The 55,714-nt window shown below is 59.4% G+C and carries 50 protein-coding genes, 2 tRNA genes, 1 rRNA gene and 4 pseudogenes (1 of these 57 cut by a window edge); 26 read left to right on the forward strand and 31 right to left on the reverse strand.

The window, feature by feature from the left end; genetic code table 11:
- The 4 genes from rrf to AEQ67_RS23035 all read left to right on the forward strand — a co-directional run.
- A 5S ribosomal RNA gene (rrf, locus tag AEQ67_RS36850) occupies nucleotides 1-78 on the forward strand; the annotation flags it as partial.
- Nucleotides 79-226: 148 nt separating this feature from the next.
- Nucleotides 227-886: a paraquat-inducible protein A gene (locus tag AEQ67_RS23025; protein ID WP_059406119.1), complete on the forward strand. Its 660-nt coding sequence runs from the start codon at nucleotides 227-229 to the stop codon at nucleotides 884-886.
- Nucleotides 873-1,496, forward strand: coding sequence for a paraquat-inducible protein A (locus AEQ67_RS23030; protein WP_059406120.1), 624 nt, complete (start codon nucleotides 873-875; stop codon nucleotides 1,494-1,496). Before AEQ67_RS23025 ends, AEQ67_RS23030 begins: the two co-directional genes overlap by 14 nt.
- On the forward strand, nucleotides 1,489-3,792 hold the full coding sequence (locus AEQ67_RS23035; RefSeq protein ID WP_059406121.1) for a PqiB family protein: 2,304 nt from the start codon (nucleotides 1,489-1,491) through the stop codon (nucleotides 3,790-3,792). Before AEQ67_RS23030 ends, AEQ67_RS23035 begins: the two co-directional genes overlap by 8 nt.
- A 203-nt stretch (nucleotides 3,793-3,995) precedes the next feature.
- On the opposite strand, the gene mksF is transcribed toward AEQ67_RS23035, so the two are convergent.
- The 3 genes from mksF to mksB are packed head-to-tail and all read right to left on the reverse strand — an operon-like array spanning nucleotide 3,996 to nucleotide 8,801.
- Nucleotides 3,996-6,836 (reverse strand): Mks condensin complex protein MksF, encoded by a 2,841-nt coding sequence (gene mksF, locus AEQ67_RS23040; RefSeq protein ID WP_059406122.1) that lies wholly within the window; start codon nucleotides 6,834-6,836, stop codon nucleotides 3,996-3,998.
- On the reverse strand, nucleotides 6,833-7,534 hold the full coding sequence (gene mksE / locus AEQ67_RS23045) for an Mks condensin complex protein MksE (RefSeq protein ID WP_059406123.1): 702 nt from the start codon (nucleotides 7,532-7,534) through the stop codon (nucleotides 6,833-6,835). Before mksE ends, mksF begins: the two co-directional genes overlap by 4 nt.
- Nucleotides 7,524-8,801, reverse strand: a complete 1,278-nt coding sequence (gene mksB / locus AEQ67_RS23050; protein WP_059406124.1) for an Mks condensin complex protein MksB — start codon at nucleotides 8,799-8,801, stop codon at nucleotides 7,524-7,526. The genes mksE and mksB overlap by 11 nt, the downstream gene beginning before the upstream one ends.
- Nucleotides 8,802-9,007: 206 nt before the next feature.
- Between mksB and AEQ67_RS23055 the strand changes: the two genes are divergently transcribed.
- Both AEQ67_RS23055 and rimI read left to right on the forward strand, forming a co-directional pair.
- Nucleotides 9,008-9,748 carry an energy transducer TonB gene (locus AEQ67_RS23055; RefSeq protein WP_059406125.1) on the forward strand — a complete coding sequence of 247 codons (741 nt, stop codon included), beginning with the start codon at nucleotides 9,008-9,010 and terminating at the stop codon, nucleotides 9,746-9,748.
- Nucleotides 9,741-10,193, forward strand: a complete 453-nt coding sequence (gene rimI, locus AEQ67_RS23060) for a ribosomal protein S18-alanine N-acetyltransferase (protein WP_008145534.1) — start codon at nucleotides 9,741-9,743, stop codon at nucleotides 10,191-10,193. The genes AEQ67_RS23055 and rimI overlap by 8 nt, the downstream gene beginning before the upstream one ends.
- Nucleotides 10,194-10,319: 126 nt before the next feature.
- Here the strand turns inward: rimI and AEQ67_RS23065 are convergent, their stop codons facing one another.
- Complete coding sequence (locus AEQ67_RS23065) at nucleotides 10,320-10,724, reverse strand: hypothetical protein (RefSeq protein WP_059406126.1); 405 nt, start codon at nucleotides 10,722-10,724, stop codon at nucleotides 10,320-10,322.
- Between the two features lie 169 nt (nucleotides 10,725-10,893).
- Here AEQ67_RS23065 and can point away from each other — a divergent pair, with 169 nt between their 5' ends.
- The gene (gene can / locus AEQ67_RS23070) at nucleotides 10,894-11,538 is read left to right on the forward strand and encodes a carbonate dehydratase (protein ID WP_059406127.1); all 645 of its coding nucleotides are present in this window, start codon (nucleotides 10,894-10,896) and stop codon (nucleotides 11,536-11,538) included.
- A gap of 6 nt (nucleotides 11,539-11,544) precedes the next feature.
- Here the strand turns inward: can and AEQ67_RS23075 are convergent, their stop codons facing one another.
- The 4 genes from AEQ67_RS23075 to AEQ67_RS23090 all read right to left on the reverse strand — a co-directional run bounded on the left by AEQ67_RS23075 (nucleotide 11,545) and on the right by AEQ67_RS23090 (nucleotide 15,803).
- Nucleotides 11,545-12,069, reverse strand: coding sequence for an SET domain-containing protein-lysine N-methyltransferase (locus AEQ67_RS23075; RefSeq protein WP_059406128.1), 525 nt, complete (start codon nucleotides 12,067-12,069; stop codon nucleotides 11,545-11,547).
- Between the two features lie 181 nt (nucleotides 12,070-12,250).
- Nucleotides 12,251-13,423, reverse strand: coding sequence for a hypothetical protein (locus AEQ67_RS23080; protein ID WP_059406129.1), 1,173 nt, complete (start codon nucleotides 13,421-13,423; stop codon nucleotides 12,251-12,253).
- Between the two features lie 166 nt (nucleotides 13,424-13,589).
- A complete protein-coding gene (locus AEQ67_RS23085; RefSeq protein ID WP_059406130.1) occupies nucleotides 13,590-13,910 on the reverse strand; it encodes a hypothetical protein in 321 nt (106 codons plus the stop codon).
- Nucleotides 13,911-14,102: 192 nt separating this feature from the next.
- The gene (locus tag AEQ67_RS23090) at nucleotides 14,103-15,803 is read right to left on the reverse strand and encodes an acid phosphatase (RefSeq protein ID WP_059406131.1); all 1,701 of its coding nucleotides are present in this window, start codon (nucleotides 15,801-15,803) and stop codon (nucleotides 14,103-14,105) included.
- 196 nt (nucleotides 15,804-15,999) lie between these two features.
- Here AEQ67_RS23090 and AEQ67_RS23095 point away from each other — a divergent pair, with 196 nt between their 5' ends.
- Nucleotides 16,000-16,290: a nucleotidyltransferase family protein gene (locus tag AEQ67_RS23095; protein WP_059406132.1), complete on the forward strand. Its 291-nt coding sequence runs from the start codon at nucleotides 16,000-16,002 to the stop codon at nucleotides 16,288-16,290.
- A gap of 32 nt (nucleotides 16,291-16,322) precedes the next feature.
- Nucleotides 16,323-16,626 (forward strand): annotated as a pseudogene (locus AEQ67_RS23100) (HepT-like ribonuclease domain-containing protein).
- Nucleotides 16,627-16,662: 36 nt separating this feature from the next.
- On the opposite strand, the gene AEQ67_RS23105 reads toward AEQ67_RS23100, so the two are convergent.
- Nucleotides 16,663-18,081, reverse strand: coding sequence for a short-chain fatty acid transporter (locus AEQ67_RS23105; RefSeq protein WP_059406133.1), 1,419 nt, complete (start codon nucleotides 18,079-18,081; stop codon nucleotides 16,663-16,665).
- A 202-nt stretch (nucleotides 18,082-18,283) separates the two neighbouring features.
- Between AEQ67_RS23105 and AEQ67_RS23110 the strand changes: the two genes are divergently transcribed.
- From AEQ67_RS23110 to AEQ67_RS23120, 4 genes and pseudogenes are all read left to right on the forward strand, one after another.
- Nucleotides 18,284-19,597 (forward strand): MFS transporter, encoded by a 1,314-nt coding sequence (locus AEQ67_RS23110; RefSeq protein ID WP_059406134.1) that lies wholly within the window; start codon nucleotides 18,284-18,286, stop codon nucleotides 19,595-19,597.
- A 219-nt stretch (nucleotides 19,598-19,816) separates the two neighbouring features.
- A pseudogene (locus AEQ67_RS36855) lies at nucleotides 19,817-20,455 on the forward strand (PAS domain-containing protein); the annotation flags it as partial.
- A 150-nt stretch (nucleotides 20,456-20,605) separates the two neighbouring features.
- Nucleotides 20,606-21,043 (forward strand): annotated as a pseudogene (locus AEQ67_RS36860) (methyl-accepting chemotaxis protein); the annotation flags it as partial.
- 163 nt (nucleotides 21,044-21,206) lie between these two features.
- Nucleotides 21,207-21,806 (forward strand): flavin reductase family protein, encoded by a 600-nt coding sequence (locus AEQ67_RS23120; RefSeq protein WP_059406136.1) that lies wholly within the window; start codon nucleotides 21,207-21,209, stop codon nucleotides 21,804-21,806.
- A 12-nt stretch (nucleotides 21,807-21,818) separates the two neighbouring features.
- Here the strand turns inward: AEQ67_RS23120 and AEQ67_RS23125 are convergent, their stop codons facing one another.
- On the reverse strand, nucleotides 21,819-22,187 hold the full coding sequence (locus tag AEQ67_RS23125) for a cupin domain-containing protein (protein WP_059406137.1): 369 nt from the start codon (nucleotides 22,185-22,187) through the stop codon (nucleotides 21,819-21,821).
- Between the two features lie 76 nt (nucleotides 22,188-22,263).
- Nucleotides 22,264-23,073 (reverse strand): AraC family transcriptional regulator, encoded by an 810-nt coding sequence (locus AEQ67_RS23130; protein ID WP_059406138.1) that lies wholly within the window; start codon nucleotides 23,071-23,073, stop codon nucleotides 22,264-22,266.
- 151 nt (nucleotides 23,074-23,224) lie between these two features.
- Here AEQ67_RS23130 and AEQ67_RS23135 point away from each other — a divergent pair, with 151 nt between their 5' ends.
- Genes AEQ67_RS23135 through AEQ67_RS23145 form a run of 3 tightly spaced genes read left to right on the forward strand, consistent with a single transcriptional unit; the run spans nucleotide 23,225 to nucleotide 25,472 of the window.
- On the forward strand, nucleotides 23,225-23,866 hold the full coding sequence (locus tag AEQ67_RS23135; protein ID WP_059406139.1) for a LysE family translocator: 642 nt from the start codon (nucleotides 23,225-23,227) through the stop codon (nucleotides 23,864-23,866).
- 45 nt (nucleotides 23,867-23,911) lie between these two features.
- Nucleotides 23,912-25,006, forward strand: a complete 1,095-nt coding sequence (gene ddlA / locus AEQ67_RS23140; RefSeq protein ID WP_059406140.1) for a D-alanine--D-alanine ligase — start codon at nucleotides 23,912-23,914, stop codon at nucleotides 25,004-25,006.
- 37 nt (nucleotides 25,007-25,043) lie between these two features.
- A complete protein-coding gene (locus AEQ67_RS23145) occupies nucleotides 25,044-25,472 on the forward strand; it encodes a TOBE domain-containing protein (protein ID WP_059406141.1) in 429 nt (142 codons plus the stop codon).
- Between the two features lie 7 nt (nucleotides 25,473-25,479).
- On the opposite strand, the gene AEQ67_RS23150 is transcribed toward AEQ67_RS23145, so the two are convergent.
- Together AEQ67_RS23150 and ggt are read right to left on the reverse strand one after the other, a co-directional pair.
- Nucleotides 25,480-26,634 carry a Fic family protein gene (locus AEQ67_RS23150; RefSeq protein ID WP_059406142.1) on the reverse strand — a complete coding sequence of 385 codons (1,155 nt, stop codon included), beginning with the start codon at nucleotides 26,632-26,634 and terminating at the stop codon, nucleotides 25,480-25,482.
- A gap of 257 nt (nucleotides 26,635-26,891) precedes the next feature.
- On the reverse strand, nucleotides 26,892-28,724 hold the full coding sequence (gene ggt / locus AEQ67_RS23155; protein WP_059406143.1) for a gamma-glutamyltransferase: 1,833 nt from the start codon (nucleotides 28,722-28,724) through the stop codon (nucleotides 26,892-26,894).
- Between the two features lie 164 nt (nucleotides 28,725-28,888).
- Here ggt and AEQ67_RS23160 point away from each other — a divergent pair, with 164 nt between their 5' ends.
- Complete coding sequence (locus tag AEQ67_RS23160) at nucleotides 28,889-29,998, forward strand: DUF2817 domain-containing protein (protein ID WP_059406144.1); 1,110 nt, start codon at nucleotides 28,889-28,891, stop codon at nucleotides 29,996-29,998.
- Between the two features lie 111 nt (nucleotides 29,999-30,109).
- Here AEQ67_RS23160 and AEQ67_RS23165 read toward each other — a convergent pair.
- Nucleotides 30,110-30,186, reverse strand: a tRNA-Met gene (locus AEQ67_RS23165).
- Nucleotides 30,187-30,302: 116 nt separating this feature from the next.
- Nucleotides 30,303-32,360, reverse strand: coding sequence for a methyl-accepting chemotaxis protein (locus tag AEQ67_RS23170; protein WP_059406145.1), 2,058 nt, complete (start codon nucleotides 32,358-32,360; stop codon nucleotides 30,303-30,305).
- Between the two features lie 332 nt (nucleotides 32,361-32,692).
- Here AEQ67_RS23170 and AEQ67_RS23175 point away from each other — a divergent pair, with 332 nt between their 5' ends.
- Nucleotides 32,693-33,910: an MFS transporter gene (locus tag AEQ67_RS23175; protein WP_059406146.1), complete on the forward strand. Its 1,218-nt coding sequence runs from the start codon at nucleotides 32,693-32,695 to the stop codon at nucleotides 33,908-33,910.
- A gap of 180 nt (nucleotides 33,911-34,090) precedes the next feature.
- Here AEQ67_RS23175 and ychF read toward each other — a convergent pair whose 3' ends face one another.
- The 8 genes from ychF to AEQ67_RS23215 all read right to left on the reverse strand — a co-directional run bounded on the left by ychF (nucleotide 34,091) and on the right by AEQ67_RS23215 (nucleotide 41,011).
- Nucleotides 34,091-35,191 carry a redox-regulated ATPase YchF gene (ychF, locus tag AEQ67_RS23180; protein ID WP_008011955.1) on the reverse strand — a complete coding sequence of 367 codons (1,101 nt, stop codon included), beginning with the start codon at nucleotides 35,189-35,191 and terminating at the stop codon, nucleotides 34,091-34,093.
- A gap of 22 nt (nucleotides 35,192-35,213) precedes the next feature.
- Nucleotides 35,214-35,798, reverse strand: a complete 585-nt coding sequence (pth, locus tag AEQ67_RS23185) for an aminoacyl-tRNA hydrolase (protein ID WP_008153430.1) — start codon at nucleotides 35,796-35,798, stop codon at nucleotides 35,214-35,216.
- 170 nt (nucleotides 35,799-35,968) lie between these two features.
- Nucleotides 35,969-36,571, reverse strand: a complete 603-nt coding sequence (locus AEQ67_RS23190) for a 50S ribosomal protein L25/general stress protein Ctc (RefSeq protein WP_059406147.1) — start codon at nucleotides 36,569-36,571, stop codon at nucleotides 35,969-35,971.
- A 141-nt stretch (nucleotides 36,572-36,712) separates the two neighbouring features.
- The gene (locus AEQ67_RS23195) at nucleotides 36,713-37,654 is read right to left on the reverse strand and encodes a ribose-phosphate pyrophosphokinase (protein ID WP_003208392.1); all 942 of its coding nucleotides are present in this window, start codon (nucleotides 37,652-37,654) and stop codon (nucleotides 36,713-36,715) included.
- A gap of 45 nt (nucleotides 37,655-37,699) precedes the next feature.
- Nucleotides 37,700-37,774 (reverse strand) — tRNA-Gln (locus AEQ67_RS23200).
- A gap of 36 nt (nucleotides 37,775-37,810) precedes the next feature.
- On the reverse strand, nucleotides 37,811-38,662 hold the full coding sequence (gene ispE, locus AEQ67_RS23205) for a 4-(cytidine 5'-diphospho)-2-C-methyl-D-erythritol kinase (protein WP_059406148.1): 852 nt from the start codon (nucleotides 38,660-38,662) through the stop codon (nucleotides 37,811-37,813).
- A gap of 2 nt (nucleotides 38,663-38,664) precedes the next feature.
- Entirely contained in the window at nucleotides 38,665-39,282 is a 618-nt protein-coding gene (gene lolB, locus AEQ67_RS23210) for a lipoprotein insertase outer membrane protein LolB (RefSeq protein ID WP_059406149.1), read from the reverse strand.
- A 4-nt stretch (nucleotides 39,283-39,286) separates the two neighbouring features.
- Entirely contained in the window at nucleotides 39,287-41,011 is a 1,725-nt protein-coding gene (locus tag AEQ67_RS23215; RefSeq protein WP_059406150.1) for a tetratricopeptide repeat protein, read from the reverse strand.
- Nucleotides 41,012-41,304: 293 nt separating this feature from the next.
- On the opposite strand from AEQ67_RS23215, the gene hemA reads away from it, so the two are divergent.
- The 6 genes from hemA to AEQ67_RS23245 all read left to right on the forward strand — a co-directional run bounded on the left by hemA (nucleotide 41,305) and on the right by AEQ67_RS23245 (nucleotide 46,669).
- On the forward strand, nucleotides 41,305-42,594 hold the full coding sequence (hemA, locus tag AEQ67_RS23220) for a glutamyl-tRNA reductase (protein ID WP_059406151.1): 1,290 nt from the start codon (nucleotides 41,305-41,307) through the stop codon (nucleotides 42,592-42,594).
- Entirely contained in the window at nucleotides 42,591-43,673 is a 1,083-nt protein-coding gene (gene prfA / locus AEQ67_RS23225; RefSeq protein WP_059406152.1) for a peptide chain release factor 1, read from the forward strand. The genes hemA and prfA overlap by 4 nt, the downstream gene beginning before the upstream one ends.
- Nucleotides 43,674-44,504, forward strand: coding sequence for a peptide chain release factor N(5)-glutamine methyltransferase (gene prmC / locus AEQ67_RS23230; RefSeq protein WP_059406153.1), 831 nt, complete (start codon nucleotides 43,674-43,676; stop codon nucleotides 44,502-44,504).
- Nucleotides 44,498-45,253: a molybdopterin-synthase adenylyltransferase MoeB gene (locus AEQ67_RS23235; RefSeq protein WP_059406154.1), complete on the forward strand. Its 756-nt coding sequence runs from the start codon at nucleotides 44,498-44,500 to the stop codon at nucleotides 45,251-45,253. Before prmC ends, AEQ67_RS23235 begins: the two co-directional genes overlap by 7 nt.
- Nucleotides 45,246-46,037, forward strand: coding sequence for a glutamate racemase (gene murI / locus AEQ67_RS23240; RefSeq protein ID WP_059406155.1), 792 nt, complete (start codon nucleotides 45,246-45,248; stop codon nucleotides 46,035-46,037). Before AEQ67_RS23235 ends, murI begins: the two co-directional genes overlap by 8 nt.
- A gap of 113 nt (nucleotides 46,038-46,150) precedes the next feature.
- The gene (locus AEQ67_RS23245; protein ID WP_059406156.1) at nucleotides 46,151-46,669 is read left to right on the forward strand and encodes an acyloxyacyl hydrolase; all 519 of its coding nucleotides are present in this window, start codon (nucleotides 46,151-46,153) and stop codon (nucleotides 46,667-46,669) included.
- A gap of 103 nt (nucleotides 46,670-46,772) precedes the next feature.
- On the opposite strand, the gene AEQ67_RS23250 is transcribed toward AEQ67_RS23245, so the two are convergent.
- The 7 genes and pseudogenes from AEQ67_RS23250 to AEQ67_RS23275 form a co-directional block, all read right to left on the reverse strand.
- Entirely contained in the window at nucleotides 46,773-47,078 is a 306-nt protein-coding gene (locus AEQ67_RS23250; protein WP_059406157.1) for a YkgJ family cysteine cluster protein, read from the reverse strand.
- Nucleotides 47,079-47,174: 96 nt separating this feature from the next.
- On the reverse strand, nucleotides 47,175-47,957 hold the full coding sequence (locus AEQ67_RS23255) for an SDR family NAD(P)-dependent oxidoreductase (protein WP_059406158.1): 783 nt from the start codon (nucleotides 47,955-47,957) through the stop codon (nucleotides 47,175-47,177).
- Nucleotides 47,954-48,064 (reverse strand): annotated as a pseudogene (locus tag AEQ67_RS34195) (nuclear transport factor 2 family protein); the annotation flags it as partial. The gene AEQ67_RS23255 and the pseudogene AEQ67_RS34195, both read right to left, overlap by 4 nt.
- A complete protein-coding gene (gene phrB, locus AEQ67_RS23260; RefSeq protein WP_059406320.1) occupies nucleotides 48,036-49,478 on the reverse strand; it encodes a deoxyribodipyrimidine photo-lyase in 1,443 nt (480 codons plus the stop codon). The gene phrB and the pseudogene AEQ67_RS34195, both read right to left, overlap by 29 nt.
- 21 nt (nucleotides 49,479-49,499) lie before the next feature.
- Nucleotides 49,500-50,441, reverse strand: a complete 942-nt coding sequence (locus tag AEQ67_RS23265) for a MerR family transcriptional regulator (RefSeq protein ID WP_059406159.1) — start codon at nucleotides 50,439-50,441, stop codon at nucleotides 49,500-49,502.
- Entirely contained in the window at nucleotides 50,441-51,400 is a 960-nt protein-coding gene (locus tag AEQ67_RS23270; RefSeq protein ID WP_059406160.1) for a YbgA family protein, read from the reverse strand. The genes AEQ67_RS23265 and AEQ67_RS23270 overlap by 1 nt, the downstream gene beginning before the upstream one ends.
- A gap of 305 nt (nucleotides 51,401-51,705) precedes the next feature.
- On the reverse strand, nucleotides 51,706-52,692 hold the full coding sequence (locus tag AEQ67_RS23275; RefSeq protein ID WP_059406161.1) for an NAD(P)/FAD-dependent oxidoreductase: 987 nt from the start codon (nucleotides 52,690-52,692) through the stop codon (nucleotides 51,706-51,708).
- Nucleotides 52,693-52,888: 196 nt separating this feature from the next.
- Here AEQ67_RS23275 and AEQ67_RS23280 point away from each other — a divergent pair, with 196 nt between their 5' ends.
- Nucleotides 52,889-53,791 (forward strand): TIGR01777 family oxidoreductase, encoded by a 903-nt coding sequence (locus AEQ67_RS23280; protein WP_059406162.1) that lies wholly within the window; start codon nucleotides 52,889-52,891, stop codon nucleotides 53,789-53,791.
- Nucleotides 53,792-53,804: 13 nt separating this feature from the next.
- Nucleotides 53,805-54,830, forward strand: coding sequence for a ferrochelatase (gene hemH, locus AEQ67_RS23285; protein ID WP_059406163.1), 1,026 nt, complete (start codon nucleotides 53,805-53,807; stop codon nucleotides 54,828-54,830).
- A 93-nt stretch (nucleotides 54,831-54,923) separates the two neighbouring features.
- On the opposite strand, the gene AEQ67_RS23290 is transcribed toward hemH, so the two are convergent.
- Nucleotides 54,924-55,714 carry the 3' portion of a uracil-xanthine permease family protein gene (locus AEQ67_RS23290; protein ID WP_059406164.1) on the reverse strand. It continues 484 nt past the right edge of the window, so 791 of the gene's 1,275 nt are visible here — the last part of the coding sequence; the start codon falls outside the window, past its right edge; the stop codon is at nucleotides 54,924-54,926.

Below are 55,714 nucleotides of genomic sequence, written 5' to 3' on the forward strand. Positions count from 1 at the left end.
CCCGAACTCAGCAGTGAAACGATGCATCGCCGATGGTAGTGTGGGGTTTCCCCATGTGAGAGTAGGTCATCGTCAAGATTAAATTCCGAAACCCCTATCTGCGTATGCAGGTAGGGGTTTTGTTTTGTCCGCAGGAAAGTACGATCTGGATACAGCACAAATTTGCACAGTTATTTTCGATCCATGACACTAGAATAGGTCCAACTTTTTCGGAGCCAGAGCCTTTATGCCAGACTCGGTTGACGCCCCAGGGCTGTCAGAATTACCGCTGGATGACTTGGTGGCGTGTCATGAGTGCGACTTGCTGATGCGCAAGCCCGAGCTCGCCCATGGCGAGAAAGCACTGTGCCCGCGCTGCGGCTACGAGCTCTACGCTCATCGGCACAACGTCGTGCAGCGCAGCCTCGCTTTGGTCCTCGCTGCTCTGTTGTTGTACATCCCGGCGAACTTTTTACCCATCATGCAGCTCCATCTACTCGGGCAGTCTTCGCACGACACTGTCTGGAGCGGTGTTGTTGGTCTGTTCGATACCGGCATGCAAGGCGTAGCCGTCGTGGTGTTTCTCTGCAGCATGGGAATCCCACTGCTCAAGCTGCTTTGCCAATTGGTCGTGCTATTGAGCATTCGCTTCGACATCGGGCGCAGTTACGGCTTGTTGCTCTACCGCATTTACCACCATCTTCGGGATTGGGGGATGCTCGAGGTCTACCTCATGGGCGTACTGGTGGCGATTGTAAAACTGGCAGATATGGCAGCCATTACCGTCGGTCTTGGTTTGGCGTGCTTTATTGGTTTGTTGTTGGTCCAGGTCTGGTTGGAGGTCGTGATGTCGCCTCATCAGATCTGGCAGGCTTTATCAGGAGAGGATGCCCATGCGGGCGATTGATGCAGGCATTCTGATTTGCGCCGAATGCCATGAATTGAATAAGCAGGAAGCTGACACCGATGAGCAGGTCTGTACCCGTTGTGGTGCACTGGTTCACGCCCGTCGCCCTAACAGTGTGATGCGTACCTGGGCGCTGCTGATCACCGCAGCTGTCCTCTACATCCCGGCCAACGTGCTGCCAATCATGACGGTGAGCTCACTGGGTCAGGGCGATCCCAGCACCATCATGTCCGGTGTGATCCAATTGGTTCAGCACGGCATGATTCCGATTGCAGCGGTGGTTTTCATCGCCAGTATCCTGGTGCCTACGTTCAAACTGGTGGGCATTGGACTGCTGCTGTTTTCCGTGCAACGTCGCCAGCCACTCTCGGCTCGCCAACGTATCTGGATGTATCGATTCATTGAGTTCATCGGCCGTTGGTCGATGCTCGATATCTTTGTGATCGCCATCCTGGTGGCGGTAGTAAATTTTGGACGGCTTGCCAGCGTCGAAGCCAATCTTGGCGCCATCGCTTTCGCCAGTGTGGTGATTTTGACGATGCTTGCCGCAGTAACTTTCGATCCCCGACTGATTTGGGATAACACGGAGTCGGACGACGACCATGACTGATTTGCCTACAGCGAAAACCCGACCGGCCTCGAACTGGTCAGCCATCTGGGTGTTACCCCTGATAGCCTTGATCATCGGCGGATGGCTCGGCTGGCGTGCCTACAACGAGACCGGTATCGAGATTCAGGTTCGTTTCGAAAGCGGTGAAGGCATTCAGGCCAACAAAACTGAAGTCGTTTACAAAGGCATGTCGGTCGGTAAGGTGAAAACCCTCAAGCTCGACGACGAAGGCGCCTCCAAAGGTGTGATCGCTACCGTCGAGATGAACAAGGACGTGGAGCAATACCTGCGGACCAGTACGCGTTTCTGGCTGGTCAAACCGAGCGTGACCCTGGCGGGTATCACTGGCCTGGAGACGCTAGTCTCGGGCAACTACGTGGCGATCAGCCCTGGTGAAGGCGAGCCGACTCGCAAGTTCAAGGCCCTGGCCGAAGAACCTCCACTGTCCGACGCCCAGCCCGGTCTGCACTTGACCATCAAGGCTGACCGCCTCGGTTCGCTGAACCGCGGTAGCCCGGTGTTCTACAAGCAGATCAAGGTCGGCCAGATTAAAAGCTACTTGCTGTCCGAAGACCAAAGCACGGTTGAACTCAAAGTCTTCATCGAGCCCACTTACGCCAAACTGGTGCGCAAACACACGCGTTTCTGGAACGCTAGCGGCATCAGCATCGACGCCAATCTGTCGGGTGTAAAAGTGCGCAGTGAATCCCTTGCGAGTATCGTCGCGGGCGGTATCGCGTTCGCCACACCGGAAAACCGCAAGGACAGTCCGCCCACCGATCCGAGCCTGCCGTTTCGTCTCTACGAAGATTTCGATGCGGCCGCCGCCGGTATTCGGGTCAAGGTCAAGCTCAGCGACTTCGAAGGCTTGCAGGCTGGCCGCACACCGGTGATGTACAAAGGCATCCAGGTCGGCAATCTCAAAGCATTGAAGATCGATCCGGATTTATCCGCTGCCACTGCAGAGCTGACCCTCGATCCGCTGGCCGAGGATTATCTGGTCGAAGGGACGCAGTTCTGGGTCGTTAAACCATCGATCTCCCTCGCGGGGATCACCGGCCTGGAAGCCTTGGTTAAAGGTAACTACATCGCCGTTCGCCCTGGTGACAAAGGCGCGGCGCCGCAACGCGAATTCGTAGCGCGGCCCAAGGCGCCGCCGCTGGATCTGCGGTCGCCGGGCTTGCACCTGGTGTTGTTCACCGAGAACCTTGGCTCGCTGGAAGTCGGCAGCCCGATTCTCTACAAGCAGGTCAAGGTCGGTTCGGTCCAGAGCTATCAATTCTCCCGCACCAAGAAGCAGTTGGTGATCGGAGTTCACATCGAGAAAGAATACGAAAGTCTGGTCAACGCCTCCACGCGGTTCTGGAATGCCAGCGGCATCACGCTGACGGGTGGATTGACGGGCGGAATCCAGGTCAAAAGTGAATCGCTGCAAAGCCTGATGGCAGGCGGTATCGCCTTCGAAACCCCGGAAGCCAAGGCGCCGTTGCAGAAGCGCATCCCGCGTTTCCGTCTATTTGCCAGTCACGATGATGCGACGCAAAAGGGCGCGGTGGTGACGATCAAGGTTGATCGCGCTGATGGTCTGCGCACTGGCACGCCGATCCGATTCAAAGGCCTGGATGTCGGCAAGATTGAAGATGTCGATCTGAGCGACGATCTGCAATCGGTCCTACTGACGGCCCGGATCACCGAAGTGCCGGAGCGTATTGCGCGGGTGGGCAGTCAGTTCTGGATCGTCAAGCCTGAACTGGGCCTGATCAAAACCTCGAACCTCGAAACGCTGGTCACCGGGCAATACATCGAAGTGCAACCGGCCGCGAAAAACCTCGGGCCGCAGAAGAACTTCGTGGCCTTGGCCAATCCGCCAGAGACCGCGAAGTCTGAAGCCGGTTTGAGTCTGGTGCTGAGCGCCGCTCGTCGTGGTTCGTTGAAAACCGGTGTGCCGGTGACGTATCGCGAAGTCACCGTGGGCAAGGTGACGGGCTATGAACTTGGCCAGACTGCGGATCGTGTGTTGGTGCACATTCTGATCGAGCCGAAGTACGCCGCATTGGTGCGCAGCGGCACCCGGTTCTGGAACACCAGTGGTTTTGGCTTCGACTACGGCTTGTTCAAAGGCGCAACGATGCGTACCGAATCGCTGGAGACGCTGATTCAGGGCGGCATTGCTTTCGCCACGCCGGACGGTGATCGCATGGGTAGCCCGGCGCGTGCGGAGCAGACGTTCCCGCTGTTCGAGAAGTTCGAAGATGAATGGCTGACCTGGGCGCCGAAGATCGCCATCGGCAAATAGTTTTTTGGTGTCTGTGATGACGCCTTCGCGGGCAAGCCCGCTCCCACAGTGGTCAGTGTCGTCTACAGATTTTGTGTACGACACAGACCCATTGTGGGAGCGGGCTTGCTCGCGAAGAGGCCCTGAACAACGCTGAAAGACTTGCCCACAAAAAAGGCCGCGATCCATTGGATCGCGGCCTTTTTGGTAGCTAACGGTTCAACTCAAACCGCATCCAGCTCCGGCTCATCCGCCTGCGCCACAACGGTCGCCTTCACTTCATCGTGACGACGAATGTACTTCCAGTCCGCCTCATCGATGTAGATCCCGTTCGGCCCGCTGCCGCCTTCCAGGTCAATCGCGACACTGGCGCAAACCTGAGGCTTCACACTCGCCAGGATCGGCACGAAGCCCAGTTGCAAACTGGTTTCCAGCAACGCGGCCTGGTTCTTCTCGTCGATGTCCGCCGCCTCGTCGAGGTAGTACGGCAGGCGCACGCGACCGGCCTGGTCGCGGTCCATCAAGTGCAACAACAAGTACATGTTGGTCAGCGCCTTGATGGTCATGGTGGTGCCGTTGGACGCCGCGCCGTCGATGTCGGTGTGGATCACCGGCTGGCCGTTGACCTTGGTGATCTCGAACGCCAGTTCAAACAAATCCTTGAGACCGAGCTGGTTGTGGTTCGCCGCCACCAGCCGCGCCAGGTATTCCTTGGCTTCTTCGTTCTTGTTGTCCTGATCGGCGCTTTGGCTCAGGTCGAAGACGGAGAGGGTTTCGCCTTCTTCGTACTGGCCGGCGCTGTGGATGATCTGGTCAATGTGCTTGAGCGCTTCCTTGTTAGGCGCCAGGACGATGCGGAAGCTTTGCAGGTTGGAGACCTGACGCTTGTTGATCTCGCGGTTAAACAACGCCAGTTGGTGTTCCAGGCTGTCGTAGTCGCTGCGGATGTTGCGCAGGGTCCGGGCGATGTCGGTAACGGCCGCACGACGCGCCTTGCCGAGGGTCAGGGCTTCGTCAGTGCGGTGCGCGTAGGCGTTGATCAGCAGTTGCAGGCGACGCTCCATATCGTCTTCGCTGTCGAACTTGGCCACACCCTTGAGGCGCACCTGAGCGTACAGCGCTTCGATCTGACCGTCGCTGCGCTGCAAACCCTGCCAGCTGTCCTGATAGTCATTGAGCAGCGGTAACAGGTTGTCCATGGAATCGTCGATCGGGTCCATGAACGGCGTACCGAACGGCAGGTCTGCGGGCAGCAGCTGACGGCGGCGCAGGGCGTCGTCGAGGGTGCGTTGCTTGGCTTCCATGTCGCCGATCTGGCGGCCGACCAATTGCAGCTTGGCCGACAGTTGCTGGACGCGCTCGGTGAAGGCGTCGCTGGAACGCTTCAATTCGTCTTGCGCGGCTTCCATCTGCGCCAGTTGCTCAAGCTTGTCGCCTTCCTCGGCGCTCAGGGTTTGCGCGCGGCGGAAATCTTCCAGGGCTTTCTGCGCGTCCAGCACTTGCTGGTACAGCGCTTCGGTCTGAGTCTTGCTGGCGGCGCGGTCGGCGACCACGGCTGCTTGGGTTTTCAGTTGCTTGAGTTCTTTTTCCAGACGCTCTTTCTGATCGCGCAATGCGGCGCGATCAGCCAGGGCTTGCAGGGCCGGTGGCTCGATATGGGAGATGTCGATGGAAAGTCCCGGCACGTCAAAACGCTCGCCTTTGAAGCCATCGAGGATCAGCTCCAGGGATTTGACCCATTGGCCGTCGTCGTCCAGCGCAATGCCATGCTCGCCCAGCGGCAGGCTGAACAGTGCGCTGTTGAACAAACGCATCAGGCGTTCAACGTCTTGCTGCGAGAACTCTTCACGCAAGCGCGCGTAGCTGTTGTTGTCGGCGTGATCGAGTTGCTGCTTGACCGACTTCAGGCGTTTTTCCAGATCGCGCAGACGTTCTTCCAGGTCTTCGGCGCTGAACTGCCGCGACTGGGCCAGCGCACCGGCCAGTTCGTCGTGCGCATCCTTGGCGGCGAGCAGTTGCTGCTCAAGGACTTTGACGTCAGTGATCAGGGCGAAGCGATGCTTGAGCACCGAGAGTTCGCCGAGCCAGCGCTGGATGCCGGAGATTTCCCGTTCCAGGCGCATCAGCTCCTGAGTACCGCCACGCTGATCGTTTTGCAGCGCGTCCTGCTCGTTGCGGTAATGCTCGGCCTGAATCGTCAGCTCTTCCTTGCGCGCACTGGCGTAGTCCGACCAGGTGCCGAGCAAGGAATCGAGCAGCGGCGAGATCCGGTGCAATTTGCCGCGCAGGATATTGCGCTGGGTAACGCCCGCCGCGAGGGCTTCGACCAAGGGGCCGGCCGTGACCAGCGAGTTATAGTCCTGCTCCATGCGTCGTACATCGCGAAACGCTTCTTCGCACGCGGCGATGTAATCGACACTGCCGGAACGCAGGCTGTGTTCGAAGGCATCGAGGAACAGCTGCTTGAGCTTGGCGGCAGTGATTTCGCGCATGTGCAGCAGGTTGATGAACAGTGCGCGGAAGGTTTTCAGGCTCTGCTCGCTGGTGGAGCGCAATGGAATCAGCGTCAGGTCCAGGGGAATCGAAGTGTGACCGCCGACCAGCAAACGACGCAGTTCATCCGGCTTGAGTTCGTAGGCTTTCAGGCCCTCGCGCTCCAGGTTGGTGAACAATTCTTTCTGACGCAGGCAGGTGTCGTTTTTCTGGTAATGCGCCAGGTCGAGTTTGCCGGCGTAGGCAAAGAACTGGTGACCGAAACCGCCACCCGGGCCGCGACCGACCACGCCGATCACATGTGGGCCGTGGGGCAGCGAGACTTCGACCAGAATGTAACTGGTGTCCGAGGCGAAGTAGAAACGCCGGGATTGTTCCAGGCTGTACTTGCCGAAACTCATGTCCGACATGCGCGCCAGGATCGGGAACTGCAAGGCGTTGATCGACGCGGATTTACCGAGGTTGTTCGCGCCGTAGACCGACAGCGGTTCTTCCAGCGGAAACAACCCGAGGCTGTAACCGGCGGTGTTCAAAAGGGCGAAGCGGCGAATGCCGTAGCGTTCCTTGCTCATGCGTCGGTCTCCTGTTCTTCGGCAATGGCACGGGCCATGGCGTCTTCTTCGCTTTCTTCTTCGAAGTCACTCAGATCGAGCGGGTCATCGGTTTCCAGCAGCTTTTCGTCGCTGTCGTCATCGATCAACACCGGCGCCGGCAATGGCAGCACGCTGTGCAGGCTCGCCGCCAGGTCACGGTCCTGCTGGACCGACAGGCAGACGTCGAGGAAGCGGTGCATCGGCGGCAGGAAACGGTAGATGCCGTTTTCTTCGCCGGCGAAGCCGAGCTGAGTCATGCGGCGCATGATTTTTTCTTCGAGTTCTTCGACGGTCTGCACTTCAGCCTGAATGAACAGGTCGCGGTACTTTTCCAGCAGCGACGGCAATTCATCGCGGCCGAGGCTGCCGCCGTCGAGCACGGCGACCGGGTCGCGGCCCTGGTCGGCCAGATGCTCGACGAGGATGAAGGGGAACAGCGCCAGCCGCGGGGCGGTCTGGTTCACCGCCGCTGCGGCGAGGGCCGGCACGAAGTAGTAGAAACCACGGGTGTCGCAGACCAGTTCAAAGCCCAGGGCCCTGAACAGCGTGCGGTATTGATCCTGGAAGTTCGACAGTTGCGCGTACAACTCAGGGTCGCGGCGGCTGACGTGGTAGCCCTTGAACAGCTCGCGAAAGATCGGTGCCAGCTGGGACAGTTCGGATAGATCAAGATGCATGTGGGATGCTCGCAGAATCCTCGGCAGCGCTGTCGCGGGCCGAGAGCAGGGCGAAGGAGCGCAGGCTGACCTGATGCTCGTGAGTGTGGTAATCGCGACGTTCGAGACGCTCGCGTTTGAAGCGTTTTTCCCGCGACAGGCGCGAGAACCAATAGAGCAATTCGTCGGTGGCGCCGTCCGGCTCCTGCTCCAGCAGCCAGGTCATCAGGTCCGGCATCGGCAGGGCGTCTTCGCACCGTTCGAGCATTTCCCGAACCGTGCGTGGCGCGCGTGGCGTTTCACCTTTCTGCGTCTTGTGGGCCTTGGGGAAACGCGCCGGTTTCGGCTCGAAACGGGCCAGTGCGTACACGTAGGCTTCGACCTGACTGGCGCTGCCGAGAAAGGTACTTTGCGGGCGGGTGAACATCGGCATCGCCGCTTGCGGCACGGCATCGATGCCTTTACGGCGAATGGCCGACAAGGCCAGCGCTGCGCCACGGGTCACGGCGTTATGGCGACGCGCCTCTTCACGCAACGGCAACAGCAGCTCACGGGCATGACGCAAGGTGAGCTGGGCACTGGTTTGCATCTCGAGGATGCGCGCGTGGGTGCGCAGCAGCATGTCGTCATCGACCAAGTGGCCGAGGCGCTGCTGTTCAGTGAGCATCTTCAGCAGAACGTTTTCGACCTTGCGCACGCCTTGTTCGAAGGCGCCGTCGGCGTTCACCAACTGGATCATCGGCTCGACGTATTCGTCCCAGGTCGCCAGCACTTCAGCGTAACGCTGACGCAGCGGGATCTGCCGGTCGCTGGTCTTGGCGCGCTCGGCGACGGCCACCAGGGCTTGTTCGTCGTTGGCGAGTTTCTTCAGAACATCGCGTACGCGCATGTCCAGCAGGCGTAATTGGCGCGCCAGGTCGTGGCCGTCGCGAATGTCGAAGGCGTCCTGGATGTAACCGGCCAGGCGTTCGAGGTGGCGCAAATAGGCTTCGATTTCCAGGCACAGGCCCAGCCGGTGCTCACGGCGCAGGTAAGCGAGGAAGTCGTGGATCTGCGCGTTAAGCTCGAAACGGTTCGGGCTTTTCGCCACGGGGACCAGAATGTCGAGGCGGATCCACACGTCCAGCAGGCTGGTGATGTCCTGCGGCGTACTGTCGAGTTGCTGGGCGGCCAACTGTGAACGCAGTTCGTTGAGGCTCAGGGTGCCTTGGTCGAAGTGCTCGCACAGTGGCTCCAGAAGTGCCCAGTGTTCAGCGAGGGCGCGCAAGACGCGCTTGGGTTCGATCATCGGGATGGCCGGCTGGTTGGCGATTAAAAGCCGCGATTGTACTGCATCGCAGGCGTGTCGATTCACTCTCGGGACGGGCTGTCGGTTTTCTATTGATCAACAGTGCGCGATCTTCAGCGAAGGGCGGTAGAATCAGCGCACTTTAGTTATCCACAAGTGGCCGACCTTTGCTTATCGAGTCTCGTCGTCGCGCTTATTTGACCGCCATGCAGGTGGTCAACTGGCTGCCGCGCACCGAATTGCCCTTTGCCGCGCCCTCGCGCCCCGAGCTGCTGGCGCTGCCCGAGCCATTGGTCGTCGCCCCGGTGGCGCCGGCGCCAGTGGCCGAAGCGCCCGTGGAACCTGTGGTCAAACCGGCCGAACGGGTGAAAATCGAAGTGCCACGGCCATCGTTGGCCAGCACGCGCACCAACGCCAAGGTCGAAGGAGAGGCTGCGCCGGTCGTGGCCAAGGCAACGGTCGTGCCGCCGCCGCGCTTTGCCCTGCAACTGCTGCGGGCCGGGCGCTGCCTGCTGCTGGTGGAGTTACCCACAGGCGAACCGTTCCAGACCCGCGACCCCGCTTATATGTTGCTCAAGGACATGCTGCGCGCCGCCGGTCTGCCGGACAGCCCGCAGATCGTCGGCGAGCCGGTGCGTTGGCCGCTACTGGTCCGCGGCACAATGGATCAGGGCCCGGAAGCCGCTCGCGACTTCGTCCAAGGTTTTCTCTCGGCCCGGCTCGAAGACGCTCCGTGCGTCTGTTTGTGGCTGATCGGCCTGCCGGCGGTGCGCTTTGCCGGTGAGGCGAACGCCGAATCCTTCAACCGTGAACTCCAGGTCGAAGGCCTGGGCTCGGTCTGGGCCCTGCCGGGCCTGGAATTATTAATGGAAGAGCCACAGCGTAAGGCTGATGTCTGGCAAGCCATGCGTCGGCTGATGGCGCGTTGGAAAGAATCGAATGAGTGACGCTGTATCTTTTCGCCCAATGACTGAGGCGGACCTGGACGCTGTACTGAAAATTGAATACGCGGCGTATAGCCATCCGTGGACCCGGGGGATTTTCCTCGATGGCCTGGGCAAGTATCAGATCTGGCTGATGTTCGAAGGGCAGCAGCAGGTCGGGCACGGGGTGGTGCAGATCATTCTGGATGAAGCACACCTGCTGAACATCACCGTCAAACCGGAAAACCAGGGCCGTGGCCTGGGTTTGACGCTGCTTGAGCATTTGATGTCCCGGGCGTATGACGCCAAGGCGCGAGAGTGTTTCCTGGAAGTGCGCGACAGCAACCGTGGCGCATTCAAGTTGTATGAGCGGTACGGGTTCAACGAGATCGGCCGGCGTCGGGATTATTATCCGGCGGTGGGTGGGCGAGAAGATGCGGTGGTCATGGCCTGTACTTTGGTGGATTGATCCTTTTAAAAGCTTCGCGGGCAAGCCTCGCTCCTACAGGGTTTTGGCGTCCACAGATGTTGTGTTCGGCGAAAAACCTGTAGGAGCGAGGCTTGCCCGCGAAGGCGTCCTCACTGACGGCAACGATCAACGATTACCGTCCATCGGATCACGCTGCGCCATCTCTTCCTCATCCAGCCCGTTACCCCCGCCGATATCGTCCTCATCGACGATACTCAGGTCCCAATCGGCCTGCCCATCTTCACCCGCTTCATGGGCGTCCCGCGCGCCGTCTTCATGAATCAGGGTTTCCGGGCTCATGTCGTCGTCGGTAGACTCATGGTCATCGGTCGAGGCCCCGGTCATGCCGGCTTCGCGTACTCGGCCCTTGGGCATCAGCCGTTCACGCTCGGATTGCGGTAATTCGTCGCCGATTTTGGCGCTGGGTTCTTCCTCGTCGAAATCCAGCTCATGTACCGAACCCATGCGGTCTTCATTGTCATCGATGGACTCGGGTTGCACCGCATCGAAAGGACGTCGTGAATCAGTCATGGCAATTCCTCATACTGTGGGCCTTACTAGGGTGGACCTACAGGGCCCACAAGAATTCAGCCGGCATGGAAAACCGGGCCGCCATTAAGTGCATCAGGGCATTTCGCACGTGACCCCGACGGGCGGTTGTCTGTCATAAAGCAGCGCATCAATCTCGAGGCTTCACAGCATGAACGAATTACAAGATCTGATTGATAACAACGAACGCTGGGCTGAAGCGATCAAGCAGGAAGATCCGGACTTCTTCTCCAAGCTGGCCCGCCAACAGACACCGGAATACCTGTGGATCGGTTGTTCCGATGCCCGCGTGCCGGCCAACGAGATCGTTGGCATGCTGCCGGGCGATCTGTTCGTGCACCGCAACGTCGCTAACGTGGTGCTGCACACTGACCTGAACTGCCTGTCGGTGATTCAGTACGCCGTCGACGTGCTCAAGGTCAAACATATCCTCGTCACCGGCCACTATGGCTGCGGCGGCGTGCGCGCCTCGATGCAGGACCGTCAGTTGGGCCTGATCGACGGCTGGCTGCGCTCGATTCGCGATCTTTATTATGAAAAGCGCGAAGAACTGGCCACGTTGCCCACCGAAGAAGAGCGGGTCGACCGCCTCTGCGAACTCAACGTGATTCAACAAGTCGCCAACGTCGGGCACACCAGTATTGTGCAAAACGCCTGGCATCGCGGGCAGAAGCTGTCGATTCACGGTTGCATCTACGGCATCAAGGACGGTCGCTGGAAAAGCCTGAACGCAACCATCAGCGGTTTTGAGCAATTGCCGCCGCAGTACCGCCTGCGTCCGGTCGAGGCGTTGTAACGCCTTTCAGCACAGACTCCGCCGACGCCAGTGTTGCAAAAACAACTGGCCGTCGGCGTTTGGCGGTTCATCGTAGCCGGTGATCCAGCCTCGGCAGTCGTAGGCGCCGCACTGGCAGGCGAACTGACGTCGCAGTTGGTCTTCAGTGGCAGCGTAATCCATCGTCAGCCGGTCACCTTTTTTGATGTCCTTCAGCGCCCACAGCCACAGCTCGCTCATGTCGAGAAATACGTTTGGGTCGCAGGAGTGACGCAGCAGCCCGCAGAAACGCGGGTCGTAGACATGGATGCCCGGCGCCAGTTGCCGGGAATGCTGGCAGCGATAGGGCAGCAGTTGCCCCGAAGCCCGGCAGATTCGGCTGATCCGGGGGAATTCGCGCAGTGCCGTCACGGCTATCGCTTTGCCCATGGCGCTGTAAATGATTTCGAAGTCGCCCCGGGATGGGAATCCAAGGCGAACGGGAAGCGCTGCAAATGGATAAATTCCATCGGGTGGCTGCTCAGAAGTCCCGTACAGAGTGTGGGCTTTCATAACGATCCTTGTCGGTTGGCTGCTGCGACTTCCGTCAGCCGACGCTCCTGCCGGCCCTGCAACACATAGGTACGCCTCAAGCCTCTCGCAAATGGAACCACCGGTCTACTGTCATTACTGACAGGCGAAATGTGCGCGTTCCCGCGTCAGCCATCGCCCACATGGGAACGTCATGCATCGTCTACAGGTGCGGAGCGGGCATCGCGGTTGCGGGAGCCGGGGCCTTGAGCTGTTTGAGTTGGGACTTGATCGGCGGCGTCGCGCACTTGGCTGCGGCTTGGTCAGGCGTAAGGTTGCGGATCGAGGTGTAGAACAGTTCGCAGGTCTTTTCTTTCTGGCTCACTTGCCAGGTCTGGGTGCAGTTTTTCAGCTGAACTTGAGGGTCAGTGCCCGGTTTGCTGCCCATGCCGGCCTGCCAGCACGCGGCGCTCAAATCCTGGCCCATGACTTTCAAGCCTGCGGCGTCGGCCTTGGCCTGTGCATCTTCACCGGTGTAGGTCGCGGGGTCGGCGGCGTACCAGATGTAGCTTGGGTGGTTGGAACCCAATACCGGCACGTTCACCCCCGCACTCGGACTGATCATTGCCAATCCGAGCACGTTCACGGTCGCCCCGTATTGCTGTTTGATCCAGTTACGCACCGGTGCGCCGAAGGCAACCATCGGTAACGCGGCACCGCTGGCGTTCTGGCTGACGTCCTTGACCATGGTGGTCTGATAATCCTTGAAGTAGTCGTAGACGCCTTCCAGATCCTTGCCGGCGTTGGACGGCGCGGCAATCGGCGCGATGTCGATGATGGTCTGGTAGCCCGGCGTCTGGTCGGCGGGGATGCCGTTGTCGGTGAGCAGCGTGGCCCAGCGATCCGTGGTGGCAGACCTCAGGTAATCCTGTGCCTGGGTCAACGAGTAATCCGGGGGGAAATGCAGCAGTTCAACGCTTTTACGGTTTTCCAGCGCCATGCCCAACGGTAGGAACAGATACCAGCTGTAGGCCCACTTGCCATCGGCATTCAGCTTGCTAGCGCCGGTGTAGGCCAGATCGCCGGCATCGAGCAGCGCAGCCAGTGGTTTTTGATAGCCTTCGGGTACGCCGCTGATTTCGGCGTAGAGCTGATCGTTATCGGTTTTCACCAGGACTTTCGCCGCGCTATAGCCATCGCGTTGCACACTTTGGGTCAGGTAATGCTCGACGGTCTGTTCCAGCGTCCAGTTGCGAAAGCAGATCACGTTGCAGTTGTTGGGGTAGGCAAACAGGCGCGTGACGCGTTCGGTGCTGCCCAACTTCAAGTCGACATCGGCGTGGGCGGCGGCGCTCAGGGTGAGGGCGGCAAGGGTGAGTCCTGCAAGTTTGAACATGCTCAGATCCTTTTCAGCGATGAGTCCCTGGGATAGGGACGAGCGTCATACTGGATCAGCAAGGGTAGACAGAGAAGCGCCGTGAAACAGAATTATTGTGATGCGCCGGGGATGCAGTCAGATAGCCCGCCGCTCCTTTGCGACGGGCCGGCACTTTGCTGTGGCGTTACAACAGATGCAGGGCTAAATCGCTTCCAGCGCGCAAGTATTCGACTTGGGCCACCACGGCATCTTTAACAATGGCTTCGCCGGTGTCGGTCAGTTTGGCTTTCTTCGCATCGATAATTGCCAACTGCAGTAGCTGCATGGCGACATCCATGGCTTTTTGAAAAGCCGTCACATTGTTATGGTGGCCAAATTCGTGAATGACAGCTTCCATGCGTCTGTCGGCATCATCGCGCAGTTTTTTGTATTCAACGAATGAAACTCTGCCGTCCTGGTAAATTTCATTAATCATTTCTTCCAGCGATTTCGATATTGAAGGCATTTACTTTTCCGTCCTTGGTTAATGCAGTTTTTACTGAATAGAAGTTATCTGCTCCGTCGAAGTCTAACGCGGTGATTTGTGCGTTGGAGATAGGACCTTACTTGGCTTTGTGTCAGGCAACACCGAACCTGTTTGTAAGACCAATCCATGTGCGGGCATTCGCCCCTTGGTAAGGGGCGATGCCATTTTCAGTCAGCTCGTAAAGTGCAAGGCATTGGTCAAATCCCCCATCGGCTTTTGGCCACGGGCAATCATCGATTCATCGCGCAGTCTGATCCCGTCGAGTGTCTCCAGTTGGAACACCCGGGTGATAAGTCGCAGGATCGACGCCGTGTCGTAGACCGTATGGTCCACCGTGCCCTTGCGCGAGAACGGTGAAATCACCAGCGCCGGGATACGTGTCCCCGGGCCCCAGCGATCGCCTTTGGGCGGAGCAACATGATCCCACCAGCCGCCGTTTTCATCGACCGTGATGACCACCACCATGTTTTTCCATTGCGGGCTTTGCTGCAAAACCTTCAGTGCGCGGACGATATGCCGGTCGCCCGACGCCACGTCTGCGTAGCCCGCGTGCATGTTCAAGTTGCCCTGAGGTTTGTAGAACGTCACCGCTGGCAGCTTGCCGGCTTCAGCGTCCGCCAAAAATTTGTTGGTGCTCGACTCATCGCCCAAACCGCCATCGCGCAGGCGCTTGCTGCGTTCCGCCGGGTTTTCCGGGCCTTGGCGTTTGAAATAGTTGAACGGCTGATGGTGGTACTGGAAGTTCGGAATCTTCGGAATGGCGCCCGAATCCTTGTACTCATCGATCGTCGCTTGCCACGCGCCGCCGTACCACGCCCAGTCGACGTTTTTCTTCGAGAGTTTGTCGCCGATATGTTCGTGCGTTTGTGGGACGAGCACGCTGGGCAAGTCGGCTTTGGCATAGTCCGGACGCTCAGGGTCGCGGATCCAGGTCGGCCAGTAGGGTGGCGCCATGGTGTTCACGGCATAGCCGTCGGGCGTCAGCAGGCTCGGGCCGAATTGCGGCGGGCCAGTCATGGCGCTGCTGGGCGACTGGGCCAAGGGCTTGAGGCGCGTGTCGGTCGGATCATCGCTCTGCAACGTGGCGATCTGTGACTTGGCCACCGAGTTGGCGGCATCCGGGTAAAACGGCACCTGGGCACTAATCAGGTATTGATGGTTCAGGTACGAACCGCCGAAAGCGCCCTGGAAAAAGTTATCGCACAGGACGAATTCCTTGGCGACGTCCCACAAGCGCAACGAGTAGCGAGTCTGGGCGTAATGGCCGAACGTCAGGGCACCGGAATCGGCCCATGCCACAAAGTGATCGTTCTTGCCGCCGTTGATCTGCATCTGGTTTTGATAGAACACATGCCACAGGTCGCGAGTCACCAGGCTCAGGGGCAAGTCTTCGCCCTGTGGCCCTTTAAGGGCGAACGGAGCATTGGGCAGATGTTCCTGAAACTGCGTACCGCTGGGATAAATCACGCCATCGAGGGTTTGCGGACCGACCTGATTCACGCCACCCCATACCGGAGGCAGGCCCGACAGCACGCTGCCATCGCGGTCGCGTTGCAGGTATTGCTCGGGTTTGATCGCGGACAGCGGGTTTTCGATGCCGGGGAAATCGGCGAACAGATTGTTGAAGCTGCGGTTTTCGCCGTAAATCACCACGACGTTTTTCACCTGCTCGCGCAGGGCTTTGTCCAGTTCGGTGGGCGTCAGTGGTCGTTCGACCGGTTTTCCCGGTTCATCGCCATGGGTGCCGCAAGCGCTTAAGGTGGCGCCTACACCCAATACCGCCACACCACCGAGGAAACGGCGGCGGCTGGTATCGGTGGGTTGATCGCCTTCGGGGGAGGGGATGTCGCTTCCATCTTTTTCGTCGTTCATTCCGACTCCTGTCTTGTGAAGTTGTTGCAATATATTTCAGTAGGACGCTATCAGTGCGATGTGATGGGTACATTACACGAGAGTTTCGATTGGCTGACACTTCGATGACCGGCATGCATCCTGTAAAGGTGTGCGGTGTTTGCCATCCTCAGGCACTGCTAGACTGGCGCGATACCGAATCGAGTAAAGGTAAATCATGAAACCCTCCACCGCTCTTGATCTACAACGTGCAGCTGTTCGCGAGGTCGTCGGTCGATTTCGTACGTCTAACCCTCGTGTATTCGGCTCGGTACTGTTTGGAACAGATGAAGAGGGAAGCGACCTTGACCTGCTGGTAGATGCTCTGCCCGGTGCTACGCTTTTTGACCTTGGAGGGCTTCAGGTCGAGCTTGAAGACTTGCTGGGCGTAAGCGTTGACCTGCTGACACCAGGGGATCTTCCTTTGAAATTTCGTCAGCAGGTGCTTGAGCAGGCTCGGCCGGTATGACCGAAAATCGTCTCGACGACTAACTTGACCATATGCGTCAGGCGGCTGCCGATGCGCTGATTTTTGTCGAAGGGTTGAGCAAAGAAGAGTTTTTCGACGACAAGCGCACACAGCAGGCGGTCATCATGAGCCTCATCATTATTGGCGAGGCGGCGACCAAGATCATGGATCGCTATGCGGAGTTCGCCACGCAAAACGGCGAAGTGCCATGGCGCAGCATGCGCGGTATGCGCAATTGCCCACGGCTACTTCGATATCAATCTTGAGGTGGTGTGGGATACGGTTCAGGCAGCGTTGCCTGAACTTCTGAAGGTATTACCCGGCGATCAAACCTGATTGCACCTGCATTGCTGCAGGTGCAATCAACTGTGTTTACGGCATCACCGGCGCCGTATACGTCAGCGTCGTCCCCAACGCCCATAGCAGAAACAGCACCAGCGGCGTGTGCACCAGCAGTTGCACGAACGAGAAGCCGATCAAGTCCCGTGCCTTCAACCCCAGTACGCCCAGCAGCGGCAGCATGTAGAACGGGTTGATCAGGTTCGGCAGCGCTTCGGCAGCGTTGTAGATCTGCACGGCCCAGCCCAGGTGGTAGTTCAGGTCGGTGGCCACTTGCATCACGTACGGCGCTTCGATGATCCATTTGCCGCCGCCGGACGGGATGAAGAAACCGAGGATCGCCGAGTACACACCCATCAACAGCGCGTAGGTGTCGTGGGACGCGATTTGTACGAAAAAGGTCGAGATGTGGTGGGCCAACGTCTGGGCGTCAGTGCCTTTGACGGTGGTCATCAGCGCGGCGATCGAGCCGTACAACGGGAACTGGATCAACACGCCTGTGGTGGTCGGCACCGCACGGCTTACCGCGTCGAGGAAGCTGCGCGGGCGCCAGTGCAGCAGGGCACCGAGCATGATGAACAGGAAGTTGTAGGTGTTCAGTCCGGAAATAGCACTGATCGCCGGTTTGGTCGAGAACTCGTGGAACAGCCATCCGGCGGCCAGCAGCACCAGCAGAATCGTCAACAGCGGGCTGTGTTCCAGCCATTCGCCGGGACGGGTGCGCGGTTGCAGCGGTGGCAGGTTGAAACTCGGGTCGACGCCGCAGGCCTTGGCATCACGCGCGGTGGTCGGGCCGGGCGCGGTGGCGTAGGCAATGATCAGCGAGATGATGATCAGCGCCAGCAACATCACGCCCGATTGCCAGAGAAAGATCGTTTGAGTGAAAGGAATCACCCCGGTGATCGACAGGATCGACGGCGGCAGACTGGCCGGGTTGGCCTGCAACTGCGCAGCCGATGACGACAGGCCCAGGGCCCACACCGCGCCAAGACCGAGATATGCCGCAGCACCCGCGGCGCGGTAGTCCATTTTCAGATCGGCACGACGGGCGAGGGCGCGCACCAGCAAACCGCCAAACACCAGCGACAGCCCCCAGTTCAGCAGCGCCGCGACCATCGAAATCAAGGCCACCCAGGCCACGGCGGAGCGGCCGTTTTTCGGGATGCGCGCCAGCCGGTCGATCAGTTTCACCGCCGGCGGCGAGCTGGCGACCACGTAGCCGCCGATCACCACGAAAGCCATCTGCATGGTGAACGGGATCAAGCTCCAGAAACCGTCGCCGAATGCCATGGCGGCATCAGTGGGTTTGGCACCCATGGCCATGGTGGCCACAGCGACGATAATCACCGCCAGCGCGGCAAACACCCAGGAATCGGGGAACCAGCGTTCGGCAAAACTTGAACAGCGCAGGGCAAAGCGGGCGGAGCGGGTATCTTCGATAACAGCGGCCACGGGAGTACCTCGAATTTTTATGTTTGTTGTGGTCTTCAGGGCCGCAGAGGCCCGTCTGGACAGGTGCCAACAGTAAATCAATCAGTCCTTTTTTGTGACGAAGTTTTACCAGACTGAGACTTTGGTCTAACGGGTTGTCCGTGGGCGCGTTTGCGTAGACCATGGGCGCCTTGGTTTTTTGCCTATGCCAGAGTTCTTTTTCATGACTGCCAATACCGATTCGCGCCCGGCGCCGTTCAGCCGCTCGGACTACAAGACCCTTGGCCTTGCGGCGCTGGGTGGCGCGCTGGAAATCTACGACTTCATCATTTTCGTATTTTTCGCGCTGACCCTCAGCCAGCTGTTTTTCCCACCGGAAATGCCCGAATGGCTGCGATTGCTGCAAAGTTTCGGGATCTTCGCCACCGGTTACCTGGCGCGGCCCTTGGGCGGGATCCTGATGGCGCATTTCGCGGACAAATTGGGGCGCAAGAAGGTTTTCAGCCTGAGCATCCTGATGATGGCGCTGCCGTGCCTGCTGATCGGCATCATGCCGACCTACGCCCAAATCGGCTATTTTGCGCCGTTGCTGCTGTTGGCCCTGCGCATCCTTCAGGGCGCGGCCGTCGGTGGTGAAGTGCCGAGCGCCTGGGTGTTCGTTGCCGAGCATGCGCCGGTTGGCCATCGCGGTTATGCCCTCGGTTTCCTGCAGGCGGGGCTGACCTTTGGCTATTTGATCGGCGCATTGACGGCGACGTTTCTGGCACAGGCGTTCACCCCGGCGGAGATCCTCGATTACGCCTGGCGTTACCCGTTCCTGCTGGGTGGCGTGTTCGGTGTGATTGGCGTCTGGCTGCGGCGCTGGCTTAGTGAAACGCCGGTGTTCATGGCGATGCAGGCTCGTCGCGATGCCGCGGTCGAACTGCCGCTGCGCACGGTCTTGCGTGAACATCGCCTGGCCATGCTGCCGGCGATGATCCTCACCTGTGTGCTGACCTCGGCAGTGGTGGTGTTCGTGGTCATCACCCCGACCATGATGCAGAAAACCTTTGGCATGACCGCCAGCCACACCTTCGCCCTGAGTGCCTTGGGCATTGTTTTTCTAAACATTGGTTGTGTACTTGCCGGGTTGCTGGTTGACCGTATCGGCGCGTGGCGCACCGTGATGCTCTATAGCCTGCTGCTGCCGCTGGGCATCGGCGTGCTCTATACCAGCCTGATCATCGGCGGTAGCTGGATCGGTCTGGCCTACGCAGTGGCCGGCCTCTGTTGCGGCGTGGTTGGCGCAGTGCCGTCGGTGATGGTCAGCCTGTTTCCGGCACGGATTCGTGTCTCGGGGATTTCCTTCACCTACAACATTGCCTACGCGGCCTGGGCGAGTATCACACCGTTGCTGTTGATCGGCCTGATGCCGTGGAGCCCATGGATCTGTGTGATCTTCAGCGCAGTGATGGGCGCAGTGGGGATCAGCAGCGCCGCGTATTTCGGGACGCGGATGTCGAGCGTTGGAAGTTGCCCGGCTGCTGGTGCGGTCTGAGTGACGGGGGCGGTAGGCGATGCGCCACTAATTTTGTAGGACAACCCTGAAACACTCTTCAGAAAATACCCGCAAGGCCGATGGATAAGCTGCATGCCGCTTTTTATCTCTGTCCATCGGTACTTTCCCATGTTCAACAAACGCTTGAAGCAGGAGCTCTCGGCTCTTCGCGAAGAACTCTCCAGCCTTCAGCAAGTGAAGGAAAGTCTGGAAAGCGAGATGCTGGTTTTGACCCTCGATGCCGATGGGCGTGTTCAATCGATCAACCAGAATTTCCTCGGCGAGATGCTCTACAAGAGCAACGACCTGATTGGCCGGCACATCGATGACATCGTCCCGGCGCATGTCAAATCCGACGAATTTCACCATCGCTTCAAGGCCGCGTTGACCCGTGGCGAGCATTTCGCCGGCGCCGTGCGCCTGTTACGTGGTAATGGCCAGGAAGCCTGGCTGCGCTCGATTGTGCAGCCAGTGCGCGGAGCGGATGGGCGCATCAAGCATTTCTCGATTTATTCCAGCGACCTGACCCGCACCATCGAGGCGTCCCGTGAGCATGAGAACCTGATCGGTGCACTGGTGCGCTCGACGGCGGTGATCGAGTTCGATCTCAATGGCAACGTGCTGGTGGCCAATGACCGTTTCCTCAGCGGCATGGGTTACAGCCTGGCGCAGATCAAGGGCAAACATCACCGTACCTTTTGTGAGCCGCAGGAATACAACAGTGCCGAGTATCAGAACTTCTGGCGTCGCCTGAACGCCGGCGAATTTGTCGCTGGCCGTTTCAAACGTGTCGACAGCCACGGGCGCGTTGTGTGGCTGGAGGCGTCCTACAACCCGGTGGCCGACGCCAACAACAATCTCTACAAAGTGGTGAAATTCGCCACGGTGATCACCGATCAGGTCAATCAGGAACGCGCGGTTGCCGAAGCGGCCAACATTGCCTACAGCACCTCACAGCAAACCGACAGTAGCGCTCAGCGCGGTAATGCCGTGGTGACTCAGGCGGTGAATGTGATGCGTGACCTGGCCAGGCACATGCAAACCGCCGGCGAAGGCATCGAAGCGTTGAACGAGCAGTCGCTGGTGATCGGCACCATCGTCAAGACCATCAGCGGCATTGCCGAACAGACCAACCTGTTGGCGCTCAACGCGGCCATTGAAGCGGCTCGGGCCGGTGAGCAGGGTCGAGGTTTTGCGGTGGTGGCGGATGAGGTCCGGCAACTGGCTTCGCGTACCAGCCAGGCGACTGATGAAATTGTCGGTGTGGTGCGTCAGAACCAGGAAATGGCCCGCAACGCCGTGGCCCTGATGACCGACGGCAAACTCCAGGCTGAACAAGGCCTGGCGCTGGCGGCGGAGGCCGGTACGGTGATCGTCGAGATCCAGGACGGTGCGCAGAAAGTGGTGAACGCGGTCGGGCAGTTTGCCAATCAGTTGGCGACTTGATTAATCGGCGCTAGCCCTTGAAAGATCGCAGCCTTCGGCAGCTCCTACAGGGGATTGTGTTCTCTCTGTAGGAGCAGCCGAAGGCTGCGATCTTTTCGTCTGTGCAATCCGCATCTCGCGGGATATCGCTACAATCGGCGCTTTCTCCCAGGAGCAGACCGCCATGAGCCTTTCCCACCGCCGCCCGGTTCCGTTGTCCAAGGCCTATCGTCTGCTCAATCACGGTCCGACCGTGCTGGTCAGCGCCACGCATGACGGACAGCGCAACATCATGGCCGCTGCCTGGGCCATGCCGCTGGATTTCGAACCGCCGAAAATCGCCGTGGTGCTGGACAAGTCCACCTGGACCCGGCAACTGCTGGAAGCCTCAGGCACCTTCGTACTGAACGTGCCCTGCGCCGCGCAGGCCGATATCGTCCAGACCGTTGGCTCGACCTCCGGCCTGGAATTGACCCAGGGCCACGGCCAGGACAAGTTCCAGGTCTATGGCTTGCCAACCTTCAGCGGCGAACTGATCGATGCGCCGATGCTCGAAGGCTGCGTCGCCTGGCTGGAATGCCGGCTGCTGCCGGAACCCGGCAACCACCAACAATACGATCTGTTCCTGGCCGAAGTGATTGCCGCCCAGGCGGACGAACGGGTGTTCAGCGACGGTCGCTGGCACTTCGAGGGGCAAGATGCGTTGCGCACTTTGCACCACGTGGCGGGCGGGCATTTCCTGAAAATTGGCGACCCGGTGGACGGAAAATCGTTGCAGCCCTAAGCCGGCTGCTGCTTACACCCACACGTCATTCTGCGCCGTGCGCTCGCCACCTTCAGTGCCGGTGTTCAGCACGCCTTTGGGCTCGATCAGCAGCAGTTTTACCTCGTGCTCGGCGTACGGTTTGTGCTCGACCCCCTTTGACACCACGTACATTTCGCCGGCGTTGACCAACACGTGGCCATCGCGAAAGTCGATGCGCAACTGCCCTTCGAGGACGATGAAGGTTTCGTCGGTATCGAGGTGGTCGTGCCAGATGAAATCCCCCAGCAACTTCACCACCTTGAACTGGTAGTCGTTCATTTCGGCGATGACCCGAGGCGTCCAGTGCGAGTCGATCCGGGCGATTTTTTCAGCGAAATTCAGGCTTTCGTAAGCTTTCATGAAGCGGCTCTCGTGGTTGATCGTCAATCCACGATAACCAGCGCATGAGCGTGCTTCTTGTACGATTGTGCGTGGCTCAGCGGCGGTGCATTTTCATCCAGCGGGCCGGCGTCAAGCCGTAGGTTTTACTGAATAGCCGGGTCATGTGGCTCTGATCGGTGAAACCGGCAATCAACGCGGCGCTGACCAGTGACTGGCCCTGAATCAGCAGCGACCGGACCAGGTCCAGGCGGCGCATGGTCAGGTATCGATAAGGGCTGGTGCCGAATAACAGGCGAAAATCCCGCGACAGGCTCCAGCGATCCCGACCGCTGTGGTGCGCCAGTTCCTCCAGTGTCACGGTGCGATCCAGGGCGCTGTGGATGTACTCCCGCGCACGTTCTGCTGCCACATAGTCGAAACTCTGGTGAGTCGCCGTCACACCGCAAACCGTGCTCAAGGCCTGCGCCAGATCGAACAGTGCATCCTGTTCTTCCAGTGGATCGAGAGGGCCATCCAGGCTGCGCAACAGCGCATCAGTGGCGGCGAACAAACGCGGGTCGGTCGACAGCCCGGTCTTGATGAACGGCAGCGGCTGCCCGCCAAGCATCTGCTGGATCAGCGCCGGCTGGATGTACATCATCCTGTATTGAAACCCGATCTCGGTGCCGGCCTCGCCATCGTGGATTTCGTCCGGGTGCAACACCATGGTTCCACCGGGCAAGCTGTGGCGCCAGCTGCCGCGATACTGGAAGCTCTGCACACCGGCGAGGGTTCGGCCGATGGCGTACGTGTCGTGGCGATGAAGGTCGTAGCCGTGGCCGGCAAAAAACGCTTCGAAACGCTGTAGCCCGCCGGCGTCGGGCGCGCGATGGAACCAGTCGATGGGAGGCGTGTGCTTGGCCATGGTGTCGTTGTCATGAGCTTGATGCGGAACACGTTAACCCAGTGATTCCCGTCTGTCTGCTGTCCGATAGAACCACCCGGCCGGTAGAAAAAACCGGGCTAATGTTGCAAGGTGTCGGATCTTCTCCCGAGCCACGAAGGCGACCCACAGTATGGATATGTTCCCACTGAGCTACGCCGCTCCATTGTTGTCATTGGCGCTGTTGTGGACGGTTGCGGTGGTGACGCCGGGGCCGAATTTTTTCAATATCGCGCAATTGGCGGCCAGTCACTCCAAGCGTCACGGCGTAGTGGCCGCACTGGGCGTGGCGACCGGTACTGTGCTTTGGGGCCTCGCGGGCGGGCTGGGAATCAAGTCGCTGTTCAGCGCGGCGCCGACGCTCTACCTGAGCTTCAAGATTGGCGGTGGTTGTTATCTGATCTATCTGGGATTGAAGCAATTCAAGCGCAAAACGCCTTTGGTCGCGGGCGATAGCGGCTCGGTGGGCGAAGCGGGGCGCACGTTGTTGTCGGTTTATGGGCAGGGCTTTCTGGGCAATATGACCAACCCCAAAGCTGCACTGTTCGTCGCGACGATCTTCGCCACGGCCATGCCCGCTACTGTGCCGCCGATGTTGCTGGCGCTGGCGGTGCTGACCATGGCGACCCTGTCCTTCAGTTGGTATTGCAGCGTGGCGCTGCTGTTTTCCAGCCGTCGGGTGGCGGGGGTTTACGAGCGCTCGCGAAAATGGCTGGATCGCTTTGCCGGCAGTTGCTACCTGCTGTTCGGTGCACATCTGGTGGCCAATCGCTGAGTGGCGTCCAGTTCTTCTTTCACTTGTCACAATTGAGGCCAGGCAATGAGCAAGCTGCGTGTGGGGATTATTTTTGGCGGGCGTTCGGCTGAGCACGAAGTATCGCTGCAGTCGGCGAAGAACATCGTCGATGCGCTGGATCGCTCACGCTTCGAACCGGTGCTGATCGGGATCGACAAGCAGGGCCACTGGCACCTCAACGACCCGTCGAACTTCCTGCTCAACCAGGAAAATCCGGCGCTGATCGCCCTCAATCAATCCAATCGCGAACTGGCCGTTGTGCCGGGCAAGTCCAGTCAACAATTGGTGGAGACCTCCAGTCAGGAACTGCTCGGCCACGTCGATGTGATCTTCCCGATTGTTCACGGCACCCTGGGGGAAGACGGTTGCCTGCAAGGTCTGCTGCGCATGGCCGATTTGCCGTTTGTCGGCTCCGATGTGCTGGGTTCGGCCGTGTGCATGGACAAGGACATCAGCAAGCGCCTGTTGCGGGATGCCGGGCTGGCCGTCACGCCGTTCGTGACGCTGACCCGCGCCACGGCGGCGCGCACCGGATTCGCCGAGGTCAAAGGCAAGCTCGGTCTGCCGCTGTTTATCAAACCGGCGAACCAGGGTTCTTCCGTGGGTGTGAGTAAGGTCAACGACGAAGCTGAATACACGGCGGCGATTGAACTGGCCCTGGGTTTCGATGAGAAAGTGCTGGTCGAGTCCGCCGTCAGCGGCCGCGAGATCGAATGCGCGGTGCTCGGCAACGAGGACGCCATCGCCAGCGGTTGCGGCGAAATCGTGGTGCGCAGCGGCTTCTATTCCTACGAGAGCAAGTACATCGACGACAAGGCGGCTGAAGTGGTGGTGCCGGCCAATATCAGTGTTGAAGCCAGCGAACGCATTCGTGCCTTGGCCGTCGAGGCCTTTCAACTGCTAGGCTGTTCCGGGCTGGCACGGGTCGATGTGTTCCTCACCGACAGCGGCGAAGTGCTGATCAACGAAATCAATTCACTGCCAGGCTTCACCCGTATCAGCATGTACCCCAAGCTCTGGCAGGCCGCCGGCATGACTTACAGCGAACTGGTCAGCCGCTTGATCGAGCTGGCGCTGGAGAAACACAAGGCGCGACAGGCGCTGAAGATCTCGCGCTAGGTTCAATACAACAAAAATAATCCGAGGTGACAACGCCATGAAAGTCAGCGCACGTAACGTATTCAAAGGCACCATCAGTCAATTGCAGCCCGGCGCCGTCAACGCCGAAGTCTCGCTGAAACTGCCGGGTGGCAATGAACTGGTGGCCGTGGTCACCATGGCCAGCGTGAAAAGCCTGGGCCTGGCGGTTGGCAAGGAAGCGGTCGCGCTGGTGAAGGCACCGTGGGTGATGTTGATGACCGAATCCAGCGACATTCGCCTCTCGGCCCGCAATTGCCTGGAAGGCAAGGTCACCAGCGTCATCGACGGCTCGGTGAACGCTGAAGTGGTGATCCAGCTCGACGGCGGCACCGAGGTCTATTCGATTGTGACACGTGAGGCTGTTGCAGAACTGGGCCTGGCGCCGGGTGTGAGGGCGACGGCAGTGATCAAGGCTTCGCACATTATTTTGGGTGTGCCGGCGTGATGCAGCGTTAAGGATTTTCCAGCTGCTCAGGGATAAAACCTTGCTCTCTCAGCCCTTTGATTACACCTCGGATCAAATAATTATTTGAGAAACCGATGGTGTACAGCCTGGCTCCTTCCTTGATAGGAAGGAGCATTCCTTGACTCACCAGTTTTTTGATCAAATAGGTGCGTTGGCTAGATGATAGATCCGGCAATGCGTTGGCGAGATCTGCCGACTTAACAACGCCTTCAGTGATCGCTATATCCAGCACAGCCTCTTCTGTTTTGGTAATCCATTCACGCTGACGGGCGAATGTAACGGCAGGCGTGAGAATTGAGTGTTTGAGATAGGCGTAGTCGGTGAGTCGATCGACCTTGGCAATCTCATCCTTTACCCCTTCAAGCACATAAATACACCACGCTTCGAGACCTGCTTTCGTGCCGGTGTCAGCAACTCCGAGCATTGCGTAATAGCGCTCGCGATCGTTACAAAAAACGGCTGTCGGATTCAGCACTCTTCCGCCTGTGTTTACGTTGAATCCATATTTCATCAGGAGCGCGTAAGTGAGTAGCCTCACTACGCGGCCGTTGCCATTTCCGAATGGGTGGATCCATCCAAATCTATGGTGAGCCAAGGCGACTTTCATCAGATCGTATTTGGGTAGGTCGTCGTGGTTCACGAAGTCCACCAGTTCTTGCATGTAACCCGGTACCTGAATAGCTTCAGGCGGAAGGTGCTCCGATTGTGCGATACGTACGGGGGTTTGACGGTAGGCCCCAGGAGTTCGATCGCCCTCGCGCTCTAGTTCCTCGACGGTCATCGCATGAATTTCGCGAATGATCCATTCGGTGAGAGGTTCACCTTGGCGCATGATTTCTTCGATGTAACTCATGGCTTTTTCGATGTTGGCCACTTCACGCAGTTGGTCACTATCTGTTGCCTTGCCCTCTATTTTATTGTCCAGGTAGTCGGCCAAGGTAGTGTGGTTACCCTCGATCCGTGCTGATCCCAAGCTTTCCAATGTATGAAAAATTGCCTTGAGCTGGAAAAACACTGGAGCTGGAGTATCGCCTTCGAGTCGCAGGCGTCTTAGGTGTTCCAGCTCACTCAACACATCCACCAATGGGGAGTCGAAAGTTGGGTTCAGGAGCTGAAGTTCGTGATGGGAAAAATCAGGCATGTGAGATTTATCTCTGGAGCTGCGGAAGGTTATCTCTAACGAGGCCCTCAATAGGCCCTATTTATAGGGCTATTTTTGAATTCGGTGTGAAAATTATCTCTAATCTATCTCTGCGTTAAGTCAAAAACTGTAAGGGGATAAGTGAAAGCGCTAATTCTTGGGTTGGGCATTTGGCGGCCCCGCTACGAATCCGAGGCAGCGTAAAAAGTAAAAAGGCTTACCCCGCGGTAAGCCCTTTCGTTATTCCTACATACAACTCAATCCCCCAACGCTTCCCCCTCGCGCCGCGGATCCGCCCCGCCCGCCAACGAAGCCTTCCCCTGCGCATCCTTGACCCGAACAATCGCTTGGGTCCCGCTCGTCATATCGATCTCGTTCACGCTGTGCCCTTTGTCCTTCAGCGCCTGAATCAGCGCCGGGCTGAATTGGCCCTGTTCCAATTCGGTCGGGCCGTTGCGGCTGCCGAAGTTGGGCAGGTTGATCGCGGTTTGCGCGTCGAGGTTCCAGTCGAGCAGGCCGAGGGTGGTTTTGGCGACGTATTCGATGATCTGTGAACCGCCGGGGGAGCCAAGGGTGGCGAGGAATTCGCCGCTCTGGCGATCGAAGATCAGCGTTGGCGCCATGGACGAGCGTGGGCGTTTGCCGGGCTCGACGCGGTTGGCGACTTTTTGCCCGTTCTCTTCGGGGATGAATGAAAAGTCGGTCATCTGGTTGTTGAGGAAAAAGCCCTGGACCATCAGGTGTGAGCCGAACGCCGATTCCACGGTGGTGGTCATCGACACGGCGCCGCCTTCGTCATCGACCGCCACCACTTGCGAGGTGGAGATGCGCAGTGGCGAGCGGTCCGGCGCGTAGGCGACCTGAATGCCCGGCGGGGTGCCGGGTTTGGCCGTGCCCATGCTGCGATCACCGATCAGGGCGGCGCGGCTGGCCAGGTAGGTCGGGTCGACCAGACCTTTGACGGGGACGGGCACGAAGTCGGTGTCGGCCACGTATTGCGCGCGGTCGGCGTAAGCCAGGCGTTCGGCTTCGGAGATCAGGTGCACGGCTTCAGGCGCCGGTTCGATGCCCGCGGGTGCGTTGGTTTTGAGCGGTTTCAACGGAGCCAGGGCAAAGCGTTTATCGCGGGTCTCCAAGGCTTCCAGTGTGCCGAGGATCTGCGCCACGGCGATCCCGCCAGACGATGGCGGCGGCATGCCGCACACCTGCCAGCGTTTGTAATCGGTGCACAGCGGCGCGCGTTCCTTGGCGCTGTAGCCTTTGAGGTCGTTCAGCGACAGGCTGCCGGGGTTGGCGTGGCCCTGAACCTTGGTGACGATTTCTTCGGCGATGGGGCCTTTGTACAACGCATCCGGCCCTTCCTTGGCGATGCGTTTCAACGCGCCCGCCAGTGCCGGGTTTTTCAGTTGGGTGCCGGCAGCTTTCGGACTGCCATCGGCATTCAGGAAGTAGGCGACCATCTCCGGCGAACGCCGCAAGGACGAATCCGAAGCGATCAACTTGTGCAGGCGCGGCGAGATGGCAAAGCCTTGTTCCGCGAGTTTGATGGCCGGCTCGAACAACTGCGCCCATGGCAGCCGACCGTGTTTTTGATGGGCCAGCTCAAGCGCTCGCAACACACCCGGCGTCCCTACCGAGCGACCACCGATCTGCGCCTGCGTGAACGGCATCGGTTGGCCATCGGCTTGCAGGAACAGCTTCTCGGTGGCGCCGGCCGGTGCGGTTTCGCGCCCATCGTAGGTGCGAACAGTCTTGCCATCCCAGAGCACGATCAACGCGCCACCGCCAATACCCGAGGATTGCGGCTCGACCAGGGTCAGCACAACCTGCATCGCAATTGCGGCATCAATCGCCGAACCACCCTGACGCAGCATCTCCCGCCCGGCTTCGGCCGCCAGCGGGTTGGCGGCTGCCGCCATGTGTTTCGTCGCGTACCGGGTCTGCAGGTCGGTGCGGTAGCCCGAGGCCTCTTCTGGCGCGACCGGCAACGTCGAAGAGGGCGGGGCGGTGCACGCGGCCAGGGTTAATGCGGCAGCAATCAGCGAAAGGGCTGACCGGCGATAGCGGCTCAAGTGGAAAGCTGAGAACACGCGGGGCACTCCATCCGTGGGAAAAGATCCTCGGACTTTATCGACCGACAGGGTGGGACGCAAACCAGGTCCCGCGGCGACGACACTTTTGCCCTTCATGAATGGGAGGATTTTCTGTAGGGTCAATGGCATCAAACTGGCCAGAAGAACAACAAGAGGCAGACATGCAAACCGAGTTCCCCATCCAGCCGAGTTACCGCACTCAGCGTGAACAGTTTCTGGCGGTAGCGACCGCGGCCGGCGCGACGCTGACCGAGTACCCGCACCCACTCAAAGGGCCTTTCGGTGAGCTCCTGAGCACCGATGTGGCGGTCTTGGGCGATCCGGGTGCCAAGCGGCTGCTGATAGCGCTAAGCGGCACCCACGGCGTCGAAGGCTTCTACGGCTCGGGGTGTCAGATCAAGTGGTTGCAGGAACTGGGCAAGCGTTCACTGCCGGCCGATGTCGCGGTGGTGATGATCCACTTGATCAACCCTTGGGGCACGGCGTGGTTGCGTCGTGTCAACGAAGACAACATCGACCTGAACCGCAATCACCTGAACTTCGAACGTCCACTGCCGGACAACCGGGCCTATGCGGCGCTGCATGAAATCTATGCCTGCACTCAGCGGCAAGGCCCCGAGCGCGATCGCGCCGACGCCCTGCTCGACGAAGAGATTCGCGCACACGGTTGGCCGGCGGTGATGTCGATTGTCGAGGGCGGTCAGCACAGCCATCCCGATGGCTTGTTTTATGGTGGACGGGCACCGAGCTGGTCGAACCGGACGCTGCACCAGATCATTCAGAAGCACGTCGCTCATGCCGACGTCGCGATGTGTTTCGACTTGCACACCGGCGCTGGCGAGTACGGTCATCCGATGTTGCTGACCATCACCGAAGCGGCCTATCCGGCACTGGAAGAGGCCCAGGCCATTTATGGCCCATGGCTCTACACCTTGCACACCGGCGCCGACACACTGAGCGAGACCGGTGTTGCGGCGACCGCGACCGGTTACACCTCGCAGGCGTTGATCAATGCGTTGCCGCATGTGCGGTTGATGCCGTTTGTGATCGAGTGCGGGACGTATCCGGGGGCAGAGGTTCATCGTCATTTGCGCGATGATCACTGGCTGCATCTTCACGGCAATCCGAATGACACAACGGGGCGCGAGATCAAATTGAATCTGCTCGAGCAGTTCTATCCCGCCGACAGCGACTGGCAGGCGATGGTCTGGTTGCGTACCTGGCAGATTTGGGAAAAAGCGTTGTCAGCATTGCCGGCGATGCGCTTCTGATTCAGGTCGAGGAGGAGGGGGCTTTCGCAGCTTCTTTCTCCTGGGCCAGTCACTGACTTTTATCGAGGCATAAAAAAACGGCCTACCTTTCGGTAAGCCGTTTTTAGTACTTGGTGGCTACACAGGGACTTGAACCCCGGACCCCAGCATTATGAATGCTATGCTCTAACCAACTGAGCTATGTAGCCAAGTGGCGCGCATTATTGGCTCGTAACGATGATGTGTCAAGCGTAAATCTAAAATATTTCTCTACGCTTTCAACCGCTTATCCACCTGACCCGAAAAAACGGGGCCGGGGAGGGCATCAACTGAGCTGAAATCTCCCGGTATTGGCACTCAAGGCCTTGCTGCCCTGGCTCAAGGTGTCTGCCGCGAGGTTCACCGCCCGCGCGCCTTCGAGCAAGCGAACCGCTGCCTGATCGACTTGCTGGATGTTGCCGCTGACCTCGTCCGCGGTGGTCGCTTGCTCGTCCACTGCGGTGGCGATCTGCGCCAACGTGTCGGTGACGCTTTGCACGGCACTGGCAATTTCCCCCAGGCGTTCACCAAGGCCGGTGACGGCTTGCGCGTCGGATTGCGCCTGTCCACAGGCGGCTTCCATCAGGCTCACCGCTTCATTCACCGTGCTGCGCAGGCTGTCGACGGTGCCGGCAATTTGCGCAGTCGAGGACTGGGTGCGCTGCGACAGGCTGCGCACTTCGTCGGCCACCACGGCAAAGCCGCGACCTTGCTCACCTGCGCGAGCGGCCTCAATGGCGGCGTTGAGCGCCAACAGGTTGGTCTGCTCGGCCACTCCGCGAATGGTATCCACCACCAATTGAATCTGTTGTCCTTGTTCGCTGACCCGACCCAGTGCCGCAGCCGTTTCGTTCAAGCGCTGATTGAGTTGCTGGATGCTTGCCGTCGTGCGCTGGCTGTCGCGGCTGCTGTCGGCGGCGATGCGCTGGGTGTGCTGAGCGCTGCCGGAGGCTTGTTCGCAACTCTGGGCGACCCCTTGTGAGGTCGCGGCCAATTGCGTGGCCGCAGCGGCGATCTGGCTGATTTGCAACTGCTGCGCCTCGACTTCCCCGAGGGCGCCGCTGGAGTGATGGTTGAGCGTGCGCACCGCGTTGCTCAGTTGCAGGGTTTCGTGATCGACCCCCAGCAGGCTGTTGCGCAGTTGCACCACGGCGACGTTGAGGGCGGTGCTGATAGCGGCCAGTTCGTCGCGGCCCTGTACCGGCACTTGCAGGCTCAGGTTGCCATCGCGCAACGCTTCGGCCAACACAGTGATGCCGCTGGCGCTACGACGAATCGAAGCCTGCAAACAGATAAACAGGTACAGCGCGGCCAGGAGCAGGCAACCAAAGATCGTCGCCACCAGGATGAACTGGCGAATCGCCGAGCCGTGGTAGTAATCCAGGCGCTGATCCAGCGACACCAGCGACTGCTGGCGTAGCGAGGCGAGGTCGGTCAGCAGGGTGTCGAGGCTGCGTTCGAACTCCTCCGGCTTGAGCTTGATGCTGCCGCCGAATACGCCGTCATCGAGGACTTTCAGCTCGGCGTCGAGGTGCTTGAGGCTGTCATGGTATTGCCCGGCCCAGGTTTGCAGGGCGCTGGGCAGGCGCGCTTCAAGCAGGCTGGCGGTTTTCACCAGTTGCTCCCGGGCGTCGCCGATGCGGCCGCGCAGGTCGCGCAATTGCAGACGGCTTTGCAGGGTGAACTGCCCGGACACCACCGACGCCTGGCCGACGCTGGCCAGACGACCGACCCGTTCGATCAGGTCCGGCGCGTGCTGCGTCGAGATCTGCGTCAGCAAATAGGTTTCCAGCCACGGCGCGAGCGTCAGGCGATTGTCCATGGCGATCTGCTCGCGCAAGGCTTGCAGGGCGCTCAAGGCATTGGTGAAACGATCATAACCATCCGGCCACCAGCCGACGCTGCTCAGGCTTTTTGAGTCCAGGCCATTAAGAGCGGTTTGCAACGCTTGATAGCGGGCCAGGGTTTCGCCCTCGGCGCCTTCGGTTTTCAAGGCGTTGCCGAGGTCGGTGGTGGCTTGGACGACGGCGGGTTGCACCGCATCGAACGCGGCCATCGCGGCGAGCGTGGCCGGTGTCGGTTGGCGATTGGTTTCCGTGGCGCGCCAGCGGGCAGCGCGGTCACGCTGGGCAGCGAGCAGGTTATCGAGCGCATCAAGGGCGAGCAGCTGACGAACCCCGGCACGTTCGCCGGAGATCAGGTTCAGTTTGTCGCGATAGTCCTGACCGATCATCAACAGGCTGCCTGCCAGCGGCAGGATAAACAGCAGAAACAACAGCTGAAATTTGCGTGCGAAGCCAAATCGCCCCAGCAGCCCGATCCCCGGTGATAAAAAAGCCTGCATGCCCCATGACTCCTCTGGACACCACGCACCATTGGCGTGCGTCGAGGTCGTTGCGACCGCGACCTGTGCCCCTTTAAAAGGCCTCGAAAGTTCACCCTCGTAAGCTCTGTAGGCCGACTCTGTGGCGAAACTTCCCATTCTCGGTCCCCTTTGTAAGGGGCCGCGTTGAAGCGGATTAACAAGGCAAGATTCAGACCATGGCGTTGCGCTATCACCGATTCTGCGATGAAAAACGAGGTCGTTAGCAGGCTAAGGGGATGGCGCTGCTGCACTGAAAAATGGCACATTGACGCACCTGCCCGTGTGCACCCATCTGTTGTACGGAAACTCCTATGGCTATCAGCAACGCCCAAGCCGGCACCCCGTCGGCGTCCGCGACCTCACAAAGCAGCCCGTTGGTCATGCGCATCATCGGCGCGGTAGCGCTGGCGCACTTGATCAACGACCTGATTCAGTCGGTGCTGCCGTCGATTTATCCGATGCTCAAGGCCAATTACGGCCTGACGTTCACCCAGGTCGGATTGATCACCCTGACGTTCCAGCTAACGGCCTCGCTGTTGCAGCCATGGGTCGGCTACTACACCGATCGCCATCCAAAACCCTGGCTGCTACCGGCCGGGACGGTCTGCACGTTGATCGGTATCTTGATGATGTCGGTGGTCGGCACCTTCCCGATGATTCTGCTGGCGGCGGGGCTGATCGGTATCGGCTCCTCGACCTTCCATCCCGAGGCATCCCGCGTGGCGCGACTGGCCTCCGGTGGGCGGTTCGGCCTGGCGCAATCGACCTTTCAGGTCGGCGGCAATGCGGGTTCGGCTTTCGGTCCGTTGCTGGCGGCGGCGATCATCATTCCCTACGGTCAGGGCCATGTTGCATGGTTCGGCCTGTTCGCAGTGTTTGCGCTGTTCGTGCTCTATCGGATCAGCCGCTGGTACGCCAATCACTTGAGCCTGTTCAAGCTCAAGCAAGGTCAGGCGGCGACGCATGGCTTGTCGAAGAACCGCGTCATCAGTGCGCTGGTGGTACTCGGGCTGCTGGTGTTCTCCAAATATTTCTACATGTCCAGCCTCACCAGTTACTTCACCTTCTACCTGATTGAAAAGTTTGACCTGTCGGTGGCGAGTTCGCAGTTGCACCTGTTCCTGTTTCTTGGGGCGGTAGCGGCGGGGACCTTCTTCGGCGGGCCGATCGGCGACAAGATCGGGCGTAAGGCGGTGATCTGGTTTTCGATCCTCGGTGTCGCGCCGTTCACGCTGCTCCTGCCTCATGTCGACCTGTTCTGGACCAGTATTCTCAGCGTGGTCATCGGCTTCATCCTGGCCTCGGCGTTCTCGGCGATCGTGGTGTATGCGCAGGAATTGGTACCGGGCAATGTCGGGATGATTGCCGGGGTATTCTTTGGTTTGATGTTCGGTTTCGGCGGGATTGGCGCGGCGCTGCTCGGGCATCTGGCGGACATTCACGGCATCGAGTACGTGTACTTCCTGTGTTCGTTCCTGCCGTTGTTTGGTGTGTTGGCGATCTTCCTGCCACGCACCAAAAAGGCCTGACCCCACACATACCCTGACCCCACACATTCTCTGTAGGAGCGAGGCTTGCCCGCGAAGCTTTTAGCGTCAGTGATGACGCCTTCGCGGGCAAGCCTCGCTCCTACAGGGTCGGTGGTGTTGGCCGGATTTCAGGCACAAAAAAGCCGCGTATCAAACGCGGCTTTTTCGTGAACAAATGTTTTACACGTTGAAACGGAAGTGCATCACGTCGCCGTCTTTAACGATGTAGTCCTTGCCTTCCAGACGCCATTTACCGGCTTCTTTGGTGCCGGCTTCGCCCTTGTACTGGATGAAGTCGTCGTAGGCGATGACTTCGGCGCGGATGAAGCCTTTTTCGAAGTCGGTGTGGATCACGCCAGCGGCTTGTGGTGCGGTGGCACCGACGCGGACGGTCCAGGCGCGGACTTCTTCGACACCGGCGGTGAAGTAGGTCTGCAGGTGCAGCATTTCGTAGCCGGCGCGGATCACGCGGTTCAGGCCAGGCTCTTCGAGGCCCAGGGCTTCGAGGAACATGTCTTTCTCTTCGCCGTCTTCCAGTTCGGCGATTTCGGCTTCGATCTTGTTGCAGACCGGCACCACCATGGCGCCTTCTTCTTCGGCGATGGCCTTGACGATGTCCAGCAGCGGGTTGTTCTCGAAACCGTCTTCAGCGACGTTGGCGATGTACATGACCGGCTTGGTGGTCAGCAGATGGAAGCCACGAATCACCGCTTTGTCGTCGGCGCCCATGTTCTTCATCAGCGTGCGTGCAGGCTTGCCGAGGGTGAAGTGAGCGATCAATTGCTCAAGCAGGCCTTTCTGGACCACGGCGTCCTTGTCACCGCCCTTGGCGTTACGCGCGACTTTCTGCAGTTGCTTCTCGCAGCTGTCGAGGTCGGCGAAGATCAGTTCCAGGTCGATGATTTCGATGTCGCGTTTCGGGTCGACGCTGTTGGAGACGTGAATCACATTCTCGTCTTCGAAGCAGCGGACCACGTGGGCGATGGCATCGGTTTCACGGATGTTGGCGAGGAACTTGTTGCCCAGGCCTTCACCTTTCGAGGCGCCGGCAACCAGGCCAGCGATGTCGACGAATTCCATGGTGGTCGGCAGGATGCGCTTTGGATTGACGATGGCCGCCAGGGCTTCCAGACGTGGATCCGGCATCGGCACGATACCGGTGTTCGGCTCGATGGTGCAGAAGGGGAAGTTCTCGGCCGCGATCCCGGATTTGGTCAGGGCGTTGAATAGGGTGGACTTGCCGACGTTAGGCAGGCCGACGATGCCGCAATTGAATCCCATGGTGTTTTCCCCGAGGAGTGAGTCAGGCCTTCTGGCTGTGCAGGTTTTTCATCGCACGGTTCCATTCACCGGCGAGGATATCCGGCAGCACGCCGAGGGCAAAATCGATGCTGGCATCGAGTTTTTCCTGTTCGGCGCGTGGCGCACGACCCAGGACGAAATTTGAAACCATACTGGCAACGCCCGGGTGGCCAATGCCAAGCCGCAAGCGGTGAAAGGTATTCTGATTGCCCAGTTGCGCGATGATGTCGCGCAACCCGTTGTGCCCGCCATGGCCGCCGCCCTGTTTGAGCTTGGCAACGCCAGGTGGCAGGTCGAGTTCGTCGTGCGCCACGAGGATTTCTTCAGGCGTGATGCGGAAGAAACCGGCGAGTGCCGCGACGGCCTGGCCGCTGCGGTTCATGTACGTGGTGGGAATCAGCAGACGAACATCCTGACCCTGATGCGAATAGCGCCCGGTCAGGCCGAAATATTTGCGATCCGCTACAAGGTTTACGCCTTGCGCGTTCGCGATGCGCTCAACAAAAAGGGCCCCTGCGTTATGCCGGGTCTGTTCGTATTCAGCGCCTGGATTTCCCAGGCCAACGATCAGTTTGATGGCAGTCACGATAGGGGCCCTTCCTTGGAGTGGTGGATAACATCGCCGCAATCAGGGAGTGCGGCGAAAGTGGACGACAAGTGCTCATTTACCATTATGTAAACTCCGCGTTCTCGCCCGCTTTCTCGCTACGTTCCAGTCCGCGATGTTACTTGATCACTCCGGCATCACAGAGTGAATTACTCTGCTGCGCCTTCTTCAGTAGCTTCTGGAGCAACACGTGGGGCGTGAACGTTGGCAACAGCCTTGTCATCACCGTGTGCCAGAGCAACAAACTCAACGCCTTTAGGGGCTTTGAGGTCGGACAAGTGAATGATCGAGCCGACTTCGGCGTTAGCCAGGTCAACTTCGATGAATTCAGGCAGGTCTTTTGGCAGGCAGGTCACTTCGATTTCGGAAACAACGTGCGAAACTTCGCCGCCTTTCTTGATCGGAGCTTCTTCGCCAACGAAGTGTACAGGCACGATAGCGGTCAGTTTCTGGCCAGCTACAACGCGTACGAAGTCAGCGTGCATCACGTGGCCTTTGGCCGGGTGACGCTGCAGAGCTTTGATGATTACGTTTTGCTTGGTGCCGCCAACGTTCAGCTCGATGATGTGGCTGTAAGCCGCTTCGTTTTCGAGCAGTTTGGCAACTTCTTTAGCCAGCATGCTGATGGATTCAGGGGCTTTTTCGCCACCGTAAACTACAGCAGGTACCAGGCTTGCGAGACGACGCAGGCGGCGGCTCGCACCTTTCCCCAGGTCGGAACGCACTTCAGCATTCAGAGTAAAATCGTTCATGTTGTATCTCCAAAATAACCACATTCGCCCCAGCGTTTGCGACCAGCGCTAAAGGCGATATGGGCAAAAAAGCCCCGCCCCGACAGGAATGCCGGGGCGGGGCGCTTTTCGTCAACGAGATGGTCGAGAAGGGCAGGGCCCTTAACGGAACATCGCGCTGATCGATTCTTCATTGCTGATGCGGCGGACCGCTTCGGCAACTACCGGCGCGATATCCAGTTGACGGATACGCGAGCAGGCTTGAGCAGCAGCGGACAACGGGATGGTGTTAGTCACCACCAGTTCGTCCAGCATGGAATTTTCAATGTTTTCGATCGCCCGACCGGACAGCACAGGGTGTGTGCAGTAGGCGAAAACCTTGGCAGCGCCATGCTCTTTCAGGGCCTTGGCCGCGTGGCACAGAGTGCCGGCGGTATCGACCATGTCATCGACCAGAATACAGGTACGCCCTTCGACATCACCGATGATATGCATCACTTCAGAGTGATTGGCTTTCTCACGGCGTTTGTCGATGATCCCGAGATCCACGCCCAGGGATTTGGCAACAGCCCGTGCACGCACGACGCCACCAATGTCCGGGGACACGATCATCAGGTTTTCGAAGCGCTGATCTTCAATGTCATCCACCAATACCGGGGAGCCGTAGATGTTATCTACCGGAATATCGAAGAAACCCTGGATTTGGTCAGCATGCAGATCAACCGTGAGAACACGGTCGATGCCGACTACGGTAAGCATGTCAGCAACGACTTTCGCGCTGATAGCCACACGTGCGGAACGCGGACGGCGATCCTGGCGGGCATAACCAAAGTAAGGAATAACAGCAGTGATACGAGTAGCCGAGGAGCGGCGGAAGGCATCAGCCATCACTACCAGTTCCATCAGGTTATCGTTGGTCGGAGCGCAAGTCGGCTGAATAATGAAGACATCTTTACCGCGGACGTTTTCATTGATCTCGGCAGTAATTTCGCCGTCGGAGAACTTACCGACAGAGATGTCACCGAGAGGGATATGCAGCTGACGTACAACACGCCGAGCCAGATCGGGGTTAGCATTCCCCGTAAAGACCATCATCTTGGACACGCGCAGTACCTAGAGGCTGAGGGTAACCTGGATGAGTATAGAAAATGGCAGGGGCGGCTGGATTCGAACCAACGCATGGCAGGATCAAAACCTGCTGCCTTACCGCTTGGCGACGCCCCTGTATCTGTTGCAACGATTACCCAGTAATCGGTTCCTTTAGAGCAGACTTTGCAGCTTGCGATGCAACATCGAAACGTTGCTTCCTTTTGCTACAAACCCTGTAAGGGTCTCTGTAAGAAGGGCCGAGACTTTATCAGCTTCAGCTTTGCTTGGGAAGCCCCCAAACACACAACTTCCAGTTCCGGTGAGTTTTGCTTCGGTAAATTTACCTAACAAATTCAAGGCGTTACGTACCTCTGGATAACGTCTTGCTACCACCGGTAAGCAGTCATTTCGACTGTTTCCCTTGGGAACGGGGCGCACTTTAATGGGAGAAGAGTTACGTGTCAACAACGGATCGGAAAAAATTTCTGCTGTACTAACAGATACTTGCGGCACCAGCACGAGATACCACGGTTCCTCGGGGTAAACAGGGGTCAGTTTCTCCCCCACACCCTCGGCGAAAGCCGCGTGGCCACGCACGAAAACCGGGACGTCGGCGCCCAGCGTCAGGCCCAGCACGGCCAGTCGATCTTCATCCCAGCCGAGTTGCCAGAGATGGTTCAGACCAAGAAGCGTCGTCGCGGCATTGGAACTGCCACCACCGATTCCACCGCCCATGGGCAGGATTTTTTCGATCCAGATGTCGATGCCGAGCGCACAAGCGGATTGCTCCTGAAGTTTTTTCGCGGCTTTGACAATCAGGTTGCTGTCGTGCGGCACGCCGTCGAATTCGGTGTGCAAACGAATCACGCCGTCGTCGCGAACGGCAAAGGTGATTTCATCGCCGTAGTCGAGAAACTGAAAGATCGTCTGCAATTCGTGATAACCGTCTTCACGGCGCCCAAGAATGTGCAACATCAAATTGAGTTTGGCAGGCGAGGGCAGGGTCAGGCGCGGAGCAGTCATGTTCACTGCCCCAGTTTGCGCGGTTGCCATTCCTTGATCACCAGCGTGACATCAAGGTCGGTGCCATGCAGTTTGATCCGCTCGGGCAGCCAAAAGCCGTTTTGCTCGACATAGCTGAGGTATTCGACCTGCCAGCCATCCTGTTCCAGATTGGCCAGGCGGCTGTCGGCGTCCAGTGTCAGGCGGCTTTTGCTGGCCGGCGCCGGGAGCCCGCGAACCCACCAGGCCAGATTGGATACCGGCAACTTCCAGCCCAATTGTTCTTCGACCAACACTTCCGGCGTCGGCGCTTCATAGCGACCTTGATTGGCCACTTCCAGCGAGACTTTGCCGGGGCGACCGGTCAGGCGTGCCGCGCCGCGACCCAGCGGGCCGGAGAGGCGAATGTCGTAATAATCCTGTCGCTGCAGCCAGAACAACGTGCCGCTGCCCGAATCTTTCGGCGCGCGAATGCCGATCTTGCCGTTGATCTGCCAGCCGTCGAGGCTGGTCAGTTGCTGTTTGTACTCGCGCCATTGGGCCGGGTTGCCTTGTCCCTGGACCGATTCGCGGGCGCCGAAACCCGCGCAACCGGCGAGCAGGGCGATGAAACTGAAAACGATGAGGTGGCGCAAAAACATAATCTTAAAGAGTCTCTGATCCGGTCAGGCGCTTGATGGTGCCGCGCAGGGTAGGGCTGTCGGGCTGTTCCTTGAGGAACTTGCCCCAGATTTGCCTGGCTTCCTTTTGCTTGCCGTTGGCCCACAGGACTTCGCCCAGGTGAGCGGCGACTTCCTGATCGGGGAAGCGCTCCAGTGCCTTGCGCAGCAGGCGTTCGGCTTCATCGAGATTGCCCATGCGGAAGTTCACCCAGCCGAGGCTGTCGAGTACCGCCGGGTCTTCCGGATTGATCTGGTGCGCCTGTTCGATCAGGGCCTTGGCTTCGGCATAACGCGTCGTACGGTCGGACAAGGTATAGCCGAGGGCGTTCAACGCCATTGCGTTGTCCGGGTCGCGCTTGATGATCTGTCGCAGGTCTTTTTCCATCTGCGCCAGGTCATTGCGTTTTTCCGCAAGCATCGCCCGGGTGTAGAGCAGATTCAGATCGTCCGGGTATTGCTGCAAGGCGTGCTGCAAGACTTTCCAGGCCGTGTCGCCCTGCTTATTGGCGGACAGGGTTTCGGCTTCGATCAGGTACAGCTGGATCGCGTAATCGGGTTGAGCATCGCGCTCCGCCGCCAGGCGACTTTGCGCTTCGGCGGTCTTGCCGTTGTTCATCAGGATATCGGCCTGACGCAATTGCGCCGGCAGATAGTCGTTACCCGGGCCGACCTGGGCGTACTCGATCAGCGCGCCTTGCGGGTCGTTGCGCTCTTCAGCGATACGACCGAGGTTCAGGTGCGCCGAATCGACGTGGCTTTCTCGTGCGATCAGGTCTTCCAGGTAACCCTTGGCCTCGTCCCAGGCCTTGGCTTCCAGGCAGACCAACGCCAGGGAATAACGCAGTTCGTCGTCTTCCGGGTATTGCTGGACCAGGCTCGAAAACTCGGCTTTGGCGTCGTCCATGCGGTCTTGTTCAACCAGCATGCGCGCGTAGGTCAGGCGCAGGCGTTTGTCGTCCGGGTACTTTTTGATGCTCTTTTGCAGCAGTGGCAGGGCTTCATCGCCGCGATCAAGCGTTTGCAGCAGGCGTGCGCGCAGCAGGATCGGTGCGATTTCGCCCTCGTCCGGCGGATTGTCTTCCAGCAACGCCAGTGCGCCTTTGGAATCGCCGTCCTGTTGCAGCAGCAAGGCCTTGCCGAAAATCAGCTGGCTGTTGTTCGGATGACGCTGCAATAAACGGTCAAAACTTTTCATCAAGCCGTTGCGCGTGTCCTGGTCGGTATCGGCCGCCGACAAGGCAAGGAAGTCGAAATGGGTGTCGCCCTTGCCTTGCAGGACTTTCTCCATATAGACCATGGAGTCGTCATAACGCCCGGCGCGAGCCAGTTGTACGGCTGCGGCCCGTTGGGCTTCGAGGTCGTCCGGGGCGTTTTTCGCCCAGATCAGCGCGGTATCCAGGGCGGCCTGATCGGCGCCCAGGTACTCGGCGATACGGAATGCCCGCTCGGAGATGCCCGGATCCTGAGTGTTGATGGCCTGGGTCACGTAGTTGTCCAAGGCAATGTCGAAACGATTGCGCTGGCCAGCCAGTTCGGCGCTCAACAGGCTGAAGACGGTTTCTTCACTGAATGAGCTGTAAACCTTGGGCTTTTCAGGGGCTGGGTTACTGTCTTCGACCGGCGGCGTACCGTCCGACGAAACGGGCGCCAAGGCCTGGCAGCCGCTGAGGAAGACAAAAGCGAGGAGCAACGCGGAAGATCTATTCATATAGGAAGAGGACGACTAACCTGCGGTCGGATCATCATGACACAAGCCTTCAGCCAAACATAACCGGCCTGTCAATTTGCCGCGAACGCCGCTCCCTGTAGGAGCTGGCTTGCCAGCGAAGGCGTCCATTTGCTCGCTGCAGGACCTGAAGTCCCCTTCGCTGGCAAGCCAGCTCCTACAGGTCTTTGCCTGCTTAATAGCCGTGCCGTATCGGGACAATAGTCAGCGGTAGTTGTTCTAGCTCTGGCGAAGTAGGACAATTGCCGGCTTCACGTCACCATCAGCGACTTTGAATGGCCTTCCTTGCACTCGGTATTAACCACAAGACTGCTTCAGTAGACGTCCGCGAGCGCGTGGCCTTTACCCCTGAGCAGCTGGTGGAGGCCTTGCAGCAGCTCTGCCGACTCACCGACAGCCGCGAAGCTGCGATCCTCTCCACCTGCAATCGCAGTGAGCTTTATATAGAGCAGGACCACCTTTCGGCGGACATCATCCTGCGCTGGCTGGCCGATTATCACCATTTGAGCCTCGAAGAGCTGCGCGCGAGCGCTTATGTGCATGAAGATGATGCGGCAGTTCGTCACATGATGCGGGTGGCCTCCGGGCTCGATTCGCTGGTGTTGGGCGAACCGCAGATTCTCGGTCAGATGAAATCGGCTTATGCCGTGGCGCGCGAGGCCGGGACCATCGGTCCGCTGCTCGGGCGTTTGTTTCAGGCGACGTTCAACGCCGCCAAACAAGTGCGCACCGACACCGCCATTGGCGAGAACCCGGTGTCGGTGGCATTTGCCGCAGTCAGCCTGGCGAAGCAGATTTTCAGCGACTTGCAACGCAGCCAGGCCTTGCTGATCGGCGCCGGCGAGACCATCACCCTGGTTGCGCGGCATCTGCACGAACTGGGTGTGAAGCGCATCGTTGTCGCCAACCGGACGCTGGAGCGCGCGAGCATCCTCGCCGAACAGTTTGGCGCCCATGCGGTGTTGCTCTCGGACATTCCGGCAGAACTGGTGCGCAGCGACATCGTCATCAGCTCCACCGCCAGCCAGTTGCCGATTCTCGGTAAAGGCGCGGTGGAAAGCGCCTTGAAACTGCGCAAGCATAAGCCGATCTTCATGGTGGATATCGCCGTACCGCGGGATATCGAGCCGGAAGTCGGCGAGTTGGACGACGTTTACCTGTACAGCGTCGACGACCTCCACGAAGTCGTCGCCGAGAACCTCAAGAGTCGTCAGGGTGCTGCCCAGGCGGCCGAAGAGATGGTCTCGGTCGGCGCTGAAGATTTCATGGTGCGCCTGCGTGAGCTGGCGGCGGTGGATGTGCTCAAGGCCTATCGCCAACAAAGCGAGCGCATGCGCGACGAAGAATTGCAGAAAGCCCAGCGCATGCTGGCCAACGGCAGCAGCGCCGAAGATGTGCTGGTGCAGTTGGCGCGCGGCCTGACCAACAAACTCTTGCACGCACCGAGCGTGCAGTTGAAAAAGCTCTCTGCCGAAGGCCGCCTCGATGCACTGGCCATGGCCCAGGAACTCTTTGCCCTCGGTGAGGGCTCATCGGATAGCTTTTCGGATAAAAAACCGCAATGAAAGCGTCACTGCTCAATAAGCTGGACATCCTCCAGGACCGTTTCGAGGAATTGACCGCCTTGCTTGGCGACGGCGAGGTCATTTCCGATCAGACCAAATTCCGCACCTATTCCAAGGAATACGCGGAAGTCGAGCCGATTGTCGACACCTATAAACAGTTGCTGAAAACCCAGGACGACCTCGAAGGTGCCCAGGCACTGCTCAAGGACAGCGACCCGGACATGCGTGAAATGGCCGTGGAAGAAGTCCGCGAAGCCAAAGAGCAACTGATCGAACTCGAAGCCAGCCTGCAACGCATGCTGCTGCCCAAGGACCCGAACGACGGTCGCAACGTGTTCCTCGAAATCCGTGCCGGCACCGGCGGTGACGAAGCGGCGATTTTCTCCGGCGACCTGTTCCGCATGTATTCGCGTTACGCCGAGCGTCGCGGCTGGCGGGTGGAAATTCTCTCGGAGAACATCGGTGAGCACGGTGGCTTTAAAGAAGTCATCGCTCGCGTCGAAGGCGAGAATGTCTACGGCAAGCTGAAGTTCGAATCCGGCGCGCACCGCGTGCAGCGGGTTCCGGCGACTGAATCCCAAGGCCGCATCCACACCTCGGCGTGCACCGTGGCGGTGTTGCCGGAGCCGGACGAGCAGGAAGCAATCGAGATTAACCCGTCCGATTTGCGCATCGATACCTACAAGTCCTCCGGGGCTGGCGGTCAGCACGTCAACAAGACGGACTCGGCGATCCGCATCACGCACTTGCCGTCCGGTATTGTCGTGGAGTGCCAGGAAGAACGTTCCCAGCATAAGAACCGCGCACGGGCGATGTCCTGGCTGTCGGCCAAGCTCAACGACCAGCAGACCAGCGCCGCGGCCAATGCCATCGCCAGCGAGCGTAAACTGCTGGTAGGTTCGGGCGATCGCTCCGAGCGGATTCGCACGTATAACTTTGCCCAGGGTCGGGTCACCGACCACCGGGTCAACCTGACGCTGTATTCCCTCGACGAAATCCTCGCGGGTGGCGTCGACGCAGTGATCGAGCCATTGCTGGCCGAATACCAGGCCGACCAATTGGCGGCGATAGGTGAGTAAATGACGATCATTGCCAGTTTGTTGCGCGCCGCCGATTTGCCTGACTCGCCCACCGCGCGCCTGGATGCCGAATTGTTGCTGGCGGCTGCCTTGGGCAAGTCCCGCAGTTTTCTGCACACCTGGCCCGAGCGCATCGTTCCGAGCGAAGCGGCACTGACTTTTGCCGACTATTTGCAGCGTCGTCGCGGCGGCGAGCCGGTGGCCTACATTCTTGGCCAGCAAGGTTTCTGGAAGCTCGATCTGGAAGTCGCGCCGCACACGCTGATTCCGCGTCCGGACACCGAGCTGCTGGTGGAAGCCGCACTGGAATTGCTGCCCGCCACACCGGCCAGCGTTCTCGACTTGGGCACCGGCAGCGGCGCCATCGCGTTGGCACTGGCCAGTGAGCGTCCGGCGTGGAAGGTCACCGCCGTGGATCGCGTGCTGGAAGCCGTAGCCCTGGCCGAGCGTAATCGTCAGCGCCTGCACCTGAACAACGCCACCGTGCTGAGCAGTCATTGGTTCAGCGCGCTGCAAGGTCCGCGTTTTCAACTGATCATCAGCAACCCGCCTTACATCGCATCGGCTGATCCGCATCTGGTGGAAGGTGACGTGCGTTTCGAACCTGCCAGTGCGTTGGTGGCGGGTATCGATGGGCTCGACGATCTGCGTCTGATCGTCGCCCAGGCACCGGATTACCTTGAGGCGGGCGGTTGGTTGATGCTCGAACACGGTTACGATCAAGCCGAGGCCGTGCGCGATCTGTTGCTGACTCGCGGCTTTGAAGACGTCCACAGCCGCACCGATCTGGGCGGTCACCAACGCATCAGCCTGGGACGACTGCCGTGCTGAATGATCAGGAATTGTTGCGCTACAGCCGGCAGATTCTGTTGCAGCACGTCGACATCGACGGTCAGCTGCGACTCAAAGAAAGCCGTGTGCTGATCGTCGGCCTCGGCGGTCTCGGTTCACCCGTTGCGCTGTACCTGGCCGCCGCTGGCGGCGGTGCGCTGCACCTGGCGGACTTCGACACTGCCGACCTGACCAACCTGCAACGCCAGCTCATTCCCGACACCGACAGTGTGGGCACGAGCAAGGTTGATTCGGCGATCCGCCGTTTGAGCGCGATCAATCCCGAGATTCAATTGATCGCCCATCGCGCCGCACTGGACGAAGATTCCCTGGCCGCTGCCGTGGCTGCCGTGGATCTGGTGCTGGACTGTTCCGATAATTTTTCCACCCGCGAAGCGGTCAACGCCGCGTGTGTGGCGGCCGGCAAACCGCTGGTCAGCGGCGCGGCGATTCGTCTTGAAGGGCAGTTGTCGGTGTTCGACCCGCGCCGTCCGGAAAGTCCGTGCTACCACTGTTTATACGGGCACGGCAGCGCAGCCGAGCTGACCTGCAGCGAAGCGGGTGTTGTCGGCCCTTTGGTTGGGCTGGTCGGTAGCCTTCAGGCGCTGGAAGCGATGAAACTGCTGGCGGGTTTCGGCGAACCGCTGGTGGGACGTCTGTTGTTGATCGATGCCTTGGGTACGCGCTTTCGTGAATTGCGGGTCAAGCGTGATCCGGGTTGCAGTGTCTGTGGTACGGCCCATGCGTGAAGCGCCGATCGGCGTGTTCGACTCCGGCGTCGGCGGGCTTTCGGTGTTGGCCGAGATCCAGCGTTTACTGCCCAATGAATCACTGATGTACGTCGCCGATTGCGGGAATATTCCGTACGGCGAGAAAACCCCGGAATTCATCCGTCAGCGTTGCAGCGTGATGGCCGAATTTTTTCAGCAACAGGGCGCCAAGGCCCTGGTGCTGGCCTGCAACACAGCGACGGTGGCTGGTGTTGCAGACTTGCGGCGCGACTATCCCGAGTGGCCCATTGTCGGCATGGAGCCGGCGGTCAAACCTGCCGCCGCCGCCACCCGCAGTGGCGTGGTCGGTGTGCTGGCCACCACCGGCACCTTGCAGAGTGCCAAGTTCGCCGCGCTGCTCGATCGTTTCGCCACGGATGTGCGGGTGATTACGCAGCCGTGTCCGGGCCTGGTCGAGCTGATTGAAAACGGCGATTTGCACAGTCTGGCGTTGCGTCAGTTACTGGCCCGGTATGTGGAACCGCTGCTCGGCGCCGGGTGCGACACGATAATTCTCGGCTGCACGCATTATCCCTTCCTAAAGCCATTGCTTAAGCAGATGATCCCCGATGACATCAGCTTGATTGACACCGGTGCCGCTGTAGCGCGGCAACTTCAACGTTTGCTGGCCGAGCGTGAGTTGCTCGCCGAGGGGCCTGCACGCGCCGCGCAATTCTGGACGAGTGCCGATCCGGAGCATTTCAGAAATATCTTGCCGATCCTGTGGAATACCGCCGGCGTTGTGCAAAGCTTCACGGTGTAAACAGATCTTTGGGGTAAACGAATAATTGGGGTGAACTTCTGATTAAACGTCGGCTTCTATAGCGGTAAGCAACAAAAAAACCATACGAAATCGTTCGGAAAAGGATGTTTCTAATGAAGCGACTATTCTGCTTGGCCGCGATTGCGGCCGCACTGATGGGGCAAAGTATTACCGCACAGGCGGCAGGCGTGGAGTTCGGGGTCGGCCAGACCAGCGATTCGACCATGACCTATCGACTAGGCATGCAATTCGATTGGGACAAGAGCTGGCTGCAAAGTGACGTCGGTCGTTTGACCGGTTACTGGAGCGGCGCTTACACCTATTGGGAGGGGGACAAGACCTCCAGCAACCACAGCCTGTCGTTCTCGCCGGTGTTTGTTTACGAGTTTGCCGGGCAGACCGTCAAACCCTATGTAGAGTTGGGCGTTGGTGTGGCGGTGTTCGCCAATACCGAAGTCGAAAACAACAACCTCGGCAATGCCTTTCAGTTCGAAGACCGGTTCGGCTTTGGTCTGCGCTTTACCGGCGGGCATGAAGTCGGGATTCGCGCGACGCACTATTCCAATGCCGGGATCAGCAGCCCGAACGACGGTGTAGAAAGCTACGCGCTTCACTACACCATGCCGCTGTAACGTCAAAAGCATCGCGGGCAAGCCTCGCTCCCACAGGAGATCACTAAACCTGTGGGAGCGGGCTTGCCCGCGATAGCGTCAGCACTGACGGCACATCTTTGACTCACCGATACGCCGTGGTAATCCCCTGGCGTTCGTCGATGCATTCTGGCGCGCCCATCTCGAATTCCCGGCAGATCAGCGGGCGTTTTTCGTAGATGGTGCACATCATGGTGTTGCGATCCAATGCGGCGCACCAGCCGTCATCCAGGCGCAGCATGACTTCCCCGCCCCAATCATCGGTATCGATAAATCGTTCGGGCACGCCCGTGTCGGTGATCAACATGACTTCGAGCTGGCAGCAACAGGCTGCGCAGGTCGAGCAAGTGATCGCCGGTTCGGCGATTTGCGTGTGGGGAATGGTTTTCATGGCACGCAGTGTAAGGCAGTGGACCGGCGCTGTGTGAAAGGCCTGACAGACGCTCACAGCAGCGCTCAGCGTAGTCCGATGGCAACAATCGCTATTTCACGGTTGATCCATGATCGGTGGGCTGCTGCGCACCATCCGTTTGCCGATCTCCAGTTTTATCCGGTCAGGCAATTTCGATAGCGGCCACAGGGCTGCCATTAGCATTGCCGGTAAGGCGATCTCCAGTGGACGGTTTTTGAGTTGGTCGAAAATGTGCCGCGCGGTTTTATCCACCGGCCAGCTGAGTGGCATAGGGAAGTCGTTTTTTGCCATCAGTGGCGTGTCGACAAACCCCGGGCTGACCACAGTGACTTCAATGCCTTCCGGGGCCAGATCGATGCGCAGGGATTCGAACAGGTAACGCAACCCGGCCTTCGACGTACCATAGGCTTCGGCCCGTGGCAGTGGAAGGTAGGTCACCGAACTGGCGACACCCACCAGATGCGCCGCAGTTCCGGCCCGCAACAGCGGCAGGGCCGCTTCGATGCAATAGCTGCTGGCCAGCAAGTTGGTGCGCACCACGTGTTCGACGATCGAGGCATCGAACTGCTTGGCGTCAACGTATTCGCACGTGCCGGCGTTAAGAATCACTGTGTCCAGTGAGCCCCATTCCTTGGCAATCTGCTCGCCGATTTCGCGCACGGTCTGACTGTTGGTCAGGTCGCCCGCCAGTACCAGCACTTGCCCCGGATAACGCTGGGACAAGACTTTCAGTGGTGCCAACGAACGTGAGCTGACAGCCAGGTGGGCGCCGGTTTTTAAAATTTCTTCGGCCAACGCGGCGCCAATGCCGTTGCTGGCGCCGGTCAGCCAATATCGGCGTTGAGGGGTAAGGCTCATCCCATTCTCCTTTTCAGCCAGGCAATCGCCTGGCCCAATACGGGTAAATATTCATAAAGCAGTGCCCCGGCATCGAAGTTATCCCGGTGGCGATAACCCTTGTCGCGACGGCAGGTTCTTGAACGCGGTCAGCGCCCGTTCGCGAGACATACTGAGATTGACGATCGGCATTGGATAATCCGCAACGCCAAATAACCCGCCGACGTTGGCAGGGTTATGCACTTGTTTTTTGTCCAGCCCGGCCAGTTCCGGCAGCCAGTGCTTGATGAACACGCCGTCGGTGTCGAATTTTTCCGACTGGCTCAGTGGGTTGAAAATCCGGAAGTAGGGCGCCGAATCGGTGCCGGTGGACGAACTCCACTGCCAGCCACCGTTGTTCGCGGCGAGATCGCCATCGATCAGGTGGCGCATGAAAAAACGCTCGCCTTCACGCCAGTCGATCAGCAGGTTCTTGGTCAGGAACATCGCCGCCACCATGCGCAAGCGGTTGTGCATCCATCCGGTTTCAAGCAATTGGCGCATGGCTGCGTCGATGATCGGCAGGCCGGTGCGGGCTTCTTTCCACGCGGCAAGTTCATCCGGCGCGTCGCGCCAGGCCAGGGCTTCGGTTTCCGGGCGAAAGGCGCGGTGACGCGAAACCCGTGGGTAACCCACCAAAATGTGTTTGTAGAACTCGCGCCACAGCAGTTCGTTGATCCAGGTGACGGCGCCGACCTTGCCGCTTTCGAACTCACCCTGATTGCTGTGCAGGGCCGCGTGCAGGCACTGACGCGGTGAAATCACGCCAGCAGCGAGATAGGCCGAGAGCTGGCTGGTGCCGGGTTTCGCCGGGAAATCGCGTTCGCTTTTGTAGTAGTCGATCTGGGCGTCGGCGAAGGTCTCGAGTCGGCGTTGGGCTTCGGTTTCACCGGCCGGCCAGAGGGCACGCAAACCGTCGCTGGGTGTTTCGAAACCCTCGACGCTGGCGGGGATTTTGTCGCTGTCGATGTGCAACGGGGCTTGTACCCCGGGTTTACTCACCGGGTCCGGCAACGATCTGTGCAGACGCTCGTAGCAGACTTTGCGGAACTGACTGAAGACCTGGAAATAGCTGCCAGTCTTGGTCAGCACAGTGCCGGGTTTGAACAGCAACTGATCGAGGTAGCGGTGAAAGTCGATGCCCTCGGCCTTTAGCGCGTCGGCGACCCACCGGTCGCGACGGGTTTCATGAATGCCGTATTCCTCATTGGCATGCACGGCGTCGATTTTCAACTGCTGGCAAAGATCGAGCAGCACGGCCGGAACGTCTTGCCAGCGTGGAGCCTTGCGGATCAGCAGGGGAATGTTCAATTCGCCCAAAGCGCGGCTCAACTCGCTCAGGTTACGCAACCAGAAGTCAACTTTGCAGGGCGCAGCGTCGTGTTCGCGCCATTGCTCCGGGCTCAGCAAGTACACCGCCACACTCGGGCCGCAGGCTGCGGCGGCCGAGAGGGCGGTGTTGTCATGTAGGCGCAAGTCGCTGCGCAGCCAGATCAATTGCATGGTGGTGTCCATGGCGAACATTTAAATGAGTCCGCGCTGAACCAGTTCCTGATGAGCCGATAGCGGATCTTCGGCCAGGAACAAGTCAGCGATTTCGGTAGTTCTTGCAGACAACTCGGCGTGATGGATGCACACCGTTGGTCCGGCAATCATTTTTGGGCAACTGACACCATTCAAAAGTTTCGGCAGCTGCGCAAGGTTTATGGCTTTGCTGGAATACAGCAGTACGCCACGGGCTTGCAGGTGATCAACCGCCAGCGCAAGTTCGCCGGCGGGCAGTGGCCAGTCGAACACTTCCACAGGGCAATCGGCACTGCTGATCAGCCACGCGGTGAGCCACAGGTGAGGTTCCAGCGGCAAGTCCGAGTGATTGATCAACAGCAGCGGCGCACCGCGCAACTGACGGTTGTTATGGTAGATGCGTGCGCCAAATTTGCTGCGCAACCAGGAGTAAAAAAATACCCGCTCCATCTGTGCGCCAAACTGGCCTTGCCAGCGTTGTTCCAGTTCCGCCAGCAACGGCATCAACAGTTGTGCGCACAAGGTTCGCGGCGGATACAGCGCCATCGCCTGATTGACGGTGTCATCGAGGGTGCGCTCGTTCAGTTCAATCACCGCTTGCAGCAACGTCTGGCACAGCACCTGCCAATCGTTTTCGACGAACTCGGTAAAGGCCTGCGGGGTGTCGAGCAGTTGCTTGACCTGGCTGACGGCGACGCCACGGTTAAGCCAGGTGAGAATCGTCAGGATGCGTTGAACGTGTTCGACCGAGAACAGCCGATGGCCCTTGGGCGTACGTTGCGGCACGATCAGGCCATAACGCCGTTCCCAGGCGCGCAGGGTGACGGCGTTGACCCCGGTTTGCCGGGCAACTTCGCGGATCGGCAGCCAGCCTTCTTCGAGGGCCTTCTTGAAGTCCGTGCCGAGGTCTTCGCGGGCGCTGCTGTCGAGTTGGGTTTTCATTAGATTGCGTTTCGCAGACTGAGATTTTCCGGGTGCGGTTGCAGGTAAACCTGCTGCGCAATATAGGGATCCGGGTGTTGGCGAAAGTAATGTTTGAGCAGGGTCAGCGGCACCACCAGCGGCACGATGCCATGGCGGTATTGGCCGATGACGTGTTGCATTTCCTGTTTGTCCTCAGCGCTGATCGCCTGTTTGAGGTAGCCGCTGATGTGTTGCAAGACGTTGGTGTGAGTGCGGCGGGTGGCGCATTTTTTCAAGGCGGCCATCAACTCGCTGAAATAGCGTGGGCCGAGTTCGTTGGGGTCGGTTTGCCCCATGTTACCCAGCAGGTTGCCCAGGGTTTTGTATTGCACCGGGTTGTGGGCCATCAGCAGGTATTTGTAGCGCGAGTGAAAGTCCGTGAGCCCGCGACGGGTCAAGCCTGCCTGGCGCAACTGCTGCCAGGCGTTGTAGGCGAACACGCGGGTGAGGAAGTTTTCCCGCAGGACCGGGTCGTTGAGTCGACCGTCTTCTTCCACCGGCAAATCCGGGTGCAGGGCGCAGAAGGCCCGGGCATAGATGCCACGGCCACCGCCGTCTACCGGTGCGCCGTTGGCGTGGTAGACCTTGACCCGTTCCAGGCCGCAGGAAGGGGATTTCTGCATGAAGATGTAGCCGCAGATTTCGCCCAACTCCGCAGCCATTTTCTGGCCGTACTTAGCCAGTGGCCGGGTAACGTTGATATCGGGATTGATCGTGCCGATGGCCTGGGGTTGATCGGGATCGCCCACCAGACGGATTGGCTCTCGCGGGGTGCCAAGGCCGATGGCGACTTCCGGGCACACCGGGATGAAATCGAAGTAGTCAGTGAGGACTTGGCTGCACAGCCGCGATTCCTTGTGACCGCCGTTGTAACGCACCTCGGCCCCCATCAGGCAGGCGCTGATCGCTATTTTCGGTTTTACGGCGGCGTGGGGCATCGAAGCACCTCGGAATCAAAACCTGTACAGATAATTTGTTCTGTACAACATTACTTCATCATAGATTCAAAGGTGTACAAGTCAAATTGTTTGTATAGGTTTTTTGAGGCCCTGTAGGAGCGAGCTCGCTCGCGAAAAACCAGAGAGCGCCACGGGAAACCGATTTACAGCGTTATCGTTGACGACCTTCGCGAGCAAGCTCGCTCCTACAGGGATCGGGGTGATCCTGAGATAGCTCGTCACGCGGTTTTACGGGTGGGCTGCTGCCCATGTCGACAGCAGCAAGTTGCGCGGATCGATACGCTTCACTGCAGGTGTTCATGCAGGCGGCGGGCGGCTTCCTGGCCGCTGAGCCAGGCACCTTCGACGCGGCCGGACAGGCACCAGTCGCCACACACATACAACCCCAGGTCGGCATCAGCCAGAACGCCCCATTCGTGGCTGCTGGCGGGACGGGCGTAGAGCCAGCGGTGGGCCAGGCTGAAGGTCGGGGCGGGCATGGCGCTGTGCAGCAACTCGGCGAAAGCGCCGTGCAATTGCTCGATCACTGCTTCCTTGGACAGGTCGATGTGTTGCCGGCTCCAGGTGCTGGTGGCGTGCAGGACCCAGGTGTCCAGCGTGTTGTCGCGCCCGGGTTTGCTGCGATTGCGCGCCAGCCAGTCGAGCGGGCTGTCTTGCACGAAGCAGCCTTCCATGGGCGTATCCAGCGGTGTATCGAAGGCCAGCGCGACCGCCCAGGTCGGGTCCATTTTCACCCCGGCGGCGGCGCCGGCGAGTTTCGGCGCGGAGGCCAGCAGCGCGGTCGCTTGAGGCGCCGGCGTGGCGATCACCACATGGCTGAAAGGACCGTGGGTGAAGCCATCGGCGTCCTGCAGATGCCAGTGTTCTTCACCGCGAAAAACCTCGGTGATCCGGCAGGCGAAATGCACTTCGAGGTCACCGAGCAGGCCGCGGGTGATAGCACTCATGCGCGGTGTGCCGACCCAGCGAGTCTGCTCGTCCGGCGACAGGTTGAGCTGCCCGCCGTGGTAGGTGTAGAGCTGCGGCGTCCACTCGGCGACCCAACCATTGGCTTGCCAGCGCGTGACTTCCGTGACGAAGCGGCGATCGCGGGCAGTGAAATATTGCGCGCCCATGTCCAGGGCACCCGCATCACTGCGCTTGCTCGACATGCGCCCGCCACTGCAGCGGCTTTTATCGAAAAGTTGAACGACATGCCCGGTCTCGGTGAGCGCCTGGGCGGCTGAAAGCCCGGCGATGCCGGTGCCGATGATTGCGATAGGTACAGTCATAGGGGCCTCGTTTACCTTTCTGTACAGACTACGCCGGGGGTTAAACCTGTACAATATTGTTTTTTGGTATAACTTTTAGCGTTCTCGTTCTGACAGCTTGGCCTATTGTTAAACACAGAGCCTGCCCGATACCAAAGATCCCTGCTTATAAAAATAGACTAGTCATCAGGGTAAAACGCCACGCGAGGAAGAAGTCATGCACATATTGCTGACCGGCGGTACTGGTTTGATAGGACGTCAGCTCTGCCGACACTGGTTGAGTCAGGGGCATCGCCTGACGGTCTGGAGTCGCAAGCCTGCAAAAGTCGCCAAAGTGTGTGGCGCTCAAGTGCGCGCAGTTGCCCGGCTCGAGGACATCGGGCAGGAACCGGTGGATGCGGTTATCAACCTCGCGGGCGCACCGATTGCCGATCGGCTCTGGACGTCCAGACGCAAAGCGTTGCTGTGGAGCAGCCGCATTACCCTGACCGAAACCTTGCTGGCCTGGCTCGAAGCCCGCGAACAGAAACCGCAGGTATTGATTTCGGGCTCGGCCATTGGCTGGTATGGCGATGGCGGTGAGCGTGAGTTGACTGAAGCGTCTCCGCCGGTCATCGACGATTTTGCCAGCCAGTTGTGCATTGCCTGGGAAGAAACCGCGCAGCGTGCCGAGACCTTGGGCATTCGCGTGATCCTGATTCGCACGGGCCTGGTGTTGTCAGCCGAGGGCGGCTTTTTGTCGCGGCTGTTGCTGCCGTTCAAACTGGGGCTGGGCGGGCCTATCGGCAATGGTCGGCAGTGGATGCCGTGGATCCATATCAATGATCAAATCGCCCTGATTGATTTTCTTCTGCATCGTAATGAGGCCAGCGGTCCATATAATGCGTGCGCACCCAAACCGGTGCGCAATCGCGAGTTCGCCAAGACGTTGGCCGGCGTGCTGCACCGCCCGGCGTTCATGCCGATGCCGGCCCTGGCCTTGAGAGTGGGCCTGGGCGAGTTGTCTCTGTTGTTGCTGGGGGGCCAGAAGGCCGTACCGGCGCGCTTGCTGGAAGCGGGTTTCACGTTCCAGTTCACCGATTTGCGCGCGGCCCTGGACGATCTGTCCAGCCGCCTTTGAAATAGGACGTTGCATGACCGATCACGCGTTGCTTCTGGTCAACCTGGGTTCACCTGCCTCCACTTCGGTGGCGGATGTGCGCAGTTACCTCAATCAATTTCTGATGGACCCGTATGTGATCGACCTGCCGTGGCCGGTGCGACGTTTGCTGGTGTCGCTGATCCTGTTCAAGCGTCCGGAGCAGTCGGCCCATGCCTACGCCTCGATCTGGTGGGAGGAGGGCTCGCCGTTGGTGGTGCTCAGTCGTCGCCTGCAACAGGCCATGACCGCGCAGTGGACCCACGGCCCGGTGGAGCTGGCGATGCGTTATGGCGAGCCGTCGCTGGAGTCGGTGCTGGTGCGCATGGCGGGGCAGGGGATCAAGCGCATCACGTTGGCGCCTCTGTACCCGCAGTTCGCCGACAGCACCGTGACCACGGTGATTGAAGAAGCCAAACGGGTGGTGCGTGAGAAAAATCTTGATGTGCAATTTTCGATTCTCCAGCCGTTCTACGATCAGCCGGAATACCTCGATGCGCTGGTGGCCAGTGCCAGGCCGCATCTGCAACAGGATTACGATCACCTGTTGTTAAGCTTTCACGGTTTGCCCGAACGGCACCTGACCAAGATCGATCCTACGGGTCACCATTGTTTTAAGAGCGAAAACTGCTGCATGACCGCCTCGCCAGAAGTATTGGCAACCTGCTACCGCGCTCAATGCCTGCGCACGGCGGCGGAGTTTGCCAAACGCATGGGACTGCCGGACGGCAAGTGGTCGGTGTCGTTCCAGTCGCGTTTGGGCCGAGCGAAATGGATCGAACCCTACACCGAAGCGCGCCTCGATGAGTTGGCTGGAATGGGCGTGAAAAAAGTGCTGGTGATGTGCCCGGCATTCGTTGCCGATTGCATTGAGACACTGGAGGAGATTGGTGATCGTGGGCGGGAGCAGTTCCGCGAAGCGGGAGGGGAGGAGTTGGTGCTGGTGCCGTGCCTGAACGATGATCCGCAGTGGGCGCGGGCGTTGAGCACCTTGTGCGAGCGAGCGCCGTTGGCGTTGTAAGCCCAAAAGCTTCGCGGGCAAGCCTCGCTCCTACAGGATTTTCTTGTCCTTGTAGGAGCGAGGCTTGCCCGCGAAGGCAATCTAAAGGCTGGTTTACAACAACGGCTCATCCGCCTTCTTGTGTTTCCAGCTGTCATTTCCCGGCAACAACAGGTTCAGCGCAATCGCCGTCACTGCGCACAGCGCGATGCCTTTGAGGCCGAAGTCGTCCGGGCCATTCCCCGTACCGACCAGCACGCCGCCTATCCCGAACACCAACGTGACCGAGACAATCACCAGATTGCGCGCTTCGCCCAGGTCGATCTTGTGGCGAATCAGCGTGTTCATGCCCACCGCCGCGATCGAGCCGAACAACAGGCACAGAATCCCGCCCATCACCGGCACCGGAATGCTTTGCAGCAACGCGCCGAACTTGCCGACGAACGCCAGGCTGATGGCGAAGATCGCCGCCCAGGTCATGATTTTCGGGTTGTAGTTCTTGGTCAGCATCACCGCGCCCGTTACTTCGGCGTAGGTGGTGTTGGGCGGACCGCCGAACAGTCCGGCTGCGGTGGTGGCAATGCCATCGCCGAGCAGGGTGCGGTGCAGGCCAGGCTTTTTCAGGTAATCGCGACCGGTCACGCTACCGACCGCAATCACGCCGCCGATGTGCTCGATGGCCGGGGCCAGAGCCACCGGAACGATGAACAGAATCGCCTGCCAGTTGAACTCCGGCGCGGTGAAGTGCGGAATCGCGAACCACGGCGCGGCGGCAATCTTCGCGGTGTCGACGACGCCGAAGTAGAACGCCATGCCAAAACCCACCAGCACGCCGGAGATGATCGGCACCAGGCGGAAAATGCCTTTGCCGAATACCGCGACGATCAAGGTCGTCAGCAGCGCCG

The organism is Pseudomonas sp. RIT-PI-q, from assembly GCF_001297125.1.
Lineage (GTDB): Bacteria > Pseudomonadota > Gammaproteobacteria > Pseudomonadales > Pseudomonadaceae > Aquipseudomonas.

Excerpts from the sequence above, each read along its gene's own strand:
- AEQ67_RS23145 (WP_059406141.1), top strand. The coding sequence starts at position 25,044 with ATGAAAGTCAGCGCACGTAACGTATTCAAAGGCACCATCAGTCAATTG.
- ispE (WP_059406148.1), bottom strand. The coding sequence starts at position 38,662 with ATGACTGCTCCGCGCCTGACCCTGCCCTCGCCTGCCAAACTCAATTTG.
- rimI (WP_008145534.1), top strand. The coding sequence starts at position 9,741 with ATGAGTGACGCTGTATCTTTTCGCCCAATGACTGAGGCGGACCTGGAC.
- prmC (WP_059406153.1), top strand. The coding sequence starts at position 43,674 with ATGACGATCATTGCCAGTTTGTTGCGCGCCGCCGATTTGCCTGACTCG.
- AEQ67_RS23090 (WP_059406131.1), bottom strand. The coding sequence starts at position 15,803 with ATGAACGACGAAAAAGATGGAAGCGACATCCCCTCCCCCGAAGGCGAT.
- mksE (WP_059406123.1), bottom strand. The coding sequence starts at position 7,534 with ATGCATCTTGATCTATCCGAACTGTCCCAGCTGGCACCGATCTTTCGC.
- AEQ67_RS23095 (WP_059406132.1), top strand. The coding sequence starts at position 16,000 with ATGAAACCCTCCACCGCTCTTGATCTACAACGTGCAGCTGTTCGCGAG.
- AEQ67_RS23120 (WP_059406136.1), top strand. The coding sequence starts at position 21,207 with ATGAGCCTTTCCCACCGCCGCCCGGTTCCGTTGTCCAAGGCCTATCGT.
- AEQ67_RS23280 (WP_059406162.1), top strand. The coding sequence starts at position 52,889 with ATGCACATATTGCTGACCGGCGGTACTGGTTTGATAGGACGTCAGCTC.
- AEQ67_RS23275 (WP_059406161.1), bottom strand. The coding sequence starts at position 52,692 with ATGACTGTACCTATCGCAATCATCGGCACCGGCATCGCCGGGCTTTCA.
- AEQ67_RS23135 (WP_059406139.1), top strand. The coding sequence starts at position 23,225 with ATGGATATGTTCCCACTGAGCTACGCCGCTCCATTGTTGTCATTGGCG.
- mksF (WP_059406122.1), bottom strand. The coding sequence starts at position 6,836 with ATGAGCAAGGAACGCTACGGCATTCGCCGCTTCGCCCTTTTGAACACC.
- hemA (WP_059406151.1), top strand. The coding sequence starts at position 41,305 with ATGGCCTTCCTTGCACTCGGTATTAACCACAAGACTGCTTCAGTAGAC.
- AEQ67_RS23065 (WP_059406126.1), bottom strand. The coding sequence starts at position 10,724 with ATGACTGATTCACGACGTCCTTTCGATGCGGTGCAACCCGAGTCCATC.
- hemH (WP_059406163.1), top strand. The coding sequence starts at position 53,805 with ATGACCGATCACGCGTTGCTTCTGGTCAACCTGGGTTCACCTGCCTCC.
- AEQ67_RS23130 (WP_059406138.1), bottom strand. The coding sequence starts at position 23,073 with ATGGCCAAGCACACGCCTCCCATCGACTGGTTCCATCGCGCGCCCGAC.
- AEQ67_RS23175 (WP_059406146.1), top strand. The coding sequence starts at position 32,693 with ATGGCTATCAGCAACGCCCAAGCCGGCACCCCGTCGGCGTCCGCGACC.
- AEQ67_RS23250 (WP_059406157.1), bottom strand. The coding sequence starts at position 47,078 with ATGAAAACCATTCCCCACACGCAAATCGCCGAACCGGCGATCACTTGC.
- AEQ67_RS23190 (WP_059406147.1), bottom strand. The coding sequence starts at position 36,571 with ATGAACGATTTTACTCTGAATGCTGAAGTGCGTTCCGACCTGGGGAAA.
- mksB (WP_059406124.1), bottom strand. The coding sequence starts at position 8,801 with ATGATCGAACCCAAGCGCGTCTTGCGCGCCCTCGCTGAACACTGGGCA.
- AEQ67_RS23150 (WP_059406142.1), bottom strand. The coding sequence starts at position 26,634 with ATGCCTGATTTTTCCCATCACGAACTTCAGCTCCTGAACCCAACTTTC.
- AEQ67_RS23265 (WP_059406159.1), bottom strand. The coding sequence starts at position 50,441 with ATGAAAACCCAACTCGACAGCAGCGCCCGCGAAGACCTCGGCACGGAC.
- ychF (WP_008011955.1), bottom strand. The coding sequence starts at position 35,191 with ATGGGATTCAATTGCGGCATCGTCGGCCTGCCTAACGTCGGCAAGTCC.
- ddlA (WP_059406140.1), top strand. The coding sequence starts at position 23,912 with ATGAGCAAGCTGCGTGTGGGGATTATTTTTGGCGGGCGTTCGGCTGAG.
- AEQ67_RS23215 (WP_059406150.1), bottom strand. The coding sequence starts at position 41,011 with ATGAATAGATCTTCCGCGTTGCTCCTCGCTTTTGTCTTCCTCAGCGGC.
- AEQ67_RS23030 (WP_059406120.1), top strand. The coding sequence starts at position 873 with ATGCGGGCGATTGATGCAGGCATTCTGATTTGCGCCGAATGCCATGAA.
- AEQ67_RS23035 (WP_059406121.1), top strand. The coding sequence starts at position 1,489 with ATGACTGATTTGCCTACAGCGAAAACCCGACCGGCCTCGAACTGGTCA.
- AEQ67_RS23075 (WP_059406128.1), bottom strand. The coding sequence starts at position 12,069 with ATGAAAGCCCACACTCTGTACGGGACTTCTGAGCAGCCACCCGATGGA.
- AEQ67_RS23085 (WP_059406130.1), bottom strand. The coding sequence starts at position 13,910 with ATGCCTTCAATATCGAAATCGCTGGAAGAAATGATTAATGAAATTTAC.
- AEQ67_RS23255 (WP_059406158.1), bottom strand. The coding sequence starts at position 47,957 with ATGAGCCTTACCCCTCAACGCCGATATTGGCTGACCGGCGCCAGCAAC.
- AEQ67_RS23245 (WP_059406156.1), top strand. The coding sequence starts at position 46,151 with ATGAAGCGACTATTCTGCTTGGCCGCGATTGCGGCCGCACTGATGGGG.
- AEQ67_RS23170 (WP_059406145.1), bottom strand. The coding sequence starts at position 32,360 with ATGCAGGCTTTTTTATCACCGGGGATCGGGCTGCTGGGGCGATTTGGC.
- AEQ67_RS23055 (WP_059406125.1), top strand. The coding sequence starts at position 9,008 with ATGCAGGTGGTCAACTGGCTGCCGCGCACCGAATTGCCCTTTGCCGCG.
- phrB (WP_059406320.1), bottom strand. The coding sequence starts at position 49,478 with ATGCAATTGATCTGGCTGCGCAGCGACTTGCGCCTACATGACAACACC.
- AEQ67_RS23110 (WP_059406134.1), top strand. The coding sequence starts at position 18,284 with ATGACTGCCAATACCGATTCGCGCCCGGCGCCGTTCAGCCGCTCGGAC.
- can (WP_059406127.1), top strand. The coding sequence starts at position 10,894 with ATGAACGAATTACAAGATCTGATTGATAACAACGAACGCTGGGCTGAA.
- AEQ67_RS23025 (WP_059406119.1), top strand. The coding sequence starts at position 227 with ATGCCAGACTCGGTTGACGCCCCAGGGCTGTCAGAATTACCGCTGGAT.
- prfA (WP_059406152.1), top strand. The coding sequence starts at position 42,591 with ATGAAAGCGTCACTGCTCAATAAGCTGGACATCCTCCAGGACCGTTTC.
- lolB (WP_059406149.1), bottom strand. The coding sequence starts at position 39,282 with ATGTTTTTGCGCCACCTCATCGTTTTCAGTTTCATCGCCCTGCTCGCC.
- AEQ67_RS23125 (WP_059406137.1), bottom strand. The coding sequence starts at position 22,187 with ATGAAAGCTTACGAAAGCCTGAATTTCGCTGAAAAAATCGCCCGGATC.
- AEQ67_RS23270 (WP_059406160.1), bottom strand. The coding sequence starts at position 51,400 with ATGCCCCACGCCGCCGTAAAACCGAAAATAGCGATCAGCGCCTGCCTG.
- AEQ67_RS23080 (WP_059406129.1), bottom strand. The coding sequence starts at position 13,423 with ATGTTCAAACTTGCAGGACTCACCCTTGCCGCCCTCACCCTGAGCGCC.
- murI (WP_059406155.1), top strand. The coding sequence starts at position 45,246 with ATGCGTGAAGCGCCGATCGGCGTGTTCGACTCCGGCGTCGGCGGGCTT.
- AEQ67_RS23160 (WP_059406144.1), top strand. The coding sequence starts at position 28,889 with ATGCAAACCGAGTTCCCCATCCAGCCGAGTTACCGCACTCAGCGTGAA.